54 protein-coding genes, 2 tRNA genes and 1 pseudogene (2 of these 57 running past the window's edge) are annotated in these 56,892 nt (G+C 49.1%); 26 read left to right on the top strand and 31 right to left on the bottom strand.

Annotation, left to right across the window (positions count from 1 at the left end; all coding sequences use genetic code 11):
• The 14 genes and pseudogenes from KCG55_RS02215 to KCG55_RS02150 all read left to right on the top strand — a co-directional run.
• Window positions 1-461, top strand: partial view of a hypothetical protein gene (locus KCG55_RS02215; RefSeq protein ID WP_254323261.1) — the 3' portion only. The gene continues 13 nt to the left of window position 1, outside the view; 461 of the gene's 474 nt are visible here — the last part of the coding sequence; its start codon lies off the left edge, out of view; it ends in the stop codon at window positions 459-461.
• A 72-nt stretch (window positions 462-533) separates the two neighbouring features.
• Window positions 534-1,646 (top strand): hypothetical protein, encoded by a 1,113-nt coding sequence (locus KCG55_RS02210; RefSeq protein WP_254323260.1) that lies wholly within the window; start codon window positions 534-536, stop codon window positions 1,644-1,646.
• Between the two features lie 81 nt (window positions 1,647-1,727).
• A complete protein-coding gene (gcvP, locus tag KCG55_RS02205) occupies window positions 1,728-4,580 on the top strand; it encodes an aminomethyl-transferring glycine dehydrogenase (RefSeq protein ID WP_254323259.1) in 2,853 nt (950 codons plus the stop codon).
• 224 nt (window positions 4,581-4,804) lie between these two features.
• Window positions 4,805-5,614, top strand: a complete 810-nt coding sequence (thiD, locus tag KCG55_RS02200; RefSeq protein WP_254323619.1) for a bifunctional hydroxymethylpyrimidine kinase/phosphomethylpyrimidine kinase — start codon at window positions 4,805-4,807, stop codon at window positions 5,612-5,614.
• A gap of 111 nt (window positions 5,615-5,725) precedes the next feature.
• On the top strand, window positions 5,726-6,145 hold the full coding sequence (locus KCG55_RS02195; RefSeq protein WP_003679886.1) for an OsmC family protein: 420 nt from the start codon (window positions 5,726-5,728) through the stop codon (window positions 6,143-6,145).
• Between the two features lie 263 nt (window positions 6,146-6,408).
• Window positions 6,409-7,122, top strand: coding sequence for a GntR family transcriptional regulator (locus tag KCG55_RS02190; protein WP_004519550.1), 714 nt, complete (start codon window positions 6,409-6,411; stop codon window positions 7,120-7,122).
• Window positions 7,123-7,194: 72 nt separating this feature from the next.
• Window positions 7,195-7,974, top strand: coding sequence for a DeoR/GlpR family DNA-binding transcription regulator (locus KCG55_RS02185; RefSeq protein WP_254323258.1), 780 nt, complete (start codon window positions 7,195-7,197; stop codon window positions 7,972-7,974).
• Window positions 7,975-8,079: 105 nt separating this feature from the next.
• Complete coding sequence (locus KCG55_RS02180; protein ID WP_254323257.1) at window positions 8,080-9,768, top strand: glutamine--tRNA ligase/YqeY domain fusion protein; 1,689 nt, start codon at window positions 8,080-8,082, stop codon at window positions 9,766-9,768.
• 82 nt (window positions 9,769-9,850) lie between these two features.
• Window positions 9,851-10,752, top strand: a pseudogene (locus tag KCG55_RS02175) (DMT family transporter).
• A 246-nt stretch (window positions 10,753-10,998) separates the two neighbouring features.
• Window positions 10,999-12,258: a transcription termination factor Rho gene (gene rho / locus KCG55_RS02170; RefSeq protein WP_003680905.1), complete on the top strand. Its 1,260-nt coding sequence runs from the start codon at window positions 10,999-11,001 to the stop codon at window positions 12,256-12,258.
• A gap of 56 nt (window positions 12,259-12,314) precedes the next feature.
• Window positions 12,315-13,673 carry a deoxyguanosinetriphosphate triphosphohydrolase gene (locus tag KCG55_RS02165; RefSeq protein WP_254323256.1) on the top strand — a complete coding sequence of 453 codons (1,359 nt, stop codon included), beginning with the start codon at window positions 12,315-12,317 and terminating at the stop codon, window positions 13,671-13,673.
• A gap of 133 nt (window positions 13,674-13,806) precedes the next feature.
• Window positions 13,807-13,883 (top strand) — tRNA-Arg (locus KCG55_RS02160).
• Between the two features lie 12 nt (window positions 13,884-13,895).
• Window positions 13,896-13,970, top strand: a tRNA-Glu gene (locus tag KCG55_RS02155).
• A gap of 379 nt (window positions 13,971-14,349) precedes the next feature.
• Window positions 14,350-14,907 (top strand): hypothetical protein, encoded by a 558-nt coding sequence (locus tag KCG55_RS02150; protein WP_070632696.1) that lies wholly within the window; start codon window positions 14,350-14,352, stop codon window positions 14,905-14,907.
• Between the two features lie 83 nt (window positions 14,908-14,990).
• Here KCG55_RS02150 and KCG55_RS02145 read toward each other — a convergent pair whose 3' ends face one another.
• From KCG55_RS02145 to KCG55_RS02135, 3 genes are all read right to left on the bottom strand, one after another.
• On the bottom strand, window positions 14,991-16,301 hold the full coding sequence (locus KCG55_RS02145; RefSeq protein WP_254323255.1) for an NCS2 family permease: 1,311 nt from the start codon (window positions 16,299-16,301) through the stop codon (window positions 14,991-14,993).
• 226 nt (window positions 16,302-16,527) lie between these two features.
• Complete coding sequence (miaB, locus tag KCG55_RS02140) at window positions 16,528-17,850, bottom strand: tRNA (N6-isopentenyl adenosine(37)-C2)-methylthiotransferase MiaB (RefSeq protein ID WP_003684389.1); 1,323 nt, start codon at window positions 17,848-17,850, stop codon at window positions 16,528-16,530.
• Window positions 17,851-17,923: 73 nt separating this feature from the next.
• Window positions 17,924-18,319, bottom strand: coding sequence for a hypothetical protein (locus tag KCG55_RS02135; RefSeq protein WP_254323254.1), 396 nt, complete (start codon window positions 18,317-18,319; stop codon window positions 17,924-17,926).
• Window positions 18,320-18,517: 198 nt separating this feature from the next.
• Between KCG55_RS02135 and hemL the strand changes: the two genes are divergently transcribed.
• Window positions 18,518-19,801, top strand: coding sequence for a glutamate-1-semialdehyde 2,1-aminomutase (hemL, locus tag KCG55_RS02130; RefSeq protein WP_254323253.1), 1,284 nt, complete (start codon window positions 18,518-18,520; stop codon window positions 19,799-19,801).
• Window positions 19,802-19,879: 78 nt separating this feature from the next.
• Here hemL and KCG55_RS02125 read toward each other — a convergent pair whose 3' ends face one another.
• A complete protein-coding gene (locus KCG55_RS02125) occupies window positions 19,880-20,344 on the bottom strand; it encodes a universal stress protein (protein ID WP_254321038.1) in 465 nt (154 codons plus the stop codon).
• A 186-nt stretch (window positions 20,345-20,530) separates the two neighbouring features.
• Here KCG55_RS02125 and KCG55_RS02120 point away from each other — a divergent pair, with 186 nt between their 5' ends.
• From KCG55_RS02120 to rpmG, 7 genes are all read left to right on the top strand, one after another.
• The gene (locus KCG55_RS02120) at window positions 20,531-21,307 is read left to right on the top strand and encodes a tRNA threonylcarbamoyladenosine dehydratase (RefSeq protein WP_049333907.1); all 777 of its coding nucleotides are present in this window, start codon (window positions 20,531-20,533) and stop codon (window positions 21,305-21,307) included.
• 10 nt (window positions 21,308-21,317) lie between these two features.
• Window positions 21,318-21,797: a hypothetical protein gene (locus KCG55_RS02115; protein ID WP_254323252.1), complete on the top strand. Its 480-nt coding sequence runs from the start codon at window positions 21,318-21,320 to the stop codon at window positions 21,795-21,797.
• 51 nt (window positions 21,798-21,848) lie between these two features.
• Window positions 21,849-22,310, top strand: a complete 462-nt coding sequence (locus KCG55_RS02110) for a hypothetical protein (RefSeq protein ID WP_254323251.1) — start codon at window positions 21,849-21,851, stop codon at window positions 22,308-22,310.
• 92 nt (window positions 22,311-22,402) lie between these two features.
• Window positions 22,403-23,299, top strand: coding sequence for a segregation and condensation protein A (locus KCG55_RS02105; RefSeq protein WP_254323250.1), 897 nt, complete (start codon window positions 22,403-22,405; stop codon window positions 23,297-23,299).
• A gap of 1 nt (window position 23,300) precedes the next feature.
• The gene (gene brnQ / locus KCG55_RS02100) at window positions 23,301-24,629 is read left to right on the top strand and encodes a branched-chain amino acid transport system II carrier protein (RefSeq protein WP_254323249.1); all 1,329 of its coding nucleotides are present in this window, start codon (window positions 23,301-23,303) and stop codon (window positions 24,627-24,629) included.
• A 250-nt stretch (window positions 24,630-24,879) separates the two neighbouring features.
• Window positions 24,880-25,113, top strand: coding sequence for a 50S ribosomal protein L28 (gene rpmB / locus KCG55_RS02095; protein ID WP_002216391.1), 234 nt, complete (start codon window positions 24,880-24,882; stop codon window positions 25,111-25,113).
• A gap of 30 nt (window positions 25,114-25,143) precedes the next feature.
• Entirely contained in the window at window positions 25,144-25,299 is a 156-nt protein-coding gene (rpmG, locus tag KCG55_RS02090; RefSeq protein WP_003684373.1) for a 50S ribosomal protein L33, read from the top strand.
• Between the two features lie 226 nt (window positions 25,300-25,525).
• Here the strand turns inward: rpmG and nqrM are convergent, their stop codons facing one another.
• The 18 genes from nqrM to KCG55_RS01995 all read right to left on the bottom strand — a co-directional run bounded on the left by nqrM (window position 25,526) and on the right by KCG55_RS01995 (window position 44,346).
• A complete protein-coding gene (nqrM, locus tag KCG55_RS02085; RefSeq protein ID WP_003680888.1) occupies window positions 25,526-25,747 on the bottom strand; it encodes a (Na+)-NQR maturation NqrM in 222 nt (73 codons plus the stop codon).
• A 17-nt stretch (window positions 25,748-25,764) separates the two neighbouring features.
• Window positions 25,765-26,832 (bottom strand): FAD:protein FMN transferase, encoded by a 1,068-nt coding sequence (locus KCG55_RS02080; protein WP_254323248.1) that lies wholly within the window; start codon window positions 26,830-26,832, stop codon window positions 25,765-25,767.
• A gap of 132 nt (window positions 26,833-26,964) precedes the next feature.
• Window positions 26,965-28,182 carry an NADH:ubiquinone reductase (Na(+)-transporting) subunit F gene (nqrF, locus tag KCG55_RS02075; RefSeq protein ID WP_049333900.1) on the bottom strand — a complete coding sequence of 406 codons (1,218 nt, stop codon included), beginning with the start codon at window positions 28,180-28,182 and terminating at the stop codon, window positions 26,965-26,967.
• Window positions 28,183-28,195: 13 nt separating this feature from the next.
• On the bottom strand, window positions 28,196-28,789 hold the full coding sequence (gene nqrE / locus KCG55_RS02070) for an NADH:ubiquinone reductase (Na(+)-transporting) subunit E (protein WP_003684365.1): 594 nt from the start codon (window positions 28,787-28,789) through the stop codon (window positions 28,196-28,198).
• Between the two features lie 3 nt (window positions 28,790-28,792).
• The gene (locus KCG55_RS02065; RefSeq protein WP_254323247.1) at window positions 28,793-29,419 is read right to left on the bottom strand and encodes an NADH:ubiquinone reductase (Na(+)-transporting) subunit D; all 627 of its coding nucleotides are present in this window, start codon (window positions 29,417-29,419) and stop codon (window positions 28,793-28,795) included.
• Window positions 29,419-30,195 (bottom strand): Na(+)-translocating NADH-quinone reductase subunit C, encoded by a 777-nt coding sequence (locus tag KCG55_RS02060; RefSeq protein ID WP_254323246.1) that lies wholly within the window; start codon window positions 30,193-30,195, stop codon window positions 29,419-29,421. Before KCG55_RS02060 ends, KCG55_RS02065 begins: the two co-directional genes overlap by 1 nt.
• Entirely contained in the window at window positions 30,188-31,420 is a 1,233-nt protein-coding gene (locus KCG55_RS02055) for an NADH:ubiquinone reductase (Na(+)-transporting) subunit B (RefSeq protein ID WP_254323245.1), read from the bottom strand. The genes KCG55_RS02060 and KCG55_RS02055 overlap by 8 nt, the downstream gene beginning before the upstream one ends.
• Before the next feature lie 2 nt (window positions 31,421-31,422).
• Window positions 31,423-32,766 (bottom strand): Na(+)-translocating NADH-quinone reductase subunit A, encoded by a 1,344-nt coding sequence (locus tag KCG55_RS02050; protein WP_070615826.1) that lies wholly within the window; start codon window positions 32,764-32,766, stop codon window positions 31,423-31,425.
• Window positions 32,767-33,103: 337 nt separating this feature from the next.
• Window positions 33,104-34,522, bottom strand: coding sequence for a sodium:proton antiporter (locus KCG55_RS02045; RefSeq protein ID WP_254323244.1), 1,419 nt, complete (start codon window positions 34,520-34,522; stop codon window positions 33,104-33,106).
• A gap of 445 nt (window positions 34,523-34,967) precedes the next feature.
• Window positions 34,968-35,327: a YbaN family protein gene (locus KCG55_RS02040; RefSeq protein ID WP_063076686.1), complete on the bottom strand. Its 360-nt coding sequence runs from the start codon at window positions 35,325-35,327 to the stop codon at window positions 34,968-34,970.
• A gap of 14 nt (window positions 35,328-35,341) precedes the next feature.
• The gene (locus KCG55_RS02035; protein ID WP_254323243.1) at window positions 35,342-35,938 is read right to left on the bottom strand and encodes a DUF1415 domain-containing protein; all 597 of its coding nucleotides are present in this window, start codon (window positions 35,936-35,938) and stop codon (window positions 35,342-35,344) included.
• Between the two features lie 117 nt (window positions 35,939-36,055).
• A complete protein-coding gene (locus tag KCG55_RS02030) occupies window positions 36,056-36,538 on the bottom strand; it encodes an Lrp/AsnC family transcriptional regulator (protein WP_003684427.1) in 483 nt (160 codons plus the stop codon).
• A gap of 421 nt (window positions 36,539-36,959) precedes the next feature.
• Window positions 36,960-37,433: a pilin gene (locus KCG55_RS10565; RefSeq protein ID WP_283255525.1), complete on the bottom strand. Its 474-nt coding sequence runs from the start codon at window positions 37,431-37,433 to the stop codon at window positions 36,960-36,962.
• Window positions 37,434-37,527: 94 nt separating this feature from the next.
• Window positions 37,528-37,980: a pilin gene (locus KCG55_RS02015; RefSeq protein WP_254323242.1), complete on the bottom strand. Its 453-nt coding sequence runs from the start codon at window positions 37,978-37,980 to the stop codon at window positions 37,528-37,530.
• Window positions 37,981-38,773: 793 nt separating this feature from the next.
• Window positions 38,774-41,332, bottom strand: coding sequence for a [protein-PII] uridylyltransferase (gene glnD / locus KCG55_RS02010; RefSeq protein WP_254323241.1), 2,559 nt, complete (start codon window positions 41,330-41,332; stop codon window positions 38,774-38,776).
• A 19-nt stretch (window positions 41,333-41,351) separates the two neighbouring features.
• Complete coding sequence (locus KCG55_RS02005) at window positions 41,352-41,648, bottom strand: helix-turn-helix domain-containing protein (RefSeq protein ID WP_003684318.1); 297 nt, start codon at window positions 41,646-41,648, stop codon at window positions 41,352-41,354.
• Window positions 41,649-42,075: 427 nt separating this feature from the next.
• Window positions 42,076-42,516 (bottom strand): TIGR01244 family sulfur transferase, encoded by a 441-nt coding sequence (locus tag KCG55_RS02000; RefSeq protein WP_254323240.1) that lies wholly within the window; start codon window positions 42,514-42,516, stop codon window positions 42,076-42,078.
• Between the two features lie 78 nt (window positions 42,517-42,594).
• Window positions 42,595-44,346: a M61 family metallopeptidase gene (locus KCG55_RS01995; protein WP_254323239.1), complete on the bottom strand. Its 1,752-nt coding sequence runs from the start codon at window positions 44,344-44,346 to the stop codon at window positions 42,595-42,597.
• Window positions 44,347-44,678: 332 nt separating this feature from the next.
• Between KCG55_RS01995 and ccoN the strand changes: the two genes are divergently transcribed.
• From ccoN to ccoP, 4 genes are read left to right on the top strand one after another with little or no spacing between them, the layout of a single operon-like run.
• Window positions 44,679-46,112: a cytochrome-c oxidase, cbb3-type subunit I gene (gene ccoN / locus KCG55_RS01990; RefSeq protein WP_188209933.1), complete on the top strand. Its 1,434-nt coding sequence runs from the start codon at window positions 44,679-44,681 to the stop codon at window positions 46,110-46,112.
• A gap of 24 nt (window positions 46,113-46,136) precedes the next feature.
• The gene (ccoO, locus tag KCG55_RS01985) at window positions 46,137-46,748 is read left to right on the top strand and encodes a cytochrome-c oxidase, cbb3-type subunit II (protein WP_063075589.1); all 612 of its coding nucleotides are present in this window, start codon (window positions 46,137-46,139) and stop codon (window positions 46,746-46,748) included.
• Window positions 46,749-46,752: 4 nt separating this feature from the next.
• On the top strand, window positions 46,753-46,950 hold the full coding sequence (locus KCG55_RS01980) for a cbb3-type cytochrome oxidase subunit 3 (protein ID WP_003748776.1): 198 nt from the start codon (window positions 46,753-46,755) through the stop codon (window positions 46,948-46,950).
• A complete protein-coding gene (ccoP, locus tag KCG55_RS01975; RefSeq protein WP_254323238.1) occupies window positions 46,950-48,296 on the top strand; it encodes a cytochrome-c oxidase, cbb3-type subunit III in 1,347 nt (448 codons plus the stop codon). Before KCG55_RS01980 ends, ccoP begins: the two co-directional genes overlap by 1 nt.
• 150 nt (window positions 48,297-48,446) lie before the next feature.
• On the opposite strand, the gene ubiT is transcribed toward ccoP, so the two are convergent.
• The 9 genes from ubiT to KCG55_RS01930 all read right to left on the bottom strand — a co-directional run.
• On the bottom strand, window positions 48,447-48,893 hold the full coding sequence (gene ubiT / locus KCG55_RS01970) for a ubiquinone anaerobic biosynthesis accessory factor UbiT (protein WP_219088866.1): 447 nt from the start codon (window positions 48,891-48,893) through the stop codon (window positions 48,447-48,449).
• Window positions 48,880-49,797, bottom strand: a complete 918-nt coding sequence (locus KCG55_RS01965; RefSeq protein ID WP_254323237.1) for a U32 family peptidase — start codon at window positions 49,795-49,797, stop codon at window positions 48,880-48,882. Before KCG55_RS01965 ends, ubiT begins: the two co-directional genes overlap by 14 nt.
• 10 nt (window positions 49,798-49,807) lie before the next feature.
• Window positions 49,808-50,815 carry a ubiquinone anaerobic biosynthesis protein UbiU gene (ubiU, locus tag KCG55_RS01960; RefSeq protein WP_003748766.1) on the bottom strand — a complete coding sequence of 336 codons (1,008 nt, stop codon included), beginning with the start codon at window positions 50,813-50,815 and terminating at the stop codon, window positions 49,808-49,810.
• Window positions 50,816-51,148: 333 nt separating this feature from the next.
• A complete protein-coding gene (locus KCG55_RS01955; protein ID WP_049348280.1) occupies window positions 51,149-51,769 on the bottom strand; it encodes a DUF2238 domain-containing protein in 621 nt (206 codons plus the stop codon).
• A 109-nt stretch (window positions 51,770-51,878) separates the two neighbouring features.
• Complete coding sequence (locus KCG55_RS01950) at window positions 51,879-52,868, bottom strand: phosphatidate cytidylyltransferase (RefSeq protein WP_254323236.1); 990 nt, start codon at window positions 52,866-52,868, stop codon at window positions 51,879-51,881.
• Entirely contained in the window at window positions 52,865-53,572 is a 708-nt protein-coding gene (locus tag KCG55_RS01945; RefSeq protein WP_254323235.1) for a lysophospholipid acyltransferase family protein, read from the bottom strand. Before KCG55_RS01945 ends, KCG55_RS01950 begins: the two co-directional genes overlap by 4 nt.
• Window positions 53,573-53,635: 63 nt before the next feature.
• Entirely contained in the window at window positions 53,636-54,010 is a 375-nt protein-coding gene (locus KCG55_RS01940) for a hypothetical protein (protein ID WP_254323617.1), read from the bottom strand.
• Between the two features lie 2 nt (window positions 54,011-54,012).
• Window positions 54,013-55,299: a phosphatase PAP2/dual specificity phosphatase family protein gene (locus KCG55_RS01935; RefSeq protein WP_254323234.1), complete on the bottom strand. Its 1,287-nt coding sequence runs from the start codon at window positions 55,297-55,299 to the stop codon at window positions 54,013-54,015.
• Window positions 55,300-55,363: 64 nt separating this feature from the next.
• Window positions 55,364-56,892: the 3' portion of a bifunctional alpha/beta hydrolase/class I SAM-dependent methyltransferase gene (locus tag KCG55_RS01930; RefSeq protein ID WP_254323233.1), read on the bottom strand. Its footprint extends 214 nt past the window's final position; only the last 1,529 of its 1,743 coding nucleotides appear in the window; its start codon lies beyond the right edge, outside the window; its stop codon occupies window positions 55,364-55,366.

The following is a 56,892-nucleotide window of genomic DNA, read 5'->3' as shown; positions in this document are numbered from 1 at the left end:
ATCTTTCAAGTATGTATTATAAAAATAAAAGATTCTTAGGTATCTTAGTTTTAAATATTATTTCTTATTTTTTAATATGTTTGTGGCTTGATGGATTCGTTGATAAATATAGTATTGAATTGTCTTTTTTAAGTTATATCCCGATATTGATGGCTTTTCTTCCATATGTTTTTGCTGGATCTGCTCCAGCAATAGGTGCTATGTGGTCGGCAACAATGTGGTTTTTACTTATTCTTGGTTTGGCGGGAAGGGTAAATGATTTTTCAATATTTATTTATTGGTTTATGGGTGTATTGTTTTTTTTGAATTCCCTAATTGGAGTGTTTTTAATTAAACGGAAAACAAATCGGTTGTATAAAAGATGGCAGAAAATTCCTTTCGTAGGGAAAGTTATTATTTCATTTGCTTTCAACTTCTCAATACCTTTTTTGTTATTTTTGATTTATTTGGATATAAAATAAAAGTATTAAGTATTGATTTTGAGTTCTGTTCTATAGAATAGAATTATTCAACCAAACTCTAGGAGGATTATTATGAAGAAAAGATATACGGTAACAGTTTATGTAGCAGCTCCAGGTACTCCCTTAACTAAAGAAGACGGTAGTCCTTTGTTATTGCCAGGAAGTAATAAACAAGACCATTCCGTAGTTGGTCATCTATATTATAAAGTTAGTGACGGAACAGCGGCTGGTACAAAAGGTTTCGGTTTTGCTCCGAAAAAGGAGGGGGAGGCTTTCGGATTGGGAGAGGTCAAAAAAGATGAGTTTAAAAAATATCAAAATCCGATTTATGAACGAACTTTAGAAATATCGGAGCAGCAATATAAAAAACTGTTGAATTACGGTCAAAATCCTATGCTGGGTAAATTTGATGCAACCGACTACAACGGAGTAAATAACAGTTGTGTTGATTTCCTCTACGGAGGGTTGGCTTATGCTGAAATTTATAATCCCAAGCGGTCTATCTGGAATCCTAGAAGTTGGATTGGTAACAAGAATTATGAAGGAGAGGTAAAAGTCCGTCCGAATATGGACGAGTTGGATAAAATACCCAATCAGAAAGGATTTGAGAGCAGTGAATTGAATAAACGGCGGAACAATCCAGAACCGAGCTGTGAAAAGGCATTTGGTAAACTGCCGACGACTAAGGAACTTTTAAATGATAAGAAAGCATGGGAAGGCATAAAGGAAAAAGTTGGGTGCAGGGTGGCGGAAAATGAGCAGGATTTACGGTATCAATACGCACAGTTGGAAAGTGTCAGCCCTTCCCTGCAAATTGAGGATATGCCCCAATTTGCGCAAAACATCTACCATCAGGGCAGACAGATTTTTACCGAGTTCTGTCAGATGAAGAATATCCCCTACGACGAAAAAAATTTGGACAACATCGCCATGTCGATGGCAGCGGTTGGTTACGCAAACCATATGCGTGGCGTATCGATGATAAACATCAAAGACGACGGTCAGATTCTTATCGGACACAAAGCCCTCGAATTGAGAAAGGCTGCGGTGGATATGGCTGAAGCCATATCTACATCGATAGAGGAGAGCCTTGCCAAAGTACAGGAAACGGCACGACAGTTTGAATACGAAGCGCAGCAAAGGCAGTTGGCGCAATCCCAATCGCGGGGCATGAGTTTGTCCTGATGGCTTTCAGGTCAAACGTCGTCTGAAACCCCAATCCGCCGTCCGAAGCGACGGCATAACGACAAACCCGAAGGAGTAGAAATGAAACTGTCAGAACTGTTCAACCCCAACGAATTTGCCGCGCGGCATTTGAGTTTTGGCGATGAGGCGGCGTTGCTGGACGCGCTGGGCGAGAAAAGCATGGACGATTTTGTTGCGAACACTGTGCCGCAAAGTATCCGTATGCCGTCCGAACTCGACCTGCCCGAAGCCCTGACCGAGGCGGACGCGTTGGCGAAATTGAAAGGCATTGCGTCGAAAAACGTAATCAACAAGTCCTATATCGGCTTGGGCTATTACCCGACCCGCGTGCCGAACGTGATTTTGCGCAACGTATTGGAAAATCCAGGCTGGTACACCGCCTATACGCCGTATCAGGCGGAAATCGCGCAGGGGCGTTTGGAAGCGTTGTTGAACTTCCAGCAGGTGTGCATCGATTTGACCGGTTTCCCTGTGGCAGGCGCGTCTTTGTTGGACGAGGCGACCGCCGCCGCCGAAGCGATGGCGATGGCGCACCGCGTGGGCAAAGTGAAATCCGAGCGTTTTTTTGTGGATACGCGCGTGTATCCGCAAACTTTGGACGTGATGAAAACCCGCGCCAAATATTTCGGCTTTGAACTGGTGGTCGGCGATTTTGCCCAAGCGGATGAAGGCGAATACTTCGGCGCGCTGCTCCAATACGTCGGCAAAGACGGCGACGTACAAGACTTGCAGGATGTTATCGGCCGTCTGAAAGCCAAAGGCACAATCGTGGCCGTTGCCGCCGACATCATGAGCTTGGTTTTGCTGAAGTCTCCGGCTGAACTGGGCGCAGATATTGCTTTGGGCAACACCCAACGCTTCGGTGTGCCGATGGGCTTCGGTGGTCCGCACGCTGCTTATTTCGCGTTTAAAGACGAGTTCAAACGTTCCGCCCCGGGCCGTATCATCGGCGTATCCAAAGATGCATCGGGCAAACCTGCCTTGCGCATGGCTTTGTCCACCCGCGAGCAACACATCCGCCGCGAAAAAGCGACATCCAATATTTGTACCGCACAGGCATTGCTGGCGAACTTGGCCGGTATGTATGCCGTTTACCACGGTCCTGAAGGTGTGAAACGCATTGCCAACCGCATTCATGCATTGGCTTCTGCCTTTGCCGATGCACTGGTTTCAGACGGCCTGAATGTGGTTCACAAAGTCTTCTTTGATACCGTTACCGTCGATTTCGGCAGCAAAGAGAAAGCAGACCAAGTGTTTGCCGCTGCTTTGGAGTCGGGTTACAACCTGCGCCGTGTCAACGACACTCAAGTTGCGGCTGCATTCCATGAAACATCGGCATACGAAGATTTGGTCGATTTGTACCGCGCGTTTACCGGCAAAGATACGTTCACATTTGCCGATGATGTCAAAGGCCGTCTGAACGCCGAATTACTGCGTCAGGACGATATTCTGCAACATCCTGTGTTCAACAGTTACCACACCGAACACGAAATGTTGCGCTATCTGAAAAAACTCGAAGACCGCGACTTGGCGATGAACCGCAGCATGATTTCATTGGGCAGCTGCACCATGAAACTCAACGCGACTGCGGAAATGTTGCCGATTACTTGGGCTGAGTTCACCGACATCCATCCTTACGCTCCCGAAGCGCAAACCGCCGGCTACCGCGAATTACTTGCCGATATGGAAAACAGCCTGAAAGCCATTACCGGCTTTGACGCGATTTCTTTCCAGCCCAACTCCGGCGCGCAGGGCGAATACAGCGGCATGCTCTCCATCCGCCGTTATCAAGAAGCCAACGGCGAGGGACACCGCAACATCTGTCTGATTCCAAAATCAGCCCACGGTACCAACCCTGCGACTGCAGCCATGCTGGGCTTGAAAGTCGTCGTTGTCGATACCGACGAACACGGCAACGTCAATATTGACGATTTGAAAGCCAAAGCCGAGCAACACCGCGACGCTTTGTCCGCCATCATGATTACCTATCCGTCCACCCACGGCGTGTACGAAGAAGGTATCCGCGACATCTGCCGCATTATTCACGAAAACGGCGGACAGGTTTACATGGACGGCGCCAACCTCAACGCCCAAATCGGCATCATGCAGCCTGCCGAAGTCGGTGCGGACGTGTTGCACATGAACCTGCACAAAACCTTCTGTATCCCTCACGGCGGTGGCGGCCCGGGCATAGGTCCGATTGGCTTGAAAGCCCATTTGGCTCCGTTCGCACCAGGCCATGTGGTGACCGATATGCACAATGCCAGTGCCGGTCAAACTGCCGTGGCTGCCGCAGCATATGGTTCTGCGTCCATCCTGCCGATTACTTGGATGTACCTGACCATGATGGGCAAACAAGGCATGGAGCAGGCGACACGCTGGGCATTGCTCAATGCCAACTACATCGCAAAACGTCTGAACGAAGACTATCCGATTCTGTACACAGGCAAAAACGGCCGCGTCGCGCACGAATGTATCGTCGATTTGCGTCCGCTTAAAGCTGAAAGCGGCATCACTGAAACCGACATCGCCAAACGCCTGATGGACTACGGCTTCCACGCGCCGACGGTTTCCTTCCCCGTTGCCGGTACGCTGATGATTGAGCCGACCGAGAGCGAAAGCAAAGCCGAACTCGACCGCTTCATCGCCGCCCTGAAACAAATCAAACAGGAAGTGCTGAAAGTTGAGCGCGGCGAATGGCCGAAAGAGGACAACCCGCTGGTTAACGCTCCGCACACCTCATCCGACGTAACCGGCGACTGGGCGCATCCGTACTCTCGTGAAGAAGCCGTCTTCCCATTGCCGTTCGTCCGCGAACACAAATTCTGGCCGAGCGTGAAACGGGTAGATGAAGTGTATGGCGACCGCAATCTGGTTTGCTCCTGCTTGCCGATTGACGCATACGAAGAATAAGCCTGAATAGGTTTAAAATTGAACAGGCCGTCTGAAAATGAAAATAGTTTTCAGATGGCCTTTTGTTTGTTAAGATATTCCGCCCGAGAACGTACGTTTGTTTTGGGTAAAACAACAGATAAGGCATTCGGAAAGATAGACGGCGAATGCCTTTGTTTGTGGATAAAACCAAAACAGCTTCCCATAACGATAAGCAAAAGGCCGTCTGAAAACAGGAGGATATGATGGACGAACTTTTTATTCAAACGCTGACGATTGCCGGCTCCGATTCCGGCGGTGGCGCGGGCATACAGGCGGATTTGAAGACGTTTCAGATGCGGGGCGTGTTCGGTACCAGCGTACTGACAGCGGTTACCGCACAAAATACTTTGGGCGTATCGGCAGTGCATCCGATACCGACCGACATGATTGCCGCGCAAATTGCCGCGATTCAGGAGGATTTCCAAATCCGCGCTTATAAAATCGGCATGCTGGGTACGGCGGAAATCATCGAATGCGTGGCAGAACAAACCGCCGAATGCGATTTCGGTAAACGCGTGTTGGATCCGGTCATGATTGCCAAAGGTGGCGCGCCGTTGTTGGAAAATTCAGCCGTCGAAGCCATGAAACGCCTGCTGCTGCCGCATACGGACGTATTGACCCCCAATCTGCCCGAAGCACAGGCATTGACGGGTATCAATATTGAAAACCGCCAAGATGCGGAACGCGCCGCCAAAACTCTTCAGGATTGGGGCGTGAAAAATGTGGTGATTAAAGGCGGCCATCTTGCCGACAGCCAAAGCGAATATTGCACCGACTGGCTGTTTACGCCATACGAAACCATTGAGCTGAACAGCAAACGTTTCCCAACGCCGCATACACATGGCACGGGCTGCACGTTTTCTGCCTGCATTACTGCCGAGTTGGCAAAAGGGTTTAGCGTTCCCGAGGCGGTTCAAACGGCAAAAAACTATATTGCCGCCGCCATTTCCCATCCTTTGGGCATCGGGGCAGGGCACGGGCCGGTCAACCACTGGGCGTATCGGGACGAATAATGCGTTCAGACCAATTGTAATTGATTGTATTTTTCAGACGGCCTGACTAGGTTTATCACTTGAAATTGTTTACAATATCGGATTAATGCTTTTACGGATAAAAAAGACACCATGCAAGTTACCTCAAAATGGATAGACGGAATGTGCTTCGTCGGTACAACGGCAAACGGACACAGCGTTGTGATGGAAGGCGCGGCGGCTGAAGGCGAAGTCAAACGCGGCCCCAGCCCGATGGAAATGCTGTTGTTGGGTGTAGCAGGCTGTTCCAGCATCGATGTGGTGATGATTGCCGAGAAACAACGCCAAAAAATCACCGACTGCCGTGCCGAAGTGACTGCCAAACGCGCCGACACCGCGCCGCGCGTGTTTACCGAAATCCATATCCATTTCAAAGTGTATGGTCGGGATTTGCAAGAAAGCGCGATTGAACGCGCCGTACAGATGTCTGCCGAAAAATATTGCTCCGCATCGATTATGCTGGGCAAAGCGGCAAAAATGAGCCACAGCTTCGAGATTGTCGAAACAGAATAGGGCGGTTTTAGGGTGGGCGTGTCGGAGCGTGAACCGGCTACCCACAAAAAAAAGCAGATATATTCACGCATTAACATGAATATATCTGCTTGCTTTTTATTCCTTTTTCTTCTCTCTCTATCAGCCTTTATAACTTGGCTTGTTGGTCTCATTGTGCAAGTTTCGTTTAACATTGTCAACAATTTTTAATTATATTTTAAACAACCCCGAAAGATGCTGGTTTGTAAACGCTTGCGCCTTAATACGGATACTGGGGAAACATTATGGATTACGAAAATAATACCAACGTTGCGCCTGCAACTTCATCGCTTATTTTGGAAGAGCGTCATGATTCCGAACTCTTCCGCGTGTACGCATTGATTTTAGACGGCATTACCGACCATCTGCTGTTGCCGGGCAAAAAACTGACCGAGTCTGAGCTTTGCCGACAAATGGTTTGCTCGCGCAATACCGTGCGTGGCGCATTGTCGCTTTTGGCGCACGATAAAATCGTTGATTTACAGCCCAACCGCGGCGCATTTGTCCATGTGCCGGATTTGAAAGAAATGAAAGACGTGTTCAACACGCGTATCGAAATGGAAAGCATGATTTTGAGCGTCCTCATCGATATGCCTGATTTGGAAACGCGTCTGCAACCGCTTTACGCCATGATTGAGCAAGAGGGCGCAGCCTCCGAAAGCGGCGACCGCGTGGGTTGGAACCGCCTGTCCAATGCCTTCCATGTCGAATTGGCACGACTGCTGGACAACGACGTCTTGTTTGAAATCATGAATACCTTGTGCGCGCGCTCTTCATTGATTGTTGCCGTTTCCGATCCGCTTCGCAAAGAAAAGCGCAACATCGATTCCAATTCGCACCATGAACACCGAGAAATCCTCGATTTGTTGCTGGCAGGTAAGCGCAACCGTGTGACCAAAGTCATGCGCCGCCACTTGGGCGCGTGTATGGAACGCTTGGAACAGAAACTCGAGATGTAATCGGTTTGACAATAACAAGGCCGTCTGAAATATTCAGACGGCCATTGGTTTATCCCTATAAAACGAAACGCCATGAAACCCAAAATCCAAAGACACGAACATATCCTCACCCTTGTCCGCGAACATAACTTTATGACGGTGGAAGAATTGGCGGCAAATTTGGATGTTACGCCGCAAACCATACGCCGCGATGTGCAGGAGTTGAGCGAGACCGGACAGCTTAAACGCTATCATGGCGGCGCATCTTTGGGCGACGTTTCAGTCGTAACGGCAGGGCAGGAGCGGCGCAACCATCAGCAGCAGGAGAAAAACGCCATTGCCCGACTGATTGCTTCCGCCATTCCCGATAATGCCTCGCTGTTTATCAGCATCGGCACCACCATGGAAGCCGTTGCCGCCGAGTTGGTTAGACAGCGTAAAAACCTGCGGATTATCACCAACAATATCTACGCCGCCTCCATCACAGCGGCGCGCACCGATTACACAGTCATCATCGCTTCCGGCGTGGTCCGCCCCTTGGATGGCGGTATTACCGGCGTGGCAACTGTCGATTTCATCAACCAATTCAAAGTCGACTATGCCATCATGAGTACCCACGGCATAGAAAACGACGGCTCGCTTTTGGATGACGATTACAAGGAAGTCAGCGTGATGCAGGCGATGGTGAACAATGCCCGCGTGCGCTATCTTGGCGTCGATCACAGCAAATTTAACAGCAATGCCTTGGTCAGACTAGGCGATATCGGTGCATTCGATAAGCTGTTTACCGACCGCACACCATCCGCCGCCATGCAGAAAACCCTAAACGAGCGCGGCGTAGCGTGGCAGGTTGCCGACCCTGTATCAAAGTAGCCAAGTCGGGTACAATTGAGCCATCATTCCATTCCTTTCAGATGGCCTGATTGAATGCTCAGACCGTCTGAAAACAGAAAATCATTTTCCCATCAAAGAAATATTATGTTGAATAAAGACCAATTCGCGGACAACCATTTTATCCGCACCATCATCGAAGAAGACCTCAAAAGCGGTAAACATACAGCCATCCAGACCCGTTTCCCGCCCGAGCCGAACGGCTATTTGCATATCGGCCACGCCAAATCCATCTGCCTGAACTTCGGTTTGGCGTACATTTACGACGGCTTGTGCAACCTGCGTTTTGACGATACTAACCCTGAAAAAGAAAACGACGAATACGTCAACGCCATCAAAGAAGACGTCGAGTGGCTCGGTTTCCATTGGGCGGGCGAGCCGCGTTTCGCTTCCAACTATTTCGACCAGCTTTACGACTACGCCGTCGGTTTAATCAAAGACGGCAAAGCGTATGTCGATGATTTGACTCCCGAAGAAATGCGTGAATACCGCGGTACGCTGACCGAAGCGGGCAAAAACAGCCCTTACCGCGACCGCAGTATCGAAGAAAACCTCGACCTGTTCACACGCATGAAAAACGGCGAGTTTCCAGATGGCAGCAAAACCCTGCGCCTGAAAATCGACATGGCTTCGGGCAACATCAATATGCGCGATCCTGTCATCTACCGCATCCGCCGCGCCCATCACCACAACACCGGCGACAAATGGTGCATCTATCCGATGTACGACTACACGCATTGCATTTCCGATGCCATCGAAGGCATCACGCATTCCTTGTGTACGCTCGAATTTGAAGCACACCGCCCGCTGTACGACTGGGTATTGGACAACATTCCTGCGCCTCACGCCACCCGTCCGCGCCAATACGAGTTTTCCCGTTTGGAGCTTCTGTATTCCATCACGTCCAAACGCAAGCTGAACCAACTGGTTTCAGAAGGCCACGTTTCCGGCTGGGACGACCCGCGTATGCCCACCATTTCCGGTATGCGCCGCCGCGGCTACACGCCCGAAGGCCTGCGCCTGTTTGCCAAACGCGCCGGTATTTCCAAATCTGAAAACATCGTCGATATGAGCGTGTTGGAAGGCGCGATTCGCGAAGAGTTGGAAAACTCCGCTCCGCGCCTGATGGCGGTTTTGAATCCGCTCAAAGTAACCCTGACCAACTTTGAAGCCGGTAAAACCCAAAGCCGCCGTGCTGCGTTCCATCCGAACCACGAAGAAATGGGCGATCGTGAAGTACCTATTTCACAAACCATCTACATCGAAGCCGACGACTTTGCCGAAAATCCGCCCAAAGGCTTCAAACGCTTGATTCCTGGTGGCGAAGTACGTTTGCGCCACGGCTATGTCATCAAGTGCGATGAAGTAGTCAAAGACGAGGCAGGCAATGTGGTTGAACTCAAATGCAGCATAGACCACGATACCTTGGGCAAAAATCCCGAAGGCCGCAAAGTCAAAGGCGTGATTCACTGGGTGTCTGCCGAACACGCAGCCGAAATCAAAGTCCGCCTGTACGACCGCCTCTTTACCGTCGAGCGTCCCGATGCCGTGCGTGGCGAAGACGGCAACTACCTGCCGTTTACCGATTTCCTCAACCCAGAATCCATTAAGGAAATCACCGCCTACGCCGAACCTGTCGCCAAAGATTTGCCGGCAGAAAGCCGTTGGCAGTTTGAACGCATCGGCTACTTCGTAACCGACCGCAAAGACCACAGCAAAGACACGCCGGTGTTTAACCGCACTGTGACGTTGAAAGATTCTTGGCAGCCCAAGTAATCTGTTTGCAGTTGCTATATTGAAGGCCGTCTGAAAACTTGAAATCCGGTTTTCAGACGGCCTTTGTCGATAAAGGGATGAGATGGAACGTTATTCTGTACATTTGAAACTGCTGGGGATGGCGGTGTTGTGGGGTGCATCCTGGCCGATGGGCCGGATGCTGGGGCAGTCGTTGCCGCCGTTGACGGGCGGGGCGGTTCGGTTTGTACTGGCTTCGATTTTGTTGTTGGGCTGGTTGTTTGCACGCAGCAGGTTTGCGACTTTGGTGGTTTTGTCGGCGCGGCAATGGCTGGGCTTGACTGCAGCTGCTTCCGTCGGCGTGTGCGGCTATGCGGTGTTTTTTATGCTGGGTTTGCAGACTATGCCGGCAGGCAAGGCGGCGGTGGTCGTGGCGGTAAATCCCGTGCTGACGCTGCTGTTGGCGACTTGGTTTTTCGGCGAGCGTTTAAATGCGAAGATTTTGGCGGGTATGCTGCTGGCGGTCGGTGGTGCCATTATGGTGGTAACGCAAGGGCAACCGTTGACAGTGTTATCGGGCGGCATCAAGGCGGGGAATGGTTGATTTTCGGCTGCGTGGTCTGTTGGGCGGCCTATACTTTAATTGGTCGCGCGGTTTTGCGCGGGATAGACGCGCTGACGGTAACGGCGGCAACGTCGTTCATCGGTGCGTTGATGTTATCGGCGGTGGCGTTATGGACGGATGGAATGCCGTTTGAGGCGATAGCGGCAATGGATGGGCGCGGCTGGACGGCCTTGGCGTGGCTGGTCATTGGTGCGACGGTATTGGCCTACGCGTGGTATTTTGAAGGCGTGAAGACTTTGGGTGCAGGCAGCGCGGCGGCGTATATTACGCTCGTGCCGATTTTCGGTGTGCTGTCTTCGGCGTGGTTTTTGGGCGAACCGCTGCATATTTCGCTGGTTGCAGGTTGTGCGGCGGCGGTCGGCGGCATGACGTTGATGCGGTACGGGCAAAAGGCCGTCTGAAGCGTTGGGCAAATACTCGGATTTTTGATGATAAGATTGCGGTTGCCACGTTACTTCCAACCGTAATCTTATTGAAGGATAAGACCAAGTCATGGCTTTAGTGTTCGATTTAAAAATTTGACACCCTGCCTCCAACTGCCTAAAATTCAACTTTCTCAAAAATCTACCGTATCCTGCGGCACGATTTCATACTTTCAGACGGCCTTTGTGCCATCTCTCTGATACCATTCAAAATATATCAATACTATGCACGTTTCAGAACTCCAAACCCTCCACATTTCCAAACTCTTGGAAATGGCAGAAGAACATGGCATTGAAAACGCCAACCGTTTTCGCAAACAAGACCTCGTTTTTGCCATCGTCCGCCAGATGATGAAGCAGAATGTCAGCTTTACCTGTTCCGGTACACTCGAAATCCTGCCCGACGGCTTCGGTTTCCTGCGCAGCGCGGATACTTCTTACCTTGCCGGCCCTGACGATATTTATGTTTCGCCTACGCAAATCCGCCGCTTCAATCTGCATACCGGCGACACCATCGAAGGCAGCGTGCGCGTGCCTAAAGACAACGAGCGTTATTTCGCGCTTGTCCGCCTCGATACCATCAACGGCGATCAGCCTGAAGTCTGCAAACACAAAATCCTCTTTGAAAACCTCACGCCTTTATTCCCAACCGAACAATTCAAACTCGAGCGCGACATCAAAGCCGAAGAGAATCTGACCGGCCGCGCCATCGATTTGGTTTCCCCAATCGGTAAAGGCCAACGTGCATTGTTAGTTGCCCCGCCTAAAACCGGTAAAACCGTGATGTTGCAAAACATTGCCCACGCTATTACCGCCAATTATCCCGATGTCGAGCTGATTGTCCTGTTGATTGACGAGCGTCCGGAAGAGGTTACCGAGATGAGCCGTTCTGTACGCGGCGAAGTGGTTTCTTCTACGTTTGACGAACCTGCGCAACGCCATGTACAAGTGGCTGAGATGGTGATCGAAAAAGCCAAACGCATGGTCGAACATAAAAAAGACGTGGTAATCCTGCTGGATTCGATTACCCGTTTGGCACGCGCCTACAATACCGTCGTGCCGACTTCGGGCAAAATTCTGACCGGCGGTGTCGATGCCAACGCTTTGCACCGTCCGAAACGCTTTTTCGGCGCAGCGCGTAATGTGGAAGAGGGCGGTTCGCTTACCATTATTGCGACAGCGCTTGTTGAAACCGGCAGCCGTATGGACGACGTGATTTACGAAGAGTTCAAAGGCACGGGCAATATGGAATTGCACCTTGACCGCCGCATGGCAGAAAAACGCCTGTTCCCGGCTATCAGTATCAATAAATCCGGTACGCGCCGCGAAGAATTGCTGGTGCCGAACGATCAGTTGCAACGTATGTGGCTCTTGCGCAAATTCCTGCATCCTATGGACGAAATCGAAGCGACCGAGTTTTTGGTGGGTAAACTCAAAGACTCTAAAAATAACGACGATTTCTTTGAATTGATGCGCGGTAAATAAGCATAAGGCCGTCTGAACATGTTTCAGACGGCCTTTACTTTGCTTGAGGAATCTTTATGACCATCCGAATGAATTGGCAAAATTTATTGTCCACCCAACGCTTCCGTACCAAAAACGGCGAAATCGTGCCGACCGTTACCCCTTCGACTCAGGAAGGTGCCGATGCCTTGCGTACGGATTTTCACATCGACTACGACCGGGTTGTTTTTTCCGGATCCTTCCGCCGCCTTGGTCGTAAAACGCAGGTGCATCCGTTGGCGCAACATGACTTGACGCACAACCGCCTGACGCACAGCGTTGAAGTTGCCAGTGTGGGCAGGAGTTTGGGCAACCGCGTGGGCGTGATGTTGCACAATGGCGGTTTTCTGCCGCAGGGCAATACGCCCAGCGATATTGGTGCCGTGGTGCAGGTTGCCTGTTTGGCGCATGATTTGGGCAATCCGCCATTTGGCCATACCGGCGAGGATGCTTTGCGTGATTGGTTCAGACGGCCTGAACATCAAATTTATCTGAACACATTAAACGAAGCGGAACGCAACGATATTCAAACCTATGAAGGCAATGCGCATAGCCTGCGTATCGTCGCCAGCCTTGAAATGTATCCGGAGGCGGGCGGAATGCGCCTGACTGCGGCAGCCATTGGCGCATTGCTGAAGTATCCGTGGACAACGCAACATCCGAACGGCAGAAAGAAATTCAATATTTATCAAACCGAGTTGCCGTTTATCCGTCAAGTTGCCGAAGAATTGGGACTGGTTTCTGCGGGAGTAGACAGCTGGGCGCGCCATCCTTTGTCTTATTTAATGGAGGCTGCAGACGATATTTGCTATGCCTTGCTGGACTTGGAAGATGCCGTCGAATTGGATTTGCTCACGGATACGGAAGTGGAGAGTATCTTGTCCGAGCTGACCTTTGCTGAAAGCGCATGGCACGCCAGCTCCAGCCGTCAGCGTTGCGCCATGTTGCGAGGCATTGCGATCGGCAAGGCGATTGATGATGTCGCGCAAACCTTTATGCTGCATCAGTCCGACTTGTTGGACGGAACATTCAAAGGCAAAGACTTGCTTGCTCTGTGTAGCCCGCAAGTACAAAACACTTTGGCAAAAGCGAAAGAGTTGGCGCAAACACGGATTTTCCGCCATCACACCAAGCTCTTGACCGAGATCGCTACGTTCCCATGTTTAGGCTCCATCTTGGATTTACTGGTCCCTGCCGCTTATGCCCTGATTGCTGAAAAACAGCTGGCAACACGTCAGTCTTTGGCGTTGGAATTATTGAAAAAGCACAATCCGATTCTTCCTGAAGACAGTCTGTATCAGGCTTATATGAAGATTTTGGATTTTGTCGGCGGCATGACTGATAACTCCGCCGCTAGAATGGCGCAGGATTTGTCAGGAGTAGGGATTTTACGTTAATTTTATATTTTTTAATTTCAATTGGTTAAATAAAAATATAAAAAAATATCTGTGAAAAGAGTAGACAGGTTTCAGCAAAGCCTATATTATTCGGTCTTCTTGATTCACAACGCACTAGCGAAGTGATGAGGATGCACCCGTAGCTCAGTTGGATAGAGTATCTGGCTACGAACCAGAGGGTCGGGCGTTCGAATCGCTCCGGGTGCGCCACAAGATTTATCTGCGCCCATCGTCTAGCGGTTAGGACATCGCCCTTTCACGGCGGTAACCGGGGTTCGATTCCCCGTGGGCGTGCCAGTTTTCAAAAAAACGCAATCTGTTTCAGATTGCGTTTTTTTATTGCATTTGCTGTGTGTTTTATGGCTCAGTAAATCAAGAGGCAGATGTGTGTAAAATAGATTGCTCAGGATTTTGTCGTCTATATGTGCTTTTCAATCTTATTTTACCATTGCCAAAACTCAATTTATTGACAATAGTATTCATCTTAAAAATTCCCAAACCTGAATTTACATGATTTCATATTTATAATTATTTGATTTTATATTATAAAAATATTTATTTGAACTTTTCTTAAAAAATGCCGTCTGAAATAAAGACAAGACAGAATATCTCTGTTAATGTGTAAATGTCAGCCGGCGTTTGCCGGTTTTTTATTGAAACCATTTGGGAGTCAATTATGAATATGAATGTTAAATTAATCGTTCCTGCTGTTTTGGCGGCTGTTGCCCTGACTGCATGTAGCAGCGGTTCTAAAGCTAAACCTGAAACTAAAGCTGCGCCTACTGCGCAACAACAAACTCAAGCTCAGGCTCAACAAGCTCAAGCTCCAGTACCTAATACTTTGAAAGTAGACTCTATCGACGGTACTAAAGAGGTTCACTACAAATGCGGTAAAGACGGCAAAGAGCCGCTGAGCGTAATGTACGGCTTCAAAGGCAACGAAGTTGTTGCCGCCCAAGTAAAATACAAAGGCCAATTAACTGAAAACCTGTTCCGTATCACTGACAGCAGCAAAGATGTAAACGCATTCTGGGGCGGCAATGTCGCTTGGGTTGCTGAAGCAGCCACTGCAGCCAACGTAGACAAAGTTGACGGCAACATGCTGACTGTCCGCGGTACTACCGAAGTAAACGGCAAACAAGAAGTGGTTGATCAAATCGTTACCCGCTTCTGCGCATTGGACAAAGGCGCGAAAGCTGCCGCTAAACCAGCTGCTAAAAAAGCGAAAAAATAATCTTTTATCGACAGCTTTAAACGCTGGGTAAAATAAAACAGGCCGTCTGAAAAGTTTTCAGACGGCCTGTTATTTTGAACGGTTTAACCTAAGAACCAGAATTTCAATGCCCACAACACGGCAACAATCCATACCATAGGCGGTACGTCTTGGGTGCGGTTGCACAAGAGTTTGATGAGTGCGTAGCTGATAAAGCCAAACGCAATACCGTCGGCAATCGAGTAGGTAAACGGCATGAAGACGATGGTCAGGAATGCCGGTGCGGCTTCGGTCATGTCGTCCCAATCGATTTCGCGCGCGCTGCGCAACATTTGCGCGCCTACATAGAGCAGGGCGGGTGCGGTAGCGAATGCAGGAATGCTTTGAACCAGCGGGGAGAAAATCAGACAGGCCAACATCAGTACGCCGACGGTAACGGCAGTCAGGCCGGTACGGCCGCCGGCAGAAACGCCTGCCGCGCTTTCAACGTAAGGGGTAGTAGAAGAAGTACCCAAGGCGGCGCCTGCGATAATGGCGGTAGAGTCGGCAAGCAGGGCGCGTTTCAAACGCGGCAGTTTGCCGTCTTGCAACAGGCCTGCGCGGTGGGAAACACCGACCAATGTGCCGGTAGAGTCAAACAGGTCAACCAGGAAGAATACAAGAATCACGCTGACCATGCTGACGGTGAACAAGCCTTTAAAGTCCATCTGCATGAAGGTTGGCGCAATGCTCGGAACTTCGCCGACCACGCCTTTGAACTCGCTCAAGCCCAAGATGGTGGAGACGGCGGTCAGCGTCAGAATGGTAATGATGATGGAGCCTTTAACGCGAAAGTGGCCAAGTGCAACCACCATGACAAAGCCTGCCATGGCCAGCAGGGCGGTAGGTTGGTGGATGTCGCCCAAACCGACCAATGTGGCAGGATTGGCCACAATCACGCCTGCGCCTTTGAGCGCAATCAATGCCAAGAAGAGGCCGATACCTGCGGCAATCGACATTTTCAAGCCCATAGGCAGGGCGTTGACCAGCATTTCACGAACTTTAAAGAAGCTGAACAGGATGAAAATGATGCCTGAAATGAAAACGGCACCCAAAGCCACACGCCAGTCCACGCCCATGCCTTTGACGACGGCAAAGGTAAAGTAGGCGTTCAGACCCATGCCCGGAGCGAGGGCGATCGGGTAGTTGCCGACAAAGCCCATCACGAAACAGCCGATGGCGGAGGCGATACAGGTAGCCACAAATACTGCGCCCATATCCATGCCGGTTTCACCCAAAATCAGGGGGTTGACGATGATGATGTAGCACATGGCGAGGAAGGTTGTCACACCGGCCATAATTTCCGTGCGGACGTTGGTCTGATTGGCGTTGAGGTTGAATAATCTTTCCAAAACGCTTTGATTTGAAGAACTCATTCGAGATATTCCTTTGGGAAAGCCGTTCGAGGACGGCATCAGCGGGTTTAGCTGCCGGAAGCTCGGATTTTGGTCTTAACTTCTCAACAGATAAGGGAATTTTCGGGCGGTATTATACTGAAAAGCCTTTTGTTCGGGTAATAAAAATACATGAATCAGATAATGCCGTGCCGAACCAAGATAAAGGCCGTCTGAACAGTTTCAGACGGCCTTTGTTTGTGTGTACTTATACCGGTTTGCCTTTCAGGGAGAAGGTGTAGGCTTCGGTGATTTCCAAATCGATCATTTGGTTGATCATGTCGGGTGTGCCGGTAAAGTTGACCACGCGGTTGTTGGCGGTACGGGCTTGCAGTTGGTCAGGGTCTTTTTTGGAGATACCTTCAACCAAGCAGCGTTGAACCGTGCCGATCATGGTTTGGTTGATGCGCGCGGTTTCGGCTTCGATAACTTCATTCAAGGCTTCGAGGCGGCGCACTTTTTCTTCATGCGGCGTGTCGTCGTGCAGGTTGGCGGCAGGCGTGCCAGGGCGCGGACTGTAAATAAAGACGAAGCTCAAGTCGAAGGCAATGTCTTTGACCAGTTTCAAGGTTTGCTCGAACTCGCGCTCGGTCTCGCCCGGGAAGCCGACGATAAAGTCGGAGCTGAGGCACAAATCAGGACGGATGGCACGCAGTTTGCGGATGATGGATTTGTATTCCAAGGCGGTGTAGCCGCGTTTCATCGCGCTCAATACACGGTCGGAACCGCTTTGAATCGGCAGGTGCAGGTGGGAAACCAGCTTCGGCAGGTCGCGGTAGCACTCGATAATCGCATCGGTAAATTCGCGCGGATGGCTGGTGGTAAAGCGCAGGCGTTCGATGCCGGGGATTTCGTGGACAATGCGCAACAAAGTGGCAAAGTCGCAGATTTCGCCGTTTTCCATTTCGCCGCGATAGGCATTGACGTTTTGGCCTAAGAGGTTGATTTCTTTAACGCCTTGTTGCGCCAAACCGGCAATCTCGGTCAATACGTCGTTGAGCGGGCGGGAGAATTCTTCACCGCGGGTATAAGGGACGACGCAGTAAGAGCAGTATTTGGAACAGCCTTCCATAATGGAAATGAAAGCCGAGCCGCCTTCTACGCGCGCAGGCGGCAGGTGGTCGAATTTTTCGATTTCGGGGAAGGAAATATCGATTTGAGACAGGCCGGTGGTTTCTTTGTCGACGATGAGTTTGGGCAGGCGGTGCAGCGTTTGCGGGCCGAAAACCACGTCCACATACGGAGCGCGTTTGACGATGTTTTCGCCTTCTTGAGAGGCAACACAGCCGGCAACGCCGATGATGAGGTCGGGATTTTTTTCTTTGAGCGGGCGTACGCGGCCTAAGTCGGAGAAGACTTTCTCTTGCGCTTTTTCACGCACGGAGCAGGTGTTGAACAAGATGATGTCGGCGTCGTCAGGTTGGGTAACCTGTTCGATGCCGCCGTGTTCTTCAGCGAGGACGGACAGCATTTTTTCGCTGTCGTACTCGTTCATTTGGCACCCGAAGGTGCGGATAAATACTTTTTTCATGGTTTGTTTTGATTGACTTGCTTGTTGTAAAAGGGTTCAGACGGCCTGTGAAATACTCGGGCCGTCTGAAAAATTATTCTTCCGCCTTTTTCTGCTTTTTAGCGTGTTCGATGAACCTGTCGGCTTCGGCGTCGGTCAAAATCCAGATTTCTCGGACGAGGCGGCTTTCTTCGTTGTATTTGAACGCAACGGCTTTGCCGGTTTGATTCAGCAGGCGGCCCATCGGAATGAAACGGTCGTTTTCATCGTGGATTTTGGTGAAGCGGGTGATTTGCAGTTTGGCCGCATTGCCGTCCACAATGCCCAAGGTCAGCAGGCGCGCCCAAGAAAAACCGCCTTTGCTGACTTTCAGATAAGGCAAATCGACAGTCTTTAAAACGGCCACATCCATATCGTCAGGCAGGCTGCGTTGTGCATGGACGAGGGAGGACGCTAAAAGGGCGAGGCTGAGTATGAATCCGCGTAACATGATGCTTTTCTTTTATTGTTTCAATAGGTCGCGGATTATAGCACAAGCAGGAAAAATGTGGATAGAGTGTTTGTTTTTAAAGAATAATTTTGATTTTGCGCCCGATTCTTATTTTGAAGCTTGGGCCGTCTGAAAAGGATTTGGTGTTAAAATGGCATCGATTTGATTTTCAGACGACCTCTTACGAAAGAATTGACCATGAACCGTAATGAAAGCTTGTTCAACCGCGCCAAAGCCATTATTCCCGGCGGCGTAAACTCTCCTGTGCGCGCATTCGGCAGCGTCGGCGGCGTGCCGCGCTTTATCAAAAAGGCAGAAGGCGCGTATGTTTGGGACGAAAACGGCACGCGTTATACCGACTATGTCGGCTCTTGGGGCCCTGCTATTGTCGGCCATGCCCATCCTGAAGTCATTGAAGCCGTGCGCGAGGCAGCATTGGGCGGTTTGTCGTTTGGTGCGCCGACTGAAGGCGAAATTGTTATTGCCGAAGAAATCGCCAAAATCATGCCATCCGTCGAGCAGCTGCGCCTTGTCAGCTCCGGTACGGAAGCAACGATGACCGCCATCCGTCTGGCACGCGGTTTTACCGGCCGCGACAAAATCATCAAGTTTGAAGGCTGCTACCACGGCCATTCCGACAGTTTGCTGGTTAAAGCAGGCAGCGGTCTGCTGACGTTTGGCAACCCTTCTTCCGCCGGTGTACCTGCCGACTTTACCAAACATACTTTGGTACTCGAATACAACAATATCGCCCAACTGGAAGAAGCCTTTGCCCAAAACGGCAATGACATCGCCTGTGTGATTTTGGAGCCTTTTGTCGGTAATATGAATCTGGTTAGGCCGTCTGAAGCCTTTGTCAAAGCCTTACGCGAATTGACTGAAAAACACGGTGCCGTGTTGATTTACGACGAAGTGATGACCGGCTTCCGCGTGGCGCTGGGTGGCGCGCAATCTTTGCACGGCATCAAACCTGATTTGACCACTATGGGCAAAGTGATCGGCGGCGGTATGCCTTTGGCGGCGTTCGGCGGCCGTAAAGACATTATGGAATGTATTTCCCCATTGGGCGGCGTGTATCAGGCAGGTACATTGTCCGGCAATCCGATTGCGGTTGCGGCTGGTTTGAAAACGCTGGAAATCATTCAGCGCGAAGGCTTCTATGAAAACCTGACTGCCCTGACCCAACGCCTTGCCAACGGTATTGCCGATGCGGCTAAAGCACATGGCGTTGAATTTACGGCGGACAGCGTGGGCGGTATGTTTGGTTTGTATTTTGCCAGCCATACGCCGCAAAACTATGCCGACATGGCACGTTCCAATATCGACGGTTTCAAACATTTCTTCCACGGTATGCTCGACCGCAATGTCGCATTCGGCCCGTCAGCTTACGAAGCCGGTTTTGTTTCCGCCGCGCATACGCCTGAGCTGATTGACGAAACCATTGCTGTGGCACACGAAGTGTTCAAAGAAATGGCGAAATAAAACCTGAAGCCGTCATGTGAAAAAAGGCCGTCTGAAAAATATTCAGACGGCCTTTCGCTATTTTAAATAAATGCTTGATTATGCTTCTTCGGCTTTGCTGCGGATAATCAGCAGAGGCAGGTGGCTTTGACGCATTACGGTTTCGGCGAAGCTGCCCATCAGGAGGTGCATCAGGCCGGTGCGGCCGTGTGTGCCGAGTACCAGCAGGTCTGCGCCGTTGTTGTCGGCGTAGTCAACCAAGTCTTGCGCCATTTCGCGCGCGCCTTTGTTGGCGACCAACAAGTGTTTCACGATGTTTTCAACGCCGCATTCACGCGCTGTTTTTTCTGCGAAATCCAAAACTTCGTTACCTTGAGCCACTGCGGCGGCTTCATAGCTTTCGTGTTGCAGGAATTCAGGAGCCAAAGCCATATATTCGGCAGGGTTGGCAACGTGAACCAAAGTCAGTTGAGCTTTGTTGAGGCTTGCCAGTTCGGCGGCGTGTTTCAATGCATTGAGGGAAGTCTCGCTACCGTCAACGGCTACAACCAGATGTTTGTACATATTTATTCTCCTTTTGCGCCGAGTAGCGGCACTTTCGTTTAATCTGAAATCAGAACTTGTCTGAATGTGAAACGATTATAAACTCTTTCGGGCGGGTACAACAGCCCATCTGCTTTCAAGTATAATGTCAGTCCGATTCGCCTGTGGCGTTTTTCATTAATTTATTGATATATCACAAGGTTACTTATGCAGGACGCCGCTTTTCTTTCTTCGCGCCGCTTTGGCGGCATTGCCAGACTTTACGGAGACGAAGCACTGGCGCGCTTTTCGCGTGCGCATGTGTGCGTGGTCGGCGTCGGCGGCGTCGGCTCGTGGGCGGTGGAAGCTTTGGCGAGGAGCGGTATCGGTCGTTTAACGCTGATTGATTTGGACAACGTTGCCGAGTCCAATGTCAACCGTCAGTTGCATGCCTTGACCGATGATTTCGGTAAGGCAAAAGTTACCGCTTTGCGCGAACGCATTGCTCAAATCAATCCGCAATGTGAAGTGACGGAAATCGAAGATTTTGTTACTGAAGACAATCTGGACGAGCTTTTCAGACGGCCTTTTGACTTTGTCATTGACGCCATTGATCAAATCCGTGTCAAAGCGGCGATGGCGGCGTATTTCGTGCAACATAAACAACCGTTTATTATCAGCGGTGGCGCGGGCGGACAGAAAAATCCGGCTTTGATTCAAACCGCCGATTTGAGCCGCGTTACCCACGATCCGCTGCTTTCCAATTTGCGCTACACCTTGCGCAAACGCTACGGATTCAGCCGCGATACCAAAGAAAAAATGCGCGTGCCTTGCGTTTATTCAACCGAGAATATTACGCCGCCACAATCCGGCGAAGCGTGTTCGACCGATGCCGCGCCGCAAGGTTTGTCCTGCGCGGGCTATGGGGCGAGTATGCTGGTAACGGCTTCGTTTGGGCTGTATTGTGCGCAGGCTGCGGTGGAGCATATCGCAGAACGGAAGTGAGGGGTAGGAAATGGGTAAGAGCCGATTTTTTAAAGCCTACTTTATCAGTAGCCTGATTTATGCGATTGTCTTTGGTTTGTTGATGTACGGTGTCGATTTGCTGCTTACAGGATTCGATTGTTTTGATATTGACCCTGAAAATGAACAGCGTCTACAGTATTGTTCACGAGCTCATGAAATGTCGGCTTTTGAGAAAGCATCTTTGGAGTTTTTCTTCTTTCCGTTTTTATCTGTAATGTTATTGTCCCTACTCAATGCCGGCATTATGAAGTGGACCAAACGCTGTACAACTTTGACGACTCTTGCCTTGCCTATCATCGAATGGTGGATTGTTTGGTTTGTTTTTTTACTGTGGGAGTGGAGTAGTCTGGATAGTAGTTGGACGGCAATAACGGGAGTCATTTTTTTTGGATTGCCTGTTTATGGCATGGCAGCAGTTCAAGCCCTGAGTGTGTTGGACTCTTCTGCAAATGCCAATCAGAAAATTTGATGTGGGTTTAAGCCTTTTGAAATTTATTTTTTCAGACGACCTTTTTTGCCTATGAGCCGATTTTTTAAAGCCTACTTTATTGCTAGTCTGATTTATGCGGTATGGTTCGGCGTGCTGATGTATGCTGTCGATCCGATGTTTCTCGATGTGATGGAATGCAATACGCTGCCGGGCGATTATTTGTGTGTGCAAAGCGGTTATGACCGCCCATTCACCACTTTTCTTTATCCGTTTCTGTCCGTCGTGATATTCAGTCTTTTGCACGCCGGTATTATGAAATGGCGCAAACGCCATTCGGTTAAAATGATTTGGTTTTTGGTCGGCTGCGAAAGTTTGCTGCTGTTGGCTTTGATCGTGGCGATGCTTGCGAGGGATGGTTTTGTGTTGTCCCGAGATATTGGCTCGGTACTGACGGGTACAGTTTTTGCCAGCCTGCCGCTGTTGGGGATGGCCTTGGCCCAGACCTTTGCCGTCGCCATTGTTTCTTTGCAAATCAATCGTAAAAAACGCTGATTTTTATATTAAAAAAGGGCTGTCCTTGTTTCAGACGGCCTTTTGTTGATGAAACTTCTTACGAAACTTAAAAAGAAAAAGACCCTTTAACCATGCCTTCAGAACACCTTATTTCTTCCACTGCCGCAATGCCGTCTGAACATACCGTTGCGTGGGTGTTCGGTCAGCCTGTCACCGATGTGCCGCAGGATTTGTTTATTCCGCCTGATGCGTTGAAGGTGGTATTGAGCAGCTTCCAAGGGCCGTTGGATTTGTTGCTGTACCTCATCCGCAAGCAAAATATTGATGTCCTCGATATTCCGATGGTGAGGATTACCGAGCAGTATCTGCACTATATTGCCCAAATGGAAGTGTATCAGTTTGATTTGGCGGCGGAATACCTGCTGATGGCGGCGATGTTGATTGAAATTAAATCGCGCCTGCTTCTGCCGCGTCCTGAAGAAGTTGAGGATGAAGAGGAGGATCCGCGTGCTGAGTTGGTGCGCCGTCTGTTGGCTTACGAACAGATGAAACTGGCGGCTCAGGGCTTGGATGCGTTGCCGCGTGCCGGGCGTGATTTTGCTTGGGCGTATTTGCCGTTGGAAATTGCGGTCGAAGCGAAGTTGCCGGAAGTGTACGTTGCCGATTTAACGCAGGCTTGGTTGGGAATTTTGTCGCGTGCCAAGCATACGCGCAGCCATGAAGTGGTGCGGGAAACCATTTCCGTGCGCGCGCAGATGACGGCGATTTTGCGCCGTTTGAACGAAAGCGGTATCAGTAAGTTCAGCGATTTGTTTAAGCCGGAGCAGGGCGCGACATATGTGGTGGTCAATTTTATTGCATTGCTGGAATTGGCTAAAGAAGGCTTGGTGCGTATCGTGCAGCCTGAAAATTATGGTGAAATCGAAATCAGCCTGAAAGATGGTTTGGAAACAAACGAAGCTGAAATGCTTTCAGACGGCCTTGAAGCCGATGAAACCGATAATGAGAATTTGAAAAAAGAGAACTAAAATGGATTCGACGACAAGTCATACCAAAGCTTCTTTATGGGCAGTGGGCTTAATGTTGTTTGCCCTGTTTTTTGGGGCGGGGAATCTGATTTTTCCTGCTTTTTTAGGGCAGCAGGCCGGTGAAAACTGGCTTTCGGCCATGTTTGGCTTTTTGCTGACAGGGGCGGGTTTGCCATTATTGGGCGTGATTGCCGTCGGCTATTCCGGCTCGCGCGATGTGGAGGCATTGGCTTCCCGTGTTGCGCCTTGGTACGGCGTGACTTTTGCCGCTGCGCTTTATCTGGCAATCGGCCCTCTGTTTGCCATGCCGCGTACGGCGACAGTGTCTTTTGAAACCGCGATTTCCCCTTTCATTGATGAATCTTGGAAAAACATCGCATTGGCCGTATTCAGCTTGGTGTTTTTCGGCATGACTTATTGGCTGTCGATTTCTCCAGGTAAGCTGGTTGACCGTATCGGTAAAATCCTCACGCCTGTTTTGTTGTTGTCAATTGCGATATTGGTCGGCTATGCCGCCATTAATCCAATGGGTGTGCCGCAGGCGGCGCAAGGTGATTTTGCCACTTATCCGTTGGTTAAAGGCATTTTGGAAGGCTACGGCACCATGGACGCGCTGGCTTCGCTGGTGTTTGCCATCATCGTCATCGATGCCGTTCGCGCCATGGGCGTGGACAACCGCGCGGACTTGCTGAAGACCACGACGATTTCGGGCGTGTTGGCGGCTTCTTGTTTGGCAGTGGTTTACCTGTTTATCGGCTATATGGGCGCGACAGGTGTGGCCGGTATCGGCTTACAGGAAAATGGCGCGTCGGTTTTGTCTAAAACTGCACAACACTATTTCGGTATGGCCGGTATTGTGTTGCTTGGCGTCATGGTGCTGCTTGCCTGTCTGAGTACGGCCGTTGGCTTGATTACTTCATGCGCCGAATATTTTAACCGTCTTTGCCCGGGTATTTCTTATAAAGCCTTTGTGATACTGAATACGGTGGTGTCTATCCTGTTGGCCAATAAAGGCCTGTCAGCGATTTTGCAGTTTTCCATCCCTATGTTGATGCTGTTGTATCCGCTGACCATCGTCATCATTCTGCTGGCTTTGACGGATAAATTGTTTGGCGGCGGCCGTATTGTCTATTTCTGCACCATGATGGCGGCCCTTGTGGTCGGTTTGCTCGATGCCTATAAGGCCGCGTTTGGATTGGATGCCGACACCGCCGCTGCCATCGAGCGCGCATTGCCGTTTTACAATATCGGTTTGGGGTGGGTTGTTCCCTCTTTAGCCTGCTTTATACTCGGCTGTATTTTGAATGCGGCGTTGAAGAAAAAAGCATGATGACAAACAGGCCGTCTGAAATGTTCAGACGGCCTGTTTATTTCGCCGACCGCGCAAACGACAGATGATTTTTTTGAAGAAATCCGTTATAATTGAAAAGTTAAGGCTTTGCGAGATACCGTTTCGCAGATGCAACATATTGAGAAGGTTTATTTCCACAAATCCCGTTTTTTCAGTAAACGACTTGAACTGAAGGCGGATTTCGTGGTATAAATCGCGTTTTACTATTTTAGAAGTTTGGAGACTAACCATGGCACGAGTTTGCAAAGTGACCGGTAAGCGCCCGATGTCTGGCAATAACGTATCACACGCCAACAACAAAACCAAACGTCGTTTTTTGCCTAACTTGCAATCACGTCGTTTCTGGGTAGAAAGTGAAAACCGCTGGGTTCGCCTACGCGTTTCTAACGCTGCATTGCGCACCATCGATAAAGTAGGCATTGATGTCGTATTGGCTGATTTGCGTGCTCGCGGCGAAGCTTAATTTAAACACCATTAATTAAGGATTACTGCAATGCGCGATAAAATCAAACTGGAGTCCAGCGCTGGTACTGGTCACTTCTACACAACTACTAAAAACAAACGTACTATGCCTGGCAAACTGGAAATCAAAAAATTTGACCCAGTAGCCCGTAAACACGTTATTTACAAAGAAACTAAATTGAAATAATCCGGTTTCTTCCAAGAAAAAGCTCCTGTTTTGCAGGAGCTTTTCTTTTTGTTTCATGATTGGTTTTGGGGGCTTGTTTCAAATGTGTATGCAAGATATTTTTGGATTGCTTTGTAAGAGGCAAAATAAAAGAGCGTGTATCCATTGGGGTCACGCTCTTTTATTTTTCAGACGGCCTGATAGGGGATAAGCAGCCTTAAATCATGAATAAACATTCAACAACGACTTAATGATCGACTTTGATGCCTTGGTTGTCGGAATGTTGTTTTTTATCCAGTTCTTTTTGCAAGGTATCGCATGGCGTATCACAATCGCACATTTTTTTCATGCCGAGAGAGGAAATGCCGCCGCAGCTGCCTTTGATGGTGCGTTTGGAGAAAATATAGCCGACTGCCATGCCGAGGATGACAATGATAAAAATGCCGAAAGTAAGGAGGAGGGTTTTCATGTGTGTATTCCTGAAGGTTAGTTTAATAATTTCTTGAATGCGCTGGACATTTCAGTATGGTAGCCGCCTTGCGGGGTTCGGATGATAAGGAAAACGGCGAGATTTTCTTGCTCGGCAAGTTTAAGTGCTTCGGTTTCTCCGAGGACGAACAAGCCGGTTGAAAGGCCGTCTGCAAGTGTAGCGTTTTCAGCTACTACGCTGATGGAAGCAAGGTTGTGGCTAATGGGTTGTTTGGTTTTAGGGTTGATGATATGGGAAAGGCGGCGGCCTGACTTATCGACATGGAAAATACGGTAGTCGCCGGATGTGGCCAGTGATTTATTGTCCAATGGAATGGTAATTTGAGTGGCGCCGCCTTGAACGATATTGGGCTGCTCGATGCCGATACGCCAAGGATTGCCTTGCGCATTGTGGCCTTTACCATGCAACTCGCCTCCGATTTCTACCAAATAATTGCCGATATTGAGTTTTTCAAGTTCGGCGGCGGTTTTATCCACGCCAAAACCTTTGGCGATGGAGGATAGGTCTAAATAGACTTCGGGATGGGTTTTGGCAAGCGTAGGTTGCTGTCCGTCTTGGGAAAGTTTGAGTTTGTCCGTACCGACCATTTCTGAAGCATGTTGGATTTCTTGCGCGGTTGGTTCGTGTGTGATTTCTTTTTGCGGGCCGAATCCCCAAAGGTTGACCAAAGGACCGACGGTTACGTCCAGTGCGCCGTGCGTTAGTTTGTTTAAACGCAAGGCTTCGCCGGTCACATAGGCAAAGTCTTGGGAAATGGGCATTGCTTGATTGATGGTACGCAGTTGGTTGAATTGGCTGATTTCGGAATCGGTCTGGTAGGTAGACATTTGCCGATTGACTTCTTTAAGTGCGTCATCAATGCGTTTTTGTATTTCGGCAGGGGAGGGGAGTTTGTCTTGGCCGTCTGAAAGATATTTGACGGTATAGGTCGTGCCCATGGTCTCGCCTTGCAGGGTGATGGTTTGTTGTTTTTCAGGTTGGCAGGCAGAGAGCGTGAGTGCGGAAAAGATGGCAACGGTACAACCGATTATCGGACGGCAAAATGAATTGGAAAGAAACGGCATAAGGGATTTGCGGATTATTTTTTGAAGCCTTTATTGTATCGTAAAAGAAAGGTTCAGGCCGTCTGAAAGTATGGTTTTCAGACGGCCTGGCAATAAAAAAGGAAGAAACCGAGGTTTCTTCCTTTTTGTCTGTTAGCCGCCGAAATCGTCCAAGAGGATGTTTTCGTCTTCCACGCCCAAGTCTTTGAGCATTTTGATGACGGACTGGTTCATGATCGGAGGGCCACACATATAGAATTCGCAGTCTTCCGGTGCTTCATGGTTTTTCAGGTGGTTTTCGTAAACCACGTTGTGAATGAAGCCTGTGTAGCCGTCCCAGTTGTCTTCAGGCAATGGGTCGGACAGGGCAACATGCCATGTAAAGTTCGGGAATTCTGCTGCGAGTTGGTCGAAGTCTTCGACATAGAACATCTCGCGTTTAGAACGTGCACCATACCAGAAGGTAATTTTACGTTTGGAGTTCAAACGTTTCAGCTGGTCGAAAATGTGGGAACGCATCGGAGCCATACCCGCACCACCGCCGATAAATACCATTTCGGCATCGGTATCTTTGGCAAAGAACTCACCAAACGGACCGGAAATCGTTACTTTATCACCGGCTTTAAGCGACCAGATGTAAGAAGACATTTGTCCCGGAGGTGCGTCAGGTACGCGTGGAGGAGGCGTAGCGATACGCACGTTGAGCATAATGATGCCTTTTTCTTCAGGGTATGAAGCCATAGAGTAGGCACGCAAAATCGGCTCGTCCACTTTGGAAACGTATTGCCACAGATTGTATTTGTCCCAGTCTTCGTGGTATTCCTTAGGAATGTCGAAGTCTTTGTAGGCAACAGTGTGAGGAGGAGCTTCAATTTGGATGTAGCCACCGGCGCGGAAAGGAACTTCTTCGCCTTCTGGAATGGCAAGCTTGAGTTCTTTAATGAACGTTGCTTTGTTGTCATTGGAGATGACGGTGCATTCCCATTTTTTCACGCCGAACACTTCTTCCGGTACTTCGATGTCCATGTCGGTTTTGACGTTGACCTGACAAGACAGACGGCAGCCTTCGCGTGCTTCGCGTTTGCTGATGTGGGACAACTCGGTCGGCAGAATGTCGCCGCCGCCGCTTTTTACGACAACGCGGCATTGTCCGCACGAACCGCCGCCACCGCAGGCGGAAGGAACGAAGATGCCTTGGCTGGCAAGCGCACCCAGCAGTTTGCCGCCGGCAGGCATCGTCAGCTCTTTTTCGTTATTGACTTTGATGGTGATGTCGCCTTCGCTCACCAACTTGGATTTGGCAAACAGAATCATCAGTGCCAAAACCAAGACGATGAGGGTAAACATCACGATACCTAAAATAATCTCCATGCCGATTCCTTTCTTATAACTGGATGCCGGAGAACGACATAAACGCCATTGCCATCAGGCCAGCGGCGATAAAGGTAATGCCCAAGCCTTTGAGACCTTTAGGGACATCCGAATATTTCATTTTTTCGGTAATGCCCGCCAAAGCGACAATAGCCAAAAGCCAGCCCAGACCTGCACCGAAACCGTATACAACGGACTCGCCGAAGTTGTATTCGCGTTGCGCCATAAACGATACGGCACCGAAAATCGCGCAGTTTACGGTAATCAAAGGCAGGTAGATACCCAATGCGTTGTAGAGGGCAGGGACGAATTTGTCCAAGAACATTTCCAAAATCTGCACCAAAGCAGCAATCACGCCGATGAAGGTGATGAATTTCAGGAAGGTCAAATCCACGCCTTCAACCAGCGCACCGTCTTTCAACAGCGAGTAAACGAGTTGGTTGGCTGGGACGGACAGGCCGAGTACGAAAGTTACAGCCACGCCCAAACCGAATGCAGTGGATACTTTTTTAGATACCGCCAAAAATGTACACATCCCTAAGAAGAAGGAAAGTGCCATGTTTTCCAGAAAGACGGATTTTACAAAGAGGCTTAAGTAATGTTCCATGTCTTATTTCTCCGCCTGTTCAGGTTTCCAAGTGCGCAGACCCCATACCAAGAAGCCGATGATGAAGAACGCGCTAGGGGCGAGCAAGAACAAGCCGTTGGTTTGATACCAGCCGCCATCTTGTACAGTTTGGAAAATGGTGTAGCCAAAGAGCTTGCCAGAGCCGATCAGTTCGCGGATGGTTGCGATGATAATCAGCATCAAGCCGTAACCTGCGCCGTTACCGATACCGTCAACCAAGCTCTCCAAAGGAGGCTCTTTCATGGCAAATGCTTCGGCACGGCCCATCACGATACAGTTGGTAATAATCAGGCCGACGAATACGGACAGCTGTTTGGACAGTTCATAGGCAAAAGCTTGGAGCAGTTGGTCAACCAGCGTTACCAAGGAAGCAACAATCGCCATTTGCACAATAATACGGATGCTGTTGGGGATGTAGTTGCGTACCAAAGAAATGAAGAAGCTGGAAAAACCGGTTACCAAAGCTACGGAAATACTCATTACGATGGCCGTCTGAAGTTTGGTGGTAACCGCCAAAGCCGAACAAATACCCAAAACCTGCAAGGCAATCGGGTTGTTGTCGATAAAGGGTGAGAACATCAAATGTTTCAAGCGTTTCATGTCAGCCATTATTGTGCTCCTGCTGATTTCAATTTGTTCAGGTAGGGGATATAGCCGTTTTCGCCGAACCAGTAGTCGAACGAACCTTGTACACCTTTAGACGTCAGCGATGCGCCGGAGAGGGCATCTACGCCGTGTTCTTTGTCTGAACTTGCGCCTTTGCCGACGTGCAGGGCAAATTTGCCTTTTTCGTCAAACAGTTTTTTGCCGACGAATTTTTGTTGCCACAGAGGGTTGCCGATTTCGCCGCCCAAACCCGGGGTTTCACCTTGGTCGTAGTAGGTAATGCCGTTGATGGTGTTGCCATCAGGTTGAATGGCGACAAAACCGTACATAACAGACCACAAACCGTTGCCGTGCATAGGCAGGATGATTTGGCTGACTTTGCCGTCTTCGCCTTTTACCAAGTAAACCTCAGTGTATTTAGCACGGCTTTTGATGCCTGCCAAATCGTCTTCAGGTTTGATTTGGATGCTTTGGGCAGGGTCTTTTCCGGCAACGCGTGCGCTGAAGTCTTTAGGCGCATCGGCGACGTATTCGCCGGTAGCCAAGTCCACGACACGTTGCTCGATACGCTCGGCAAAGGTTTTGCTGATGTCGGTATTTTTATCCATCAAACCGGCTACGCTCAAGATATAACCTTGTTTATCTTGGAGTTTTTGTTTCTCTTGGATGGGTTTCAAGCCAACGACCGCACCAGCAACGATGATGGAACAAATCAGGCTGACAACCAATACCACAATCAGCGTGCCGCTGAAGCTGTCTTTATCGAATTTCTTAGCCATTGCTGCGCGCCTTTCTGCGTTTGATGTTCGCTTGTGCGACGAAATAGTCGAAAATCGGGGCAAACAGGTTGGCAAACAGAATCGCCAACATCATGCCTTCGGGGTAAGCAGGGTTGACCACGCGGATCAATACGCACATTACACCGATAAGCGCGCCGTACCACCATTTGCCGACATTGGTAAAGGAAGCGGAAACCGGGTCGGTCGCCATAAACAGCATACCGATGGCGAAGCCGCCGACCACCAAGTGCCAGTACCAAGGCATGGAGAACATGGCGTTGGTGTCCGAACCGATGAAGTTAAACAGCGAAGACATCGTAATCATACCGATCATCACACCGGCGATAATGCGCCAAGAGGCAATGCGGGCAAACACGATAAACGCGCCGCCGATTAAGAGCGCCAAAGTGGATACTTCGCCGATTGAGCCGGGCACGTTACCGATAAACGCATCCATCCAAGAGATGTTTTGACCGGTTACAGCGTTTTTCAGGCCGTCTGCACCGTGTGCCGCCCATTGCGCCAACGCAGTGGCACCGGAATAGCCGTCAACCGCAGTCCAAACGGTGTCGCCGGTAATGTTGGCAGGGTAGGCGAAGAACAGGAACGCACGGCCTGCAAGAGCAGGGTTCATGAAGTTTTTACCCGTACCGCCGAATACTTCTTTCGCAACCACAACGCCGAAAGAAATACCCAAAGCCGCTTGCCACAAAGGCAGGGTAGGTGGAACGATCAAAGCAAACAGAATCGAAGTCACGAAGAAACCTTCGTTGATTTCGTGTTTGCGCACAGTGGCGAACAAAACTTCCCAGAAGCCGCCCACGACAAATACAGTCGCGTAAATCGGCAGGAAGAAAATCGCGCCGAAGAGCATTTTGCCCAATACGCCCGCTTCAGACGACATATTGATGCCCAAAGCGTTGGCAAGGGCGTAATGCCAGTCGTTGGCGATATTTTGTTGCAGTAAATCAGGCGTTAACGCACCGAATGCCTGTACGCCAACGTTGTACATACCGTAGAACATGGCAGGGAACAAAGCCAGCCACACCAAAATCATCATGCGCTTGGAATCGAGCGCATCGCGGACGTGGGCCGCTTTGCGCGTTACCGCGCCGGATGTATAGAAAATCGTCGCCGCAGCTTCGTAGAGGGCATACCATTTTTCATGTTTGCCGCCCGGCAGGAAGTGCGGTTCGATTTTTTCAAGAAAATGTTTCAAGCCCATAATCAGCCTTCCTTCTCAATGGTTTCCAGCACCTTGCGCAACAGCGGGCCGTATTCATATTTGCCCGGGCAGACGAAGCTGCACAAAGCGAGGTCTTCTTCGTCCAATTCCAAGCAACCCAGTGCCTGAGCGCTGTCGGTATCGCCGACGATTAAATCGCGCAAAAGCAGGGTAGGCAGAATATCCAAGGGCATTACGCGCTCGTAAGTGCCGATCGGTACCATGGCGCGGTCGCCGCCGTTGACGGCTGTGTTGAACTTGAAGAGTTTGTTTTTCAGGAAATGGCCGAGGGTTGTGCGCGTGATGGAGTATTTGTCCGGCTGTGGCGCAACCCAGCCGAACAGCTCTTTGCTGCGGCCTTCTTCGATAACGGAAATCTGATTGTGGTAGCGGCCGAGGTAATCGTGCGCGCCTTGTGCAATCGCGCCGTTCAATACTGAGCCGGAAATTACGCGGTTGTCTGCATCAACCAATTCGCCCGCAGTAATTTGCGATACTTTCGCACCCAAAACGGTACGCAAGAGGCGCGGTTTGTTGACTTGAGAACCGCCCAAGGCAATTACGCGCTCGGTGTTCAGACGGCCTGTTGCAAACAAACGGCCAATGGCAATCACATCTTGATAATTGATGGTCCAAACGGTTTTGTTCGCACCGACTGGCTCGATGAAATGAATGTGCGTGCCACTCAAACCGGCAGGATGCGGACCGCCAAATTCATGTGTTTCGATGTTGGCAGCGTTTTCAGACGGCACGTCTGCGCCGGCTGCTTTACACACATGGATTTTACGTTCGGTCAGGCGGCTCAATACCAGTAGGCCGCGTTTGAAGTCTTCGGCGGCTTCTTTGATGATAACTGTAGGATCGGCAGCCAGCGGATTGGTGTCCATCGCATTGACGAAGATGGCGAACGGCTCGGCATCGACAGCAGGGATTTTGCTGAACGGACGGGTGCGCAGCGCAGTCCACAAACCGGATTGAATCAGGTTGCGGCGCACTTCTTCGCTGCTCAATTTTGCCAGCGCTTCAGGTGCGTAGCGTTCGAACTCGATTTCGTCGTTGCCTTCAACGGCAATCACGACTGACTGAAGTACGCGCTTTTCGCCACGGTGAATAGCGGCGATTTTGCCTGAAGCCGGAGCAGTAAATACTACGCCCGGATTCTTTTTGTCTTCAAACAGCACTTGGCCTTTTTTGACGGCTTCGCCTTCCTTGATTTTCATCGAGGGGCGCATGCCGACATATTCTTCGCCAAGCAACGCGACTTCGGTAATGGCCGGGCCGTCATAAATGACTTGCTCCGGTCTGCCTGCGATAGGCAGGTCTAAGCCTTTTTTTATCTTAATCATAAGGATGCGTTACTTTTTGGTGGGTTGAGATTCGGATGTCGGATTGTTTTTTCAGACGGCATGTAATGCTTTGAAACAAAGGATGGGCCGTCTGAAAAAAGCAGAGGTTTACTATAAAAACAACGAATAAACGCAAACAACAAAGATTTAGATTTTATCAGGTATAGGCTGCTTTATGTCAGTTTTACGCTTATTTTTACGGGAAAAGTGGGAAAAAAGTAGGAATATGTAATCGAGTGTTAAGGGAAATAATTTTTAACTGATTGATATTTAAACGCTATGTTTGATGATATAGCTGAAAATAAAAGGCCGTCTGAAATTCAGACGGCCTCTAAGTTTAAAAGAGCTGCCAAACGAAGAAAATCATCGTATGCAGGGCAAACAGCGGTACCAATACAATCACCGACCATGCCATGTAGCCGAAGAAGGAAGGCATCGGTACGCCGCGTTGTTCGGCAATGGCTTTGACCATGAAGTTCGGCGCATTACCGATATAAGTGAGCGCGCCCATAAATACAGAGCCCATGGATATAGCCAGCAGCGAATGGAACAGGTGGCCAGTCATCAAGGCTTGGGCATCGCCGCCCGCCATATTGAAGAATACCAAATAAGTCGGCGCATTATCCAAAAAGGCAGACAACAAACCGCTCATCCAGAAATACATCGTATTAATCGGATTACCCGAAGCATCATGCACCAAAGATACTATCGCTCCCAGCGCGCCCGCTTCGCCTGCCTTCAAAATCGCCAAGACAGGGGAAATCGTAATGAAAATACCCAAAAACAGTTTGCCCACTTCGGCAATCGGGTCGAAATTGAATTCATTACCCGCCCTGACCTGCTTGGGCGTAATCAGCAGCGACACAATGGTCAGCACCAGCAAAATCACATCGCGCACCAAGTTTTGCAACGCATAGTGGCTGCCCAAAATCTCAAATCCCGGATGATCGGGCTTCCACAAGCCGGACAGCAAAACCGCACCGACCACACCCGCCAGCAGCAGGAAGTTCCATTTGCCGTAGATTTTGACTTTGTCTTCTTCATCGGAAGGAGCGGGAGCAAGGTGTTCGCTTTGTTCACGGTTGAAGTGTCGGCTGTCGATGATGTAGAAAACGGCCAGTAAAACCACAGAACTGATCAATACAGGTATCAGCATGTGTTTGACCGTCCACATGAAATCTACGCCTTTCAGGAATCCTAAGAACAGAGGAGGATCGCCTAAAGGAGTCAGACCGCCGCCGATATTCGCCACCAAGAAAATGAAGAAAATCACGATGTGAACGCGGTAGTGGCGTTTATGGTTGGCTTTCAAAAGCGGACGAATCATCAACATCGCCGCGCCTGTCGTCCCCATGATGGAAGACAAAGCCGTGCCGACTGCAAGCAGGGTTGTGTTCAATTTGGGCGAGCCGTGCAAATCGCCGCTGACAAAAATACCGCCTGAAATGGTATAGAGCGCCAAAAGCAACAGGATAAAAGGGATATATTCTTCAACCAAAGCATGGGCAACGGTATGTACGCCTGCTCCGAAACCAAAGGTTACGATAAACGGCGTTAAAAACAGCAGTGTCCAAAACGCTGTAATTTTGCCGAAGTGGTGGTGCCAAATACGGGAGAAAAACAGAGGCCCGAGTGCAATAGACAAGAGAATCAGTGCAAACGGCAGACCCCAAAGCAGGCTTGCGGATGAGCCGTCAAAATCGGATGCCGCAGCAGGAAGGGCGGCAAGAAGCAGTGAAAATGAGAGATAGCGCATGGTATTTCCTTTTTATTCTGTTGCGCCGTGAGGAACTTCGTTGAGAGAGCACGGCGGTGAAATATTCAGGCCGTCTGAAAAAATATCCAGACGAACTGCGCGGTTGTGTCAGGGGAAAGTATAACGCAAAGCAAGTGTTAAGGGATGGTTTAGAATATTGGAATCAAAAGAAATGTTGATACAAATAAAGAAATAAAAGCGATGGAAGTAGTGGGAAGTAGTAAAAAAATGATTTTGAAACAGGAGTTTGAAATCCTGAAAAGAATACTATCGAAAAAATGCTTTGAATTAATTTTAGCTAAAATTTACATTTGATTGAATAAATGGCGGCAGTCTGAAAAATGAGGGCTGAATAGGGCGTTTTGGTTCTTACTGATTGTTTTAATGGATAAATTGGGTATGAAAATAAAAAAACAGGTAAGCGAAAATGTCCACCTGTTTTATTTTATGCTTCCGGCCGTAACCACATCCACACAGCCACGCAGCTGCAACAGACTGACGATATGACACCGATCCACCAGCGTTCTGGAAACCGCCAAAACATCAACAGGCAAGAAAAGGTCATCATGCCGATAGCGAAAAACTTTGCCTTGCGCGGTACGGCGCCGTTGTTTTCCCAGTTTTGTATGATCGGTCCGAAATAGCGGTGATGATACAGCCAATTGTGAAAGCGCGGTGAAGCCTGTGCCCAGCAAGTAGCAGTCAATAAAATGAAAGGCGTAGTCGGCAGAAATGGCATGAAAATGCCGATAATGCCCAAGACGAGCGACAATGCGCCGCAAAAAATCAACAAATAGCGAACCATCTTCCCATCACCAATTATTTGTTTTCAGACGGCTTGTGATGCGGAAATGGACAACACGGAATGTCTAATTTATCCCAGCCTTCATGCCCCATTTTTTCCAGCAGCGCGATATTGCGGTCGAAAATTGCCGATGCATCGGGAAATGCTTCAGCCGCTTTGGCAATACTGTCTTCACGAATCAGATGCAAGGTCGGGTAGGGCGAGCGGTTGGTGTAGTTGCTGATGTCGTCGGCTTCCGTGCCTTCAAATTGGAAATCGGGATGGAACGGCGCAATTTGGACAATGCCTTCCAATTTGTTTTCTACAACCGCATCGTCGGCAATTTCCAGCATTTGGTTGAAGGTTTCAAAATCAGGGAACAGTGTCGGATGAACCAGTAAAGTGGTTTCCAATTCCGAAGCGGGCGTATTGCTCAGAAGCTGCAATTCTCGATCCAAGTCTTCAAGGAAACCGTCCAAATGACGGGCTTTGCTGACAACGATGCGAACCAGGTTTTTAACGTACGGCGCTTTGGCAAACGGGCAGAGATTCAGCCCGATAACGGCTTTTTCCAGCCATTGTTTGGTATGTTCTGAAACAGTATCGATATCGGGATGGGCGGTGTCAGTCATAGTAAAAGCTTATGTGAATTATTCTTAAAAAGTATACAAGTGTATGGGTGTGAAAGCAAACCATTGGAATTTAAAAGGCCGTCTGAACAACAGACGGCCTTTATCAGTTTTAAATCATCAATCCTGAACCAAATGAACCAAAGGCAGAGCGGTCGTGTTTTTAATTTCTTTCAACACAAAACTCGATTGCGCATCTTGCACGCCGTGGTGCGAAAGCAGCGTGTCCAAAACAAAATGGGAAAACGCGTTCATATCGGTAAAAAACGCATGGAGCAGATAGTCGGTTTCGCCCGTTAAAGCAAAGCAGCTCAATACTTCCGGCCAAGCGCGGACAGATTCGGAAAAATCCTCACGCGCATCTTTTGCCTTGCTAATTGAAACACGGATAAAAGCCTGCAAACCCAAGCCCAAAGATACGGGAGAAAGCTGGGCGGCGTATTTTTGAATAATGCCCGCATCTTCAAGCTGTTTGAGACGGCGCAGGCAGGGAGAAGGGGAGAGCGCCACCTTTTCAGAAAGCTCAACATTGCTCAACCGCCCATTTTCCTGCAAAACCTGCAGAATCTTTAAATCCGTTTTATCCAAGTTTAGATGAGGCATGATGGTTCTCCCAGTGTAGATAATGTATGTTTTAAAAATGAAAAATGCTTAAAAATAAAGACTTGTATGGTTAAATTATATATTGAGTTCAGATGGGCGACAAATTGTCTTATAAGGAGTGTTGCGAATTTGTTTTATGTAGTGGTGAAAAGATGAAGGCCGTCTGAAACTAATCAAGGTCAAAGCTTTATATCATATTAGGATTGGATATAAAGAGGCCGTCTGAAAATGAATTTCAGACGGCATTTATTTTCGTAATGTGATAATTCAGGCTCTTAATGACCTTGTTTTGGAGAGTTTTGTTCTTTTGCTTTGATTCGTTTTCCGCGTTTGTATTTGGCTTTGTTTGGGGTGTTTTCTTCGCAATGTATGTTTTCTTCGCAATGTATTTTGTGTTTTTCTTAGGGTATGTGCTTGGTCGTTATCCGTTTGAGTTATCTCGGCACATGGCGGGAATCATCATCGGATCCAGTGTTCCGCCGCATTGCCAGTTAAACAACCAAGTCGAGTCATTGTTAATTCGATAAGGGGTCAGGGTCAGGACTTTGCCTTTGTTTTGCCCTTTATCGAAAGGAATACTGATTTTTCCTGTATCTGCTTCTACAGTTACGCCACCGTTTTGGATGTATGTGCCACCGATGCGTTGAGCGGTAACGCCGATTGCGCCTTGTTTGCTGACATCCTCTGCATTGGGCAGGCGGTTATTTATCGCTGAGGCAATGCTGATTTCGGTTTTCAGGTCATCGGCAAGGTATAGTGCTTCGGAGGCTTGCGCCCTGCCGATATAGTTTTGGTAGGTAGGCACGGCGATAACAACCAGAATACCGAGGATGGCGATAACTATCATCAGCTCAATCAGGGTAAAACCTTTTTGGGCTTGAAGTGGGGTATTCATTTGAGGGTATCGTTTTCAAGTTTTTTATTTTTATAAAGCAAATCCCATAACCGCGTTATGGGATTTGCTTATATTTTAGACTGCAATACCAATATTAGCGGCAGTTGGCAGGAACATGTTTAGGCTCGCCAACAGAAAATTTACATACCCATTTAATAGGTGCCTCAGCATTTGCTTGAGAAGGGGTTAAAGTAAATACAGGATCTTTATTTGCATCTGCACCAGTATTTTTACTTGTTACTGTAATTACACCACCATTTGCAATAGTAATAGATTTTACATATTCACTACCATTTTCAGGAAACTCGTAACCCGTATTACCCTTGTCAGTACCATTGATACCTTTAACTGAGGTCAAACCATTTAAAGCAGTAGCAGTTTCTGCTACTGCCAATTTTGCAGGTTCGGCCAAGCTCAAGCCTTCAGATACTTTAGCGCGGATGGTGTAGTCTTGGTATGCAGGCAGAGCGATTACGGCCAAAATGCCCAAGATGGCGATGACGATCATCAATTCGATCAGGGTGAAACCTTTTTGGATTGCTTTCATTGTTTAAAACTCCAGTTTGAAAGTGTGAATAATTATGTTTAAGTAAAAAGTCCGTAATGTGCTTGGCACTATGTATTATGAGTAAACCATAAAGTAAGAAGGAATATACAGCTTCCGTCGGGCTTGTTGCTTTGAGGCTTGGGCCTTATCGGACGTGTTGTTTCTAGCAGTCTGTGTGCCAAGTGCGCAAAACTGGTTAAAAATTTTATTTTTTATTTTTTGTTTATTGTTTTTATTGGTATTATTTTTTAATTTTTAAGTTTTTTGTGATTTTGTTTGAAAGTTTCAGGATTTTAGGGAAATTAGGTGGTTGACGTTTTTTGTCAGTTTTGTGTTTTTTGTGACAGAGAGTGTGTGCGAGCTTGGGCATGTGACGTTTTTTGTCAGAAATTAAGCTCGGTTTAATAATATGTTAATTGATTTAGATGGGCGGTATTTTTATGGATTAATCGGTGAGTTTAAGATTTTGTGATTTTATTTTTTTGTTTTTTATGGGTTTTATTTTGTATGCGTATTTCGTTTGAATGCGGATAAGGAGAAAATTTGGAAGGAAGGATTTTTAAAGAGGATCTAGTGTAATAGGTGAATGAAATTTTGTTATTGGAATTATATTCATTTGGGTTATGATTTTAGAATGTAGTTTTATGTCAGAAGGAAGTTCTGGTTTCAAATTTTAAGGCTTTGGATTTCTTGAGTGTTTTAGAAGGGTATATTCAGGATGTTTATATTTTTGGGTGCGATTAGGGTGAGCAAAAAATGCTCACCCTATGTTTTTAAGATGTTCAGACGGCCTTTATGGGGTCAAGACTTCGATCAATGCCTGCTTTAGGGTATTTTGAGTTTGCGGGTCTTGCAGGGATGGGCTGTAGGTGATGAAGCTGTCCTCAATGCGCTGATCCAAGGTTGTGATTTTGGCGTAGCGCAGGCTGATGTTGTGTGCGAAGAAGGTCTCGGCGATGTCTGCGAGGAGATGGGGGCGGTTGACGGCGGTGATGTCTATGGTGTGCCAGCCGGGATAATCTTCTTCGGGGGTAATGATCACGGTAGGCGGAATGGGGATGTGGCGGATGCGGCGGCTGATGTGCGGGCGGCCACTTTGTTTTTGGACGGTGGTATTGCCGTGGATGAAGCTGTTGAGTTCGGCTTCGAGTGCGCTTTGGCGGTCGGGATATTCTTCGGGCGGAAGGTTGTCGGGAAGTTGGAGGATAAAGGTGTCGAGGATGTAGTCGTGCTCGGTAATGAAGGCGCGGGCGGCTTGGATGTCGAAGCGGTGGCTGCTGAAGATGCGGCAGAGGCGTGCGAATAGGCGGTCGCCATTGGGCATGAACACCATGACTTGAAGGCTGTTGCTTTGGGGAAGGATACGGCTGCGGACGGCCGGACTTTGGGTGTCGTAGGCGAGGTTTGCGGTGTGCCAGAGGATTTCCCGCGTCTGATGGCGGACGTAGTATGCGCTGCCGAGGATGCGGCGGAGCTTTTGTTGGTTTTTGAGGGGAACGGCCGCGCGTGTGAGCTGATCGGTCGAGGCTTGTTCGCGTCGGTTGGGGAGGCGTTCGGGATCGTGGTGTTTGCTGTTTAAAACGGCGGCGGTGCTGTGGTAGAGGGTTTGAAGCAGGCTGGCGCGCCATGTGTTCCAAAGTTTGGGGTTGGTACCGCGGATGTCGGCAATGGTAAGCAGGTAGAGTGCGTCGAGGTATTCGCGTGTGGGAATACGGCGGCAAAAGGCTTGGAGGACATGGGGATCTTGGATGTCTTCTTTTTGGGCAACGGTGGACATGAGCAGGTGGTTTTCAACCAGCCATGCGAGGAGGTGGCGTTCTTCTTCGGTGTAGTAGTGGTTGGCGGCGAATTGTTGTGCGTCTTTGATGCCTTCTTTGGCGTGATCGCCGCCACGGCCTTTGGCGATGTCGTGCAGCAGGGCGGCGGTGTAGAGGATATGTGGTCGTGGATAGGCCTGCATGATGGCGCTAGCCTCGGGCATCTCGTGGCTGTGGGTTTCGATGGCGAGACGGCGCATATTGCGGACGACGGTCAGGATGTGGTCGTCTACGGGGTAAATATGGAAGAGGTCGTGTTGGAGCAGGCCGGTGATTTTTTCCCATGCGGGGAGGTAGCGGCCAAGTACGCCGTAGAGGTTGAGAAAACGGAGGGTTTGGGTAAGGCCGGTGCCGTGTTTGAAGAATTGGATGAAGCGGCGGCGGTTTTCTGGGTTTTGGGTGAAACGGGTATTGATTTTTCGTGTGGCCGCCCACCATGCGCGCAGGGTTTGCGGCTCGATGGTGGTGATGTTTTGCTCCTGCATGGTTTGGATGATGGTGAAGATGTGTTCGGGATTTTGCTCGAACAGGGCAAGGTCGTTGGCGGCGATTTGGTGGCCGATGCGTTTGTAGCGGCTGTCGATGGGGTGGATATGTCGGGGACGGCTGGAGGTTTGATGGTTTTTGAGAACCGGAATAAGGATGCCGTTGAGTTGTTTGATGGCTTTGGTGGCGCGGTAGAAGGTGTGCATCAGGGCTTCGCTTCGGCCGCGGATGTCGGGTTGGGTATAGCCTAAGCTTTCGGCAACTTGGGACTGGTAGTCGAAAAGCAGCCTGTCTTCGGGGCGGTCGGCGGTAAGGTGGAGGTGAATGCGGATGTTGGCGAGACGGCGGTAGCCATGAGCCAGCATGCCGGCTTCGGTGCGTGTGAGGACGCCGGCGGTAACGAGGGCGGTGGGGTTGCTGTCTATGCCTTGTGCTTTAGCTGTCCAGATAAGGGTGTGGATGTCGCGTAGGCCGCCGGGGCAGGTTTTGATGTTGGGTTCGAGTTGTGCGCCTGTGCCTTGGGATTTGGTATGGCGTTGCTCCATTTCGAGGAGTTTGGCTTCGATAAAGGCGGCTGTGTCGCGGCGTATGTTGAGTTTGTTTAGAAGTTGGGCGGTAAGGTTGGCATTGCCTTGTAGGTGGCGTGCTTCAAGAAAGGCGGTTTCGCCGGTAATGTCGTTTTGGGTACTTTGGAGGATTTCTTCTATGCTGCCGCTTTTGATGGCCGGATTGAGGCGTGCGTCCCAAAGGGTTTGGATAAATTGGGCGGTTTGTTGTTGTAGGCCGTCTGAAAAAGGAGTGGAGGAAATAATCGCTAAATCCCAGTCGGAATGGGGATAGAGTTCGCAACGCCCAAAGCCGCCGATGGCAATCAGACTGATGTCGTCGCTGTCGGGGAAGTGGATTTGCCAGAGGGTCTGCAGCAGGGTTTCGGCAGCGGTGATATGGTCGCGGAAGTAAGCGGTAGGGCGGTTGTTTTGGCGGTAGGCGGTTTCTGCTGCGGCTTTTTGCTGCCGGTAGGTTTGGATGGCTTGTTGGGCGGCGGTCATGATGGTGTCTGGTTGTGAATTAGGCTTGGGTATCGGCAGGCTCGGTCATTTGGCGGAGCATTTCTTGCGGAGGAAGGAGGAGTTTGTAAGGGGCAATTTTAAGCGCGGATGCGATTTTTTCGATGTTGGAAAGGGCGATGTTCCAGCGTTTGCGCTCGACGGCGGAAACGTAGGTGCGGTCAAGTCCGCATTGGCGCGCCAGTTCTTCTTGCGACCAGCCGTGATTAACGCGATAGAGGCGCATGTTGTAAGCGATAACGGCGCGGAGGTCTTGCGGATCGGGCAGGTTTGGAGGGGGAGTGAGTTTATTAACCATGGCGTTTTGAGTTTGTGGTTTGAACGATAAGGGGATTTTATACTATTTTTGTGAGAGGAAAGGAAAGGTCGTCTGAAAGTTTTCAGACGGCCTTAAAAGAGGTAGGTATAAAAAAAAGGGGGTGGCTTTCGGCCACACCCAAACACACACACATCAAGAGGAAAGAAAAATCATTTAATAAGAGAGCTGGCTCTTATAGGGGGAAACTGGAGGATTCGGGCTTGGCCCTGAAGCATTGAAAGGCATTATAAATGAAAATAGGGTTGGGGTATTGATACAGGTCAATTCGGGCTTGATTTAGAAAATATATTTTTAGGATAGTGGAAATAAATTAAAAATAAGGTTTGATTGTGAATAAAAGTCATCAGGCCGTCTGAAAAATGGGTTTCAGACGGCCTGATTGGTTTAAAGGCTACTACTTATACAATTAAGCTAAACCTTTATCTTTGGCTTCTTGCAGGCGGGCTTCAAAGTTGCTGAGATTGACGCCTGCCTGTTCGGCTGCGGCAACTACTTCGGCTACAGATGCGCCGTGTTGCACTTGATGATAACCCCAAAGCAGGGAGCAGCGAGTGCCGGTACGGCAGAAGGCAAGGATAGGAGCCGGAGATTGTTGCAACAGATTTTGGAAGGCTGCAACATCGGCTGCGTTGATTTGAGGCGCAACAACGGGCTGGTGTGAGAATTGGTTGATGCCGGCCTCTTTAAACCAGTTTTGCACTTCGGCAAAATCCGGTTGGTTTTCTTCTTCGCCGTCCGGGCGGTTGCAGATGACGGTTTGGATGCCGAGACGTACGGCTTCTTGGACATCGGCTTCGGTCAGTTGGGGGGCGATATAGAGGGAGTCGGTCAGTTTACGGATGGGCATAGTTTTTCCTTTCTTTATATTGAGCGGATATGTAGATTTCAGACGGCCTAGAAAGTGGTAGGCCGTTTGAAGTTTTATTTAATGATTGTACAACCAGTTTTCGAGTTGTTGGCGATCGGTAATGTGCAGCAGGGCGGTATTGGCTTCTGCCGCTTGAACTGTGATGCTGGTTTCACGCAATAGGCCTTGGCGGAAGAAGTGGATGGTGGTGCGCGTGCCGATAGGCAGTTTTCCCCACTGCGCTGCAAGGTCGTTGCAGGCATAGCCGCCTAAGGCGATGATTTTATCTTGTGGGCAGAGTCCGGCATTTTCTGCGCTGCCGCCATTAAATACATGAGTCAGGACAGCATGGTCGCCGTTTTGTTTGAAACGTGCACCGAAATCGTTGGCGGGGGCAACCGATTGGGGTTCGTTTGCAAATGCTCCGCCGTGCTGGCGTGGCAGGGAGATAAAGTCGAGTTTGACACCTACGCTTTGCAGACATTCTGCGAGCGGAAGGTCTTCGGTGCTGTATAAGGCCGTCTGAAAGAAGGTTGCTAAATCTAAACCGGTCATTTCTTGGCAACGGGTTTGCCAGTGTTTTTCGGGTATGCCTTGATGGGTGTCGCACCAGTCGCGATAGTGTTGCTGCATCACGCTGTCGAGGGTGTATTTGCCTTGGCTTTTTTCACGGATGATGAGGTCGAGGCAAAGTGCGGCCAGTGCGCCTTTTTGATAGTAGCTGACGATGGCGTTGGGGCTGTTTTCGTCTTGTTTGTAGAACTTGTCCCACGCGCTGAAACTGGATTGGGCAAGTGTTTGTTTCAGACGGCCTTGTGTCTGCTGTACGCGTGTGATGCCTTGTGCAAGCAGGGTAAGGTAGGCTTCGGGGCTGATGGTTTTGCTTCGGGCTAGAAAGAGGTCGTCGTAGTAGGAAGTAATGCCTTCAAATGCCCAAAGTTGCTCGGTGTAGTTTTCTTGGTCGAGATTGTAAGGTGCGAAGACAGCCGGTTTGATGGATTTGACGTTCCATGCGTGGAAGTATTCATGGGAGAAGAGACCGAGCAGTTCTGTATAGGCTTTGTCGGCTTCGCCCATGTCGTAAGATGGCAGACTGTGGCGGTCGGTAAGTAGGGCGGTGCTGCTGATGTGCTCCAGTCCGCCGTAGAGGTTGTCGCCCAGATGTAGTAGGAAAAGGTATTCGGTAAACGGGGCAGGGGAGGGGAACATCGCCAACTCGGTTTCGCAGATTTTTTGAATATCGGCGAGGAAACGGGCGCGGTCGAAATCAGGATAGATACCGCTTAATGCAATACGGTGGGGAATGCCTTGTGCCTCAAAGTCGAGGAATTCGATGATGCCTGTTTCGACGGGGTAATCAATAAGCTCGGTATATGAGGCCGTCTGAAAAGTAGTCGCCGAAATTTGGGGCAGTGTTGTGGCTATCTGCCATGTGTGTGGCAGGGTGGAAAATTCGACTTGGTGCGATTGTTCCTCTTGTCCGTGTACTTTTAAGAAGAGGCATGCGCCGTCGAAAAAGCCGCGCTCGGTACTGAGGAACGAGCCGCGAACAGATAAGTCGAATGCGTAGACGGTGTAGTAAATTTCCCACGCTCCACTGAGGTCTGGGGTTCGCCAATGGTTTTTGCTGGTTTGCGTCAGCGGCTGGGCTTTACCGTTGCAGTGCGCGCTGATGTGTGTGATGTGGCGGGCAAAGTCACGGATGAGATAGCTGCCGGGAACCCAGTTGGGCAGGCTTATTTCTGTTTCAGAATCATTGGGTTGGGTGAATGATAAGGTGATGTGCCATTCATGAGACAGAAAGTTGGGGGTAATTTTGTAATTAATCATAGCTATCGTATAGTTTGCTAAAGTTTATTAAGGATAAGTGTTTTAAAAGGTTAGGTTTAATCTATATCAATAAATCTGTACGAAAAAGGGGGCTTGAAAAAATGCTGTGCCCTATTTATTGGATATGTTTAAATAATTTATTGATTATAAAAGAAATGAGATTATGTCTCACTAAAGGTTTTATGCAATATGGAATGTAATTTTGCTTGGCATGTTGTGGTGTCTATGTTAAATTTAGAAAAATTTGAGCCTTAGCCGTATTGCGCTTTTCATAAACGTAAGGGTTGGGGTGAGATAAAAATTTTTTATACCCATAATTTATGGAGACTTCCATGGACACACAAACTTATAACTACAAAGTGGTGCGCCAGTTCGCCATCATGACTGTAGTTTGGGGTATTGTGGGCATGTTGGTCGGTGTAATTGTAGCCGCCCAATTATTTGCTCCATCCCTTGATTTATCTGAAATTGGACCTTGGTTCCACTTTGGCCGCCTGCGTCCGCTGCATACCAATGCGGTTATTTTTGCATTCGGTGGTTGCGGTTTGATCGGTACATCATACTACGTTGTTCAACGTACATGTAATACCCGTCTGTTTGGCGGTTGGTTACCTGCATTTACCTTCTGGGGTTGGCAGGCTGTCATCGTGGCTGCGGCTATCAGCTTGCCTATGGGTTACACCCAAGGTAAAGAATACGCCGAGTTGGAATGGCCTATCGACATTTTGATTACGCTGGTGTGGGTTGCCTACGCTATCGTATTCTTCGGTACGATTGCCAAACGTAAAATCAAACATATTTACGTTGCCAACTGGTTCTACGGCGGCTTCATCTTGGCTGTTGCGCTGTTGCACATCGTCAATAATATCAGCATCCCTGCCGGTTTGATGAAATCTTACCCGGTTTACGCTGGTGCGATTGATGCGATGGTTCAATGGTGGTACGGCCACAATGCGGTGGGCTTTTTCCTGACAGCCGGCTTCTTGGGTATGATGTACTACTTCGTACCAAAACAAGCAGGCCGTCCTATTTACTCTTACCGCTTGTCCGTCGTTCACTTCTGGGCTTTGATTTTCACTTATATGTGGGCAGGTTCTCACCACTTGCACTACACCGCATTGCCTGACTGGACTCAATCTTTGGGTATGGTATTGTCTTTGATCCTGTTCGCACCTTCTTGGGGCGGTATGATCAACGGTATCATGACTCTGTCTGGTGCATGGGACAAACTGCGTACCGACCCGATTTTGAAATTCCTGATCGTATCTCTGTCCTTCTACGGTATGTCTACCTTCGAAGGCCCGATGATGTCTATCAAAACTGTTAACGCTCTGAGCCACTACACTGACTGGACTGTTGCACACGTTCACGCCGGTGCATTGGGCTGGGTAGGCTTCGTAACCATCGGTTCCGTTTACTACATGATCCCTCGCCTCTTCGGTAAAAACGAAATGTACAGCACCAAATTGGTTGAAGCGCATTTCTGGATTGCAACCATCGGTGTGGTTCTGTATATCGCCGCGATGTGGATTGCCGGTGTGATGCAAGGCCTGATGTGGGGTTCTTTGAACGAAGACGGCACACTGACTTATTCCTTTGTCGAATCTGTAAAACGTACCATGCCTTACTACATGATTCGTTTCACCGGCGGTCTTCTGTACCTGAGCGGTATGTGCATCATGGCATATAACGTTTACCGTACTGCTATCAGTGGTAAAGCAGTTGATGCTGAGATTCCTGCGGTTTCTCAAACTCAGCACCACTAATGATAAGAAAGATAGGCTACCAAAATGAAATTACAACAATTAGCTGAAGAAAAAGTCGGTGTACTGATTGTATTCACCCTGCTTGTAGTCAGCGTCGGCCTTCTGATCGAGGCCGTCCCGCTGTTCTTCTCCAAGGCAGTTACTGAACCTGCGCCAGGCGTGAAACCATATAACGCCTTGCAAGTGGCCGGTCGTGATATTTACGTACGCGAAGGCTGCTACAACTGCCACTCTCAAATGATTCGTCCATTCCGTGCAGAAACTGAACGTTACGGCCACTACTCCGTTGCCGGTGAGTCTGTTTATGACCATCCGTTCCAATGGGGTTCTAAACGTACCGGTCCGGATTTGGCTCGTGTCGGCGGCCGTTATTCCGATGAATGGCACCGCATCCACCTGCTGAACCCGCGCGACGTTGTGCCGGAGTCCAATATGCCTGCATTCCCATGGCTCGCACGCAATAAAGTCGATGCCGAGGCAACTGTGGCGCATATGAAAGCCCTGCGTAAAGTGGGTACACCTTACAGCGATGAAGAAATTGCCAAAGCACCTGAAATGCTGGCCAACAAATCAGAGCTGGACGCTGTTATCGCCTACCTGCAAGGCTTGGGCTTGGCATTGAAAAACGTAAGGTAACATCATGGACGCTAACTGGGCTCGCTCGCTCTTTACTGTTTGGGTATTCATCAGCTTTATTTTAGTCCTCTATATTGTGTTCAATAGACGCAATAAGAAAAACTATGATGATGCAGCCAGCAGTATTTTCGATAATGACGAGCAAAGGCCGTCTGAAAAGGACGATCAAGCTCAGTCAGTCCGTGATCACGGAGCAAAATAATGAACACAACATCCCAATTTACCAGTAGTTTCTGGAATATATATATTGCCGTTATCGTCGTGCTCAGCTTCATCGGCCTGGCTTGGCTTCTGCTTTCGCAAAATGTTGTGAAACGCCCTAAAAAAGGCGAAGAAGTAAAAACCACGGGTCATGAGTGGGACGGTATTTCGGAGTACAACAACCCTCTGCCACATTGGTGGTTTTGGCTTTATGTCTGCACATGGTTGTTTGGCGTCGGCTATCTGATTATCTATCCCGGTATCGGCGATTACAAAGGCCTGTGGGGCTGGAGCAGCCATGGCCAATATGAAGAAGAAGTTGCCAAAGCCAATCAGCAATACGGTAAAGTGTATGCTAAATTTTCCAATATGCCGATTGAAAAAGTGGCTAAAGATCCTGAAGCCCGTGCTATTGCACAAAACCTGTTCAATACCTACTGTATCCAATGTCACGGCTCAGATGCCAAAGGCTCTAAAGGCTTCCCAAATCTGACTGACGACGACTGGTTGTGGGGCGGTGAACCTGAAAAGATTCAGGAAACCATTGAAAAAGGCCGTACTGCCGCCATGCCTGCATGGGGTCCTGCTTTGGGTGAAGAAGGCGTGAAAAACGTAACACAGTATGTTATGTCTCTTTCTAAACCTAAAGGTCAATACGACGAAGAACGTGCAGAACGCGGTAAAGCCCTGTTTAGTGGCCCACCTGCCAACTGTTTCACTTGTCACGGCGACAAAGGTCAAGGTATCCAAGGCCTCGGCCCGAATCTGACCGATGATGTATGGTTGTGGGGAGGTACTCAAAAAGCGATTACCGAAACCATTACCAACGGCCGCAGCAGCCAAATGCCTGCTTGGGGTCACTTCCTCGACAAAGACAAGCTGCACATCATGACCGCCTATGTTTGGGGTTTATCCAACAAAGACGGTAAAAAAACTCCTGCTAAAAAAGCCGAGCCTGCTCCGGCAGCTCAACCTGCCGATGCTTCTGCTCCGGCGGCTGCTTCAGCTCCTGTTGCCGATAAAGCTGCTTCAGATGCTAAAGCTGCTCCGGCTACTGAAGCCAAACCTGCTGAAAAAGCAGAAGCGGCTCCGGTTAAGGTAGATGGCAAAGCTGTTTTTGAAGCCAACTGTAAAACATGTCATGGCGGTTTGATTCCAGGCGCTCCTGTCGTGGGTAAAAAAGAAGACTGGGCTCCTCGCATCAAACAAGGTAAAGACACTCTGCACAAACATGCTATCGAAGGCTTTAATTCTATGCCGGCTAAAGGTGGTAATGGCAGCCTGAGCGATGATGAAGTTAAAGCAGCTGTAGACTTTATGGCAAACGAGTCTGGCGCGAAATTCTAATTTTGAGTCGGATTGAAAAAAGCGTACCTAACAAGGTACGCTTTTTTATATTTGATAAAGCCGATAAGAAAAGACATATTAAAGAGACTAAATATATAAGGCCGTCTGAAACATTCAGACGGCCTTTGTTCTTGTTTCAACCAAAATTAATCAATCCAAAGTGGATGTACTGCGTTTCAGGAACCATTCGCTGAAAGGCCACTCGACACTGTCGAGTAAGTTTTTGGTAATTAATCCCAATTCCGTATCGCCTTCAATTTGCAATTTACGGTTGAAAAATAAGGTATCGGGGTCTTCCTCGCGCATCATCATGCGCATGAAGTCTATACCGTTGGCGGCCAGCCTCAGATCGGGGGTACCGCTGAAGTTGTCATCCAGGAATTTTTCTGTATTGGCACTAAACCGCACTTTAATACCGGCATCCAAAACTTCGATTTCGAATTTTCTTCCGGCAAAAAGTTCCATATCGGCAGGCAGTAAACCTTTTTTCAGCATGGTATTCAATACGGAGACTAAAACAAAGCGCGGAGGCTTGCCGGGAAGTTTGGTACCGATTTTCGCCATCCATTTGGGTAATATGATTTCAGGCAGCGCCATAATATGTCTCCTTCACAGTTTCAATACCGGGCTGACCGCGCCAATAACCGTCAACCAGCGTTCCGGTAGTCAGCCGTTCCAACTCGGGGCGAACATCTTCCCATGTGGCTTTTCCGTCCAATACATTACGGTGAATTTGGATAATTTCAGCCATGCCGTGCATTTGTGGCGACAGTCTGAGCATATTCATGCCGATTTTATTTAAGTCTTCATGGTGGGGCAGTAGGTTTTGGCAGCCGTAAGACATGGTTTGGATGCCGTTGATGGTGAGAAACGGCTGGCCTTCGCGCGTATTCATGGCCATACCGTGCTCGTGGTCGAGACAGCGGAACTCGCAACTGTCTTTATTCAGATTGTAATGGCGGGCGGTAAAGCAACGTGATGAATAGGCGAGCGGCATTTTACCCCAAGCGAAGAGTTCGGTTTCAATGCCGTCTGAAGCCTTGATGATTTCGGCAACCTTATCGCGGCTCAGCTCAGACGGTGCAATCCAGCGGAATGCCCCTAATTTTCGGAATACGTCCAAAGTGGTTTCGTTGTAGATATTCAGGCTTGCACCGGCAACAAACGGGATACCGTGTTCGCGTGCCAATTTAACCGCCCCCATGTCGTTGGCTTCAACTTTGAACTTTCCCTGCTCCGTGATTTTGCGTAGGCGTTTCAGATCAGATTCACTTTCGAGCAGGACTTGTGAGGAAAGAATAATCTCTTTACCGCTTTCTGCCAGGTCTTCAGCCAGTCCGAACCAGTCAGCAAAACGCATTTTCTGACGGCGTGAGCAGACTACCTCGCCCAAATAGACCGTGTCCAACGGCGTATCCAGCATGGAAACGTAAAATTCCAGCAGGGCTTCTTTTTGCCAGAAAAATAAAATAGGGCCCAGCGACAATTTCAATGAATTCATTTTTTCCCCCTTATTTCCATGGGCGGTTGTATGCGCCCAAAGTTGTCTGATGACCTTCCGAAACTTTGCTCAAGGCATTGTTCCAGGACGGATTGACTTTGAAATGCGACGGGTCGGCTGCGGCTGCATCCAGTGCTTGGCGCAGGGATTTGGTTACTTGCGCCGTATACATCGGGCTACGTTGGCGTCCCTCGATTTTGATGGCGGACACACCGATTTTGATGAGTTCGGGCAACATTTCCAAAACATTTAGGCTGGTCGGTTCTTCCAAAGCATAGTAGGTTTCATCATTGACTTCAAAGCGGCCTTTGCACAAGGTTGGATAACCTGCGGGTTCATTGGGTTTGTATTGGTCTATCAATACCTGGTTTAGACGTACGTTCATGCGGTCGGGCAGTTGTTCCCAGCGGACGGATTTTGCCGGAGAGCAGACACCTTGCATATTGGGTGATTCGCCTGTTGCATAGCTCGACAAGATGCAACGGCCTTCCACCATCACACACAAACTGCCGAAGCCAAAAACTTCAATCTCCACATCAGTATTGTCAATCACATGTTTGACCTGATCGATGGTCAGTACACGCGGCAAAACGGCACGACGGATGCCGAACAGCTCCTTCATCATATTGATGGCTTCGTAATTGGTGGCCGAACCTTGTACCGACATATGCAGGCGTAAATTCGGATGTTTGTCTGCCGCATACGCCATGATGGCAGGGTCGGCTACAATAATCGCATCGGCACCCAAATCCGCCGCCGTATCCACAGCAGCGTGCCAACGCTCCACTTGGCCGGCTTGTGCAAATGTATTAATGGCCATCAGTACATTGCGTCCGCGCGCATGGGCGTAAGCTACGCCTTCCCGTGCCGATTTCATATCGAAATTCAGCCCCGGAAAGTTTCGTGCATTGGTCGCATCTTTCAAACCCATGTAAACCGTGTCCGCACCATTGTCCACAGCGGTTTTCAGTGCAGGCAGGTTGCCGGCAGGGCAGACTAATTCTGGAATTTTCTGCATTTTGTGTTTCTCATCTTAATGATAACGTCTATCGGGTTAATCAATATTTTGTAGAATTCCGGATATTTTATGGATTAATGACACAAGATATGCTGATTTAAATCAAATCGAAAAATTCAGGTTGACGTAGGCATATTGTTTACAAAATCTTAACAGACATGGTTTTTTATATATTTCATGTGCTTAAAAATTTTGATGACGGATTTTGTTTCAAAATCGGCTTATGTTTTTAACTATCGCATTTATTAATTTTTACAATAACAACGATAGAAAAATGAAAAAAGGCCGTCTGAAAATCTGTTTCAGACGGCCTTTTATTTTAAAGAGATATATTTAAGAGGAACCCAAACGTTTATCGGGGCGGGTAAACACAAAAATAAACAGCGAGGTTAACGCGCCCAAAGTATCGGCAAGCATGTCTTTTTGCGCGTCCCAAATATCGCCTTGAGAACCCAAAAATTCCAGTCCGGCTTCTCCGCCGTCGATGACGGCATATTGCCATTCGATGATTTCATAGGCGGCAGCCACGCTCATAATGAAGAACAGGGAGAAAAATAAGGCCAGCGGCAGGTTGCACAGTTTGCGGCGCAGCAGCCACTCAGCCATTGGATAGGCATAAAAGCCGATGATGTAATGGGCAATACGGTCGTAATGATTGCGGTTTTCGCCCAAAATTGGCTCGACAAAGCGGTTGATGGATTCAAATGGCACATCGGCAAAAGTGTAGTATGCACCGATGGAATGCATGATGAGCCAGAAACTCATGAATAAGTAGGCCAGGTTGCTGAAGCGGAAAATGCGGTAGGTGGCAACCAGAAGGAAGAATACGGATGCTACGGGAATGATTTCGGCGTACCAGACAGCGCGGTCATGGGGATTAATACCTGACCAAACAATGAGGGCGAAGATAATCGTAGCAAGAAAAATGGGAAAGATTGGAGAGGGTTTATTCATGTTGTGTGTATGTAATAACAATGTCGCGTATTGTATAACGAATTGGCAGGGCTGGCAGTTTCATGCATTAAAGGCCGTCTGAAAAACAGCTTTCAGACGGCCTAAAGTTTTAGCCGTTCCAGAAATAACGGGTGATGTGGAAAAACACGGGCGCGGCAAAACAAATCGAATCAACGCGGTCAAGCATACCGCCATGTCCGCGTATCATATTGCCCCAGTCTTTGACACCGTAATCGCGTTTGATGGCAGACATAACCAGGCCGCCAAAGAAACCCATCAGGCAGACGATAAAGCCGATAACGGCTGCTTGGCCGTGCGAGAACGGCGTAATCGGCGCTATCAGAGCGGCAATGGCTGTGGCCGACAAAATACCGCCGACAGTGCCGGAAATGGTTTTGGACGGGGAAAGCGAAGGCATGATTTTTGCACCGCCAATCAGTTTGCCCCAAACGTATTGCAACACATCCGATACTTGCACCACGCCAATCAGGAAGATCAGCAACAGGATATTGTTGCTATTATCGAAGCCGTCCAAGTCTAGAAACATCAGCGCCGGAACATGGGACAGACAGAAGATGCAAATCATCGCCATCCATTGTGTTTTGGCGGCACGTTCCAAAAAATGCGCGGTTTGGCCGCTGAGGCTGGCAATAATCGGCAGTATCAAAAAGCCGTAAACCGGAATAAAAATGCTGAACATGCCGTACCAGCCGTCATAGACGAAATAGTATTGCACCGGCAGCAGCAGGTAAAAGCAGACAACCATGCTGTAATAGTCGCTACGGCGGCGATAGACAAGGGTCATAAATTCGCGCAGTGCGGCAAATGAAATCAGGAAAAACAGTACAACCGTCCCGATTTTGCCGAACCAAAACGCGCCCAGTAACACCAGCGTCATCAGCCACCATGCGTAAATGCGGGCGTTGAGGTTGGCGATGGTGGCATTATCGGCGCCGTTTTTGCGCTTGAGCCATTGTCCGATGATGCTGGCAAAACACAATACGGCAAACACGCCGACAAAAATATAGCTGGCTTGTGGAGTCAGATGAGCGGCGGCTTGTTCGACAATGATTTGTTGGGAAGTCGTAGAAAGGCTCATGCTTGTCCTCCTTTGTTTTGCTGAACTTCAGGTTCATTTTGGCGAAGTTCGCTGCGGTCGTTTTCAGACGGCCTGAGTGCCAGCAGCGCTTCACGGCTGCGTGTCAAAAAGCTGTCTTTGTCTTCGTTTTCCTGCAAGGTAAGCGGCTGTCCGATATGGACTTCACACAAAAGCGGGATAGGCAGGATTTTGCCTTTGGGCAGTACGCGGCTGATGTTGTCTATCCAAATCGGCACAAATTCGGTATCGGGTTTGCTTTTTGCCAAATGATAAATGCCGGACTTGAACGGCAGTAGGATGGTGTTGTCATCAGTGTTACGCGTGCCTTCAGGGAAAATAATCAAGGAGTCGCCTGCGTTTAGCGCGTCTTTCATCTGTTCGGTAATCGCTTGCGGATTATCGCTATGGCGCGGAATCAGCAAGGCGTTGAAAACGTTTTGAATGATGAAGCGTTTGAGTTTGCTTGTCAGCCAGTAATCCGAACCGGCGACTGGACGCGTGGACAAGCGCCAGCGGCGGGGCAGGGAAATCCACACCAGCACAAAATCGCCATGGCTGCCGTGATTGGCATAATAGACCTTTTGGTGCTGATTGAATGTCAGCTCGTGCGGGCTTTTGGGGCGCACGCCCGTAAGAAAAGAGACCGACAGGCACAAGGCTTGGTCGGTCAGCCAGGCAAGTTGTTTTTTGAGGAAGTTTTTCATTGTTTCTGCCTTTGGGAGTGAGATACCGCTAAGGATTCGGTTTGGGTAAATCAGCAAAAATAATCAAATGCTTTGGATAAGCAAAATTAAAAATTGTGCAGCGGTCAGGTATAAGCTTTTACGCCATAGGGAAAGTGTGCCGTTTATTCGTTGGGTCAACGTACGGTTGCCTGAAATTTGACGCAAACCGTTTTGTTGTAAGGATTGGTCGAAGTCTTCAGGGGAGTAGCGGTTGTCGGCAAAGTCTTGGAACACGCGACGATCGAAGTGAATACGGATATGGCAGTACAACAAAACTGCTGCCAAGACAAGTTGCACCGCAAACCATGCGCCGCCATATTTTACCGACAAGGCGAGCAGTAAGGCGTTGCAGGCGGCAACATAATGTGTGGTAGAGAGCAGGTGGGCAGTAACACGGCTGTCGGTTGCGTTGTTCATCATTATCCTTGTTTTAGACGATTGGCCGCAGCTTCGACTGCTTGGGCCGTGGCCGGCGATAATACTATTTGCGGCCGAGCCTGTTTGAGTTCGGCCTTCGCTTGCACCAAGTCTTTGCAGCCACCATAGACCAGCAGCCACGTCAGCACCACTGCGGCACTTCTTCCATAACCCAAAGCGCAACATACCAGCACTTTGCCGTGTTTTTGGCGTAAGGTTTCCAATATTGAGGCCGTCTGAACCAAATCGTTTTCAGACGGCGTTACCATATCCCGTAAAGGTAGGGAGCGATATTCTCCTTGATAGCTACGGCAGGGATATTCGGCGCATACATCCAATACAGCAGGCAGATGGTTTGAAATTCCCAAAACGCTGCCAATCCATACATCATGGCGGACTTGTGCCGTTTTCGCTTTACCGCGTAACCAATACGCCATGTTTAGCCGTACGCCCACCAGATAAGGCAATAGTAAAACCGTCGCTGCCGCCGATAATTTACCGTTAGCCTGTTTTTGGAATATGTTTGCATTCCCAGTCAAATAGGCAAAGGCCACCATCAGCAAAGACACGCTAATCCATATAAACCACAGCCACACACCACCCAGCAGCGCAGGCAAAGCCATTAAACACGCGCCAAGAAAATACAGCAACGCAATCTTTCTTGAGCGTACATTACTCAAACCCAGTTTTAACGGCGAAGTCATCTGACGTGGAAAAGCCCACAACACCAGCCAGCCGAGCAATGCGCCGGTCGACACGTCAATAAAATGATGTTGATAAGTCGTCAGTACCGACAAGGCAATCAGGCTTTGCCATAAGAAAAGCGGCAGGCGGATTTTGGGAAAGCGCGTCCAATAAAATGCACCCACGATAATCGCCAACGCGATATGCAAAGATGGTGCTTGGTTGTACGGCAAATCAAATGCAGCCAATGAATCAAACAGCCAGCCTGACAGCCCATCGGCAGGCGGTTTAGGCCACCCGAAACGTAGCGGAAACAGCACAAAGCAAGCAGTCGCAATCAGTTGGGCGACGACAAGGTGCGCTACATATCGGTTTTGTTCATGTGTATCACGGCAAAGAAAAAATGCCGCGGCATACATCAGGTTCAGCGACCAATAAGGCACAATCGTCCATGCCCAAAACGGAATATTGCTCTCCCATGCAAAAGCGATTTCAGGCACATAGTCCAACGATGCCGCGTAATGGTTGGAGAGGCCGTAGCTGGTGTAAAACAGGATACCGACTAAAATCAGCTTGAGCAGGGAGGTTTTGAGGGAGGGTTTCATGGATAGGTACATGGTTTAAATAAGGCCGTCTGAAGTTAAAAAATTGTTCAGACGGCCTTTATTTTTATTTCTTTACTGCCAAGCTCACGGTGAAAATGCCGTCTTCGTCTATCCATTGATGGATTTTTTCAAAACCGGCTTTTTCAACCAACTGATCCATTTCCTGCTGACTGCGGCGGCGCATTACCCAGTTTGGGCTGCCTGCTTTGTGGCTGGTCAGGGCGCGGGCAATCATTTCCAGTTGTGGATGCCACGGCTGGCCGGTGTAGATCAGGTAGCCGCCGGTTTCAATGGCTTCGCCGAAGCCGTAGAGCGAGTTCAAAATCAAATCATTGTCGGCAAACAATTCGTGCAGGCCGGAGACGATGCCCAAGGTAGGGCGCGGCTGTAAATTGTGATAATTGGCGCGGTCGTAGGCATTGACTTCATTGAAGGTTACTGTCTCTTGCAAGCCGCGCTCGGCAATCAGCTTACGGCCGGCTTCGACATTAATCGGACTGTAATCGCGCAAGCGTACGGAATCAGGCAATGTGTCGGCAGTCAGTGCGTCCAATACATAACGGCCATGACCGGATGCGATATCCAAAACGTGTACCGGTTTGCCTGCTTCACGCAGTTTGGCTGAGGCCGTCTGAATGGCTTTGCCGATATTGACTTTGCGTTGGCGAATGCCGCGCCAGCCGATGGCGTTGAGATAGTATTTGTCCACCCATACACCGAAAGCATTGCTGCCTTGCGGTTGATTGCGGTAGACGTAATCCAGCGTGCTACCCGAATCAAAACCTGTTTCTTGACCGATTCTCAAGCCTTCACTCCAGCGCGAACCCAGTTTGAGCGAGGCGCGATATGTTGCCCAAAATGCGCCGCGAGGCGTACAAACAGGCAAAGGTGTAGCCAGTTCGTCAGCTTCGCGACGGCTGTCTCCAAATAAGTGCGCTTGAGTCAGATCGACTTGTTGCAAAGGCTGATTGAAACGCTCGCGGATAAAACGGCGCATTTCAACAAACGCGATTTCACGGTTTTGCTCGCCTAAAGTATCGTGGTAGAAACCGGGCAGGATATGGCGTTCTTTAATATGGCTGCCCAACCGGTTGTAAAAATCGTGTTGCGGTTTGTGATGAACAACCCAATCGCTGCCTGAAATCAACAGTTGTACAGGCGTAGTAATGGCTTGCGCATCGGCAACGACGCGTTCGGCCGCTTCATATAAACCCAGCAGGATGCGCACAGAAATAGCGCGGGCAATAAGCGGATCATTGTCGTAGCTTTTTTGACGCTCGACATTGTGAGTCAGATAGTGGGCTTTGACGTAGCTGTTGACAAAGAAATTGCCACGCCATTTTTGCATAATTTTCAAACCGGTACGGGCAAACGGAACATAGAGTTTGACTTTGAACGCAGGTGAAGCCAATACGGCGCAACGGATTTTCGGCGCGTAATCGTGCAACCAAGTAGAAACCAATACCGCACCGACACTTTGCGCAATCACGCAAATGTTTTCAGGTTTGATGCCGTATTCGTTTTGGATGTGTCGGATAAAATCATCTACGTCTGCAACCGAAGTGCCGATACTCGGACTATCGCCTCGTTCAC

It is taken from the genome of Neisseria subflava, from assembly GCF_024205745.1.
GTDB classification, from domain to species: Bacteria; Pseudomonadota; Gammaproteobacteria; order Burkholderiales; family Neisseriaceae; genus Neisseria; species Neisseria flavescens_B.
The sequence above is the reverse complement of the archived record's forward strand: the minus strand, read 5'-3'. Positions and strand labels throughout refer to the sequence as shown.

What these genes read in the sequence shown, in the direction of transcription:
- KCG55_RS01995 (WP_254323239.1), bottom strand. Translation starts at nt 44,346, where the DNA reads ATGATTAATTACAAAATTACCCCCAACTTTCTGTCTCATGAATGGCAC.
- nqrE (WP_003684365.1), bottom strand. Translation starts at nt 28,789, where the DNA reads ATGGAACATTACTTAAGCCTCTTTGTAAAATCCGTCTTTCTGGAAAAC.
- miaB (WP_003684389.1), bottom strand. Translation starts at nt 17,850, where the DNA reads ATGAAAAAAGTATTTATCCGCACCTTCGGGTGCCAAATGAACGAGTAC.
- rpmG (WP_003684373.1), top strand. Translation starts at nt 25,144, where the DNA reads ATGCGCGATAAAATCAAACTGGAGTCCAGCGCTGGTACTGGTCACTTC.
- nqrM (WP_003680888.1), bottom strand. Translation starts at nt 25,747, where the DNA reads ATGAAAACCCTCCTCCTTACTTTCGGCATTTTTATCATTGTCATCCTC.
- KCG55_RS02005 (WP_003684318.1), bottom strand. Translation starts at nt 41,648, where the DNA reads ATGGTTAATAAACTCACTCCCCCTCCAAACCTGCCCGATCCGCAAGAC.
- glnD (WP_254323241.1), bottom strand. Translation starts at nt 41,332, where the DNA reads ATGACCGCCGCCCAACAAGCCATCCAAACCTACCGGCAGCAAAAAGCC.
- ccoO (WP_063075589.1), top strand. Translation starts at nt 46,137, where the DNA reads ATGAAATTACAACAATTAGCTGAAGAAAAAGTCGGTGTACTGATTGTA.
- KCG55_RS02185 (WP_254323258.1), top strand. Translation starts at nt 7,195, where the DNA reads ATGAAACCCAAAATCCAAAGACACGAACATATCCTCACCCTTGTCCGC.
- KCG55_RS02165 (WP_254323256.1), top strand. Translation starts at nt 12,315, where the DNA reads ATGACCATCCGAATGAATTGGCAAAATTTATTGTCCACCCAACGCTTC.
- rpmB (WP_002216391.1), top strand. Translation starts at nt 24,880, where the DNA reads ATGGCACGAGTTTGCAAAGTGACCGGTAAGCGCCCGATGTCTGGCAAT.
- KCG55_RS01950 (WP_254323236.1), bottom strand. Translation starts at nt 52,868, where the DNA reads ATGAGCCTTTCTACGACTTCCCAACAAATCATTGTCGAACAAGCCGCC.
- KCG55_RS02150 (WP_070632696.1), top strand. Translation starts at nt 14,350, where the DNA reads ATGAATATGAATGTTAAATTAATCGTTCCTGCTGTTTTGGCGGCTGTT.
- KCG55_RS02000 (WP_254323240.1), bottom strand. Translation starts at nt 42,516, where the DNA reads ATGCCCATCCGTAAACTGACCGACTCCCTCTATATCGCCCCCCAACTG.
- KCG55_RS02115 (WP_254323252.1), top strand. Translation starts at nt 21,318, where the DNA reads ATGGGTAAGAGCCGATTTTTTAAAGCCTACTTTATCAGTAGCCTGATT.
- KCG55_RS02030 (WP_003684427.1), bottom strand. Translation starts at nt 36,538, where the DNA reads ATGCCTCATCTAAACTTGGATAAAACGGATTTAAAGATTCTGCAGGTT.
- KCG55_RS01980 (WP_003748776.1), top strand. Translation starts at nt 46,753, where the DNA reads ATGGACGCTAACTGGGCTCGCTCGCTCTTTACTGTTTGGGTATTCATC.
- ccoP (WP_254323238.1), top strand. Translation starts at nt 46,950, where the DNA reads ATGAACACAACATCCCAATTTACCAGTAGTTTCTGGAATATATATATT.
- nqrF (WP_049333900.1), bottom strand. Translation starts at nt 28,182, where the DNA reads ATGGAGATTATTTTAGGTATCGTGATGTTTACCCTCATCGTCTTGGTT.
- KCG55_RS01965 (WP_254323237.1), bottom strand. Translation starts at nt 49,797, where the DNA reads ATGAATTCATTGAAATTGTCGCTGGGCCCTATTTTATTTTTCTGGCAA.
- KCG55_RS02060 (WP_254323246.1), bottom strand. Translation starts at nt 30,195, where the DNA reads ATGGCTAAGAAATTCGATAAAGACAGCTTCAGCGGCACGCTGATTGTG.
- KCG55_RS02055 (WP_254323245.1), bottom strand. Translation starts at nt 31,420, where the DNA reads ATGGGCTTGAAACATTTTCTTGAAAAAATCGAACCGCACTTCCTGCCG.
- KCG55_RS02135 (WP_254323254.1), bottom strand. Translation starts at nt 18,319, where the DNA reads ATGTTACGCGGATTCATACTCAGCCTCGCCCTTTTAGCGTCCTCCCTC.
- KCG55_RS02120 (WP_049333907.1), top strand. Translation starts at nt 20,531, where the DNA reads ATGCAGGACGCCGCTTTTCTTTCTTCGCGCCGCTTTGGCGGCATTGCC.
- KCG55_RS02050 (WP_070615826.1), bottom strand. Translation starts at nt 32,766, where the DNA reads ATGATTAAGATAAAAAAAGGCTTAGACCTGCCTATCGCAGGCAGACCG.
- thiD (WP_254323619.1), top strand. Translation starts at nt 4,805, where the DNA reads ATGGACGAACTTTTTATTCAAACGCTGACGATTGCCGGCTCCGATTCC.
- KCG55_RS02145 (WP_254323255.1), bottom strand. Translation starts at nt 16,301, where the DNA reads ATGAGTTCTTCAAATCAAAGCGTTTTGGAAAGATTATTCAACCTCAAC.
- KCG55_RS01945 (WP_254323235.1), bottom strand. Translation starts at nt 53,572, where the DNA reads ATGAAAAACTTCCTCAAAAAACAACTTGCCTGGCTGACCGACCAAGCC.
- KCG55_RS01935 (WP_254323234.1), bottom strand. Translation starts at nt 55,299, where the DNA reads ATGAAACCCTCCCTCAAAACCTCCCTGCTCAAGCTGATTTTAGTCGGT.
- KCG55_RS02040 (WP_063076686.1), bottom strand. Translation starts at nt 35,327, where the DNA reads ATGGTTCGCTATTTGTTGATTTTTTGCGGCGCATTGTCGCTCGTCTTG.
- KCG55_RS02015 (WP_254323242.1), bottom strand. Translation starts at nt 37,980, where the DNA reads ATGAAAGCAATCCAAAAAGGTTTCACCCTGATCGAATTGATGATCGTC.
- rho (WP_003680905.1), top strand. Translation starts at nt 10,999, where the DNA reads ATGCACGTTTCAGAACTCCAAACCCTCCACATTTCCAAACTCTTGGAA.
- KCG55_RS02210 (WP_254323260.1), top strand. Translation starts at nt 534, where the DNA reads ATGAAGAAAAGATATACGGTAACAGTTTATGTAGCAGCTCCAGGTACT.
- KCG55_RS01955 (WP_049348280.1), bottom strand. Translation starts at nt 51,769, where the DNA reads ATGAATAAACCCTCTCCAATCTTTCCCATTTTTCTTGCTACGATTATC.
- KCG55_RS02065 (WP_254323247.1), bottom strand. Translation starts at nt 29,419, where the DNA reads ATGGCTGACATGAAACGCTTGAAACATTTGATGTTCTCACCCTTTATC.
- brnQ (WP_254323249.1), top strand. Translation starts at nt 23,301, where the DNA reads ATGGATTCGACGACAAGTCATACCAAAGCTTCTTTATGGGCAGTGGGC.
- KCG55_RS02190 (WP_004519550.1), top strand. Translation starts at nt 6,409, where the DNA reads ATGGATTACGAAAATAATACCAACGTTGCGCCTGCAACTTCATCGCTT.
- KCG55_RS02180 (WP_254323257.1), top strand. Translation starts at nt 8,080, where the DNA reads ATGTTGAATAAAGACCAATTCGCGGACAACCATTTTATCCGCACCATC.
- KCG55_RS02080 (WP_254323248.1), bottom strand. Translation starts at nt 26,832, where the DNA reads ATGCCGTTTCTTTCCAATTCATTTTGCCGTCCGATAATCGGTTGTACC.
- KCG55_RS10565 (WP_283255525.1), bottom strand. Translation starts at nt 37,433, where the DNA reads ATGAATACCCCACTTCAAGCCCAAAAAGGTTTTACCCTGATTGAGCTG.
- hemL (WP_254323253.1), top strand. Translation starts at nt 18,518, where the DNA reads ATGAACCGTAATGAAAGCTTGTTCAACCGCGCCAAAGCCATTATTCCC.
- ubiU (WP_003748766.1), bottom strand. Translation starts at nt 50,815, where the DNA reads ATGCAGAAAATTCCAGAATTAGTCTGCCCTGCCGGCAACCTGCCTGCA.
- KCG55_RS02035 (WP_254323243.1), bottom strand. Translation starts at nt 35,938, where the DNA reads ATGACTGACACCGCCCATCCCGATATCGATACTGTTTCAGAACATACC.
- KCG55_RS02045 (WP_254323244.1), bottom strand. Translation starts at nt 34,522, where the DNA reads ATGCGCTATCTCTCATTTTCACTGCTTCTTGCCGCCCTTCCTGCTGCG.
- KCG55_RS01940 (WP_254323617.1), bottom strand. Translation starts at nt 54,010, where the DNA reads ATGAACAACGCAACCGACAGCCGTGTTACTGCCCACCTGCTCTCTACC.
- KCG55_RS02110 (WP_254323251.1), top strand. Translation starts at nt 21,849, where the DNA reads ATGAGCCGATTTTTTAAAGCCTACTTTATTGCTAGTCTGATTTATGCG.
- KCG55_RS02105 (WP_254323250.1), top strand. Translation starts at nt 22,403, where the DNA reads ATGCCTTCAGAACACCTTATTTCTTCCACTGCCGCAATGCCGTCTGAA.
- KCG55_RS02195 (WP_003679886.1), top strand. Translation starts at nt 5,726, where the DNA reads ATGCAAGTTACCTCAAAATGGATAGACGGAATGTGCTTCGTCGGTACA.
- gcvP (WP_254323259.1), top strand. Translation starts at nt 1,728, where the DNA reads ATGAAACTGTCAGAACTGTTCAACCCCAACGAATTTGCCGCGCGGCAT.
- ccoN (WP_188209933.1), top strand. Translation starts at nt 44,679, where the DNA reads ATGGACACACAAACTTATAACTACAAAGTGGTGCGCCAGTTCGCCATC.
- KCG55_RS02125 (WP_254321038.1), bottom strand. Translation starts at nt 20,344, where the DNA reads ATGTACAAACATCTGGTTGTAGCCGTTGACGGTAGCGAGACTTCCCTC.
- ubiT (WP_219088866.1), bottom strand. Translation starts at nt 48,893, where the DNA reads ATGGCGCTGCCTGAAATCATATTACCCAAATGGATGGCGAAAATCGGT.